Consider the following 57671-nt stretch of genomic DNA (forward strand, 5'->3'; position numbering starts at 1 on the left):
GCTTAGTGCCTATGTCAGCAGGACACTGCTGCTAAGCTTATCCACAGTTGCTGATGCAAAAATCAGCAAACGGCCCTGGGTCAATTTTCAATCGGCAGGGTGGGTCAGTTTTCAATCAGCGCCAACAAGGAGAAGACTCAATACCGGTTTTTGTGGGGTTCAACGCACCGTTTGATTGGTCATTCGTGAACTATTACTTCCATCGGTATCTGGGAGAAAATCCTTTTGGTTTCGCTGCGCTGGATATTAAGTCTATGTATATGGGCGCGACAGGATGCAAATGGACGGATACTCGCTCCAGTAGAATCGCAGAGGCACTTAATCCGAAGCGAGAAGGCGATCATGACGCGCTACACGATGCCCTTTACCAGGCCGAGCTTTTTCGTCTTACTCGTAAGCTGATGTAAGACGAGTAATGCTTGTTCCACTATTTAGAGGAACAAGGGGACTGAATTATTTTTTTGGAATTATTTTTTCGAAAAAGTAATCTGTCTCCTTTGTTCGGCCCCCTTTGTTCGGTGGATAGCCTTGGTCGCGTCTCCCGTTAGTGCGTGACGGTGACGGTGGTCACGGTGTGCGCAACCAAGGCCAGGCTCTCTCTGTAACGTGACCTGTTGAGCGCTAGAAGACGCTTTATAGTGCAGGAACCACAGCCTGCGTATTTAGCACTCAGCCCGCGAACTTGTAAGCACCGCCTTTTTCTATCGCATTGATATATGCCGGCCGCGCCTGGAAGCGGTCGATCCAGGCCGATAGGCCAGGGTAGTTTTGCAGCATGCCTTGGGACTTCGCGAACTCGCCAACAAAGCTCATTTGGATATCCGCACCGCTGATTTCGTCACCCAACAAGTACGGGGTAAGTTTCAACGCGTTCTCCAGGTACCCGAGATAGTTGGCCAGTTCAGATTCGATTCGCGGCTGCAGCGGCTTGCCGGCCTCCCCAAGACGCCCGATGTAAAGGCTGAGCATCAGCGGCAGCATGGCCGACCCTTCTGCGAAATGTAGCCATTGCACATATTCGTCGTAGGTTGCGGTGGCCGGGTCAGGTTGCAAGCGGCCATCGCCGTGGCGGCGGATCAGGTAATCGACGATAGCACCGGATTCGATCAGCACATGAGGGCCATCCTGAATAACCGGTGATTTGCCCAGCGGGTTTATGGCTTTCAGTTCAGGGGGCGCCAGGTTGGTGTTAGCGTCTCTTTGGTAGTGCTTGATCTCGTAGGGCAGGGCCAGCTCTTCGAGTAACCAGAGGATGCGCTGTGAACGGGAATTATTGAGGTGGTGAACGATGATCATAAAGTTCTCTTAAGATGGAAGGGTGTGTAGGGACAGACTGTTCTGTCGCACTGTGGTTCTAAATGGTTGTCAGTTTGGGCTTGATCGTTTGGCCGTGCGAGCACCTCAGGCCAACCCGGTTACTGCTGCATCAGTGGTGTGTGGCGGTGTGCTGGATTGTCGCTCGGCAGGACTGCGTCGATGGCTGGGCCAACTCTTGGGCAATTTTTCGGGGGGGCTGAGCAGTGCGGGAATTCCTGGTTTGGCCCTTGAATTCAATTGCCGGTTCCCCGTTTATCCCCATGTAAACGTCATGATTACGGGCATAGTGTGTGTGGTGCACGCAAGATCAGCATTCTTAAAAAAACGTAATTTCCCGACGATATCACAATGGCATCGATGAAAAAGCTGTGTGATCGGTGGTTGCGTTAAACCCCGTCTACTGGGCGCACTCAATTGTTTTCACTCCGGCGTCATGAGCACCGCGAGCGTCATCTTGATTAATTCTTCATTCTTGTCGATGGCTTCCAGGGCGCCGCGCACATTGCCACCGACCTCGGTCGCACTGTGCTGCTCTACCCAAAGCGTCAGCTCCTTGATGGCAGCCTCCAAGGCAAGCTGGTTTTCGTTGATCTTGAAGGAACGGCAGGCGCCAGCCCCAGCTGCCCATGGCTTCGGCCGATAACGACGCCTCGAGGGCGTAGGCCACCACGGCGGCCGCGGCGAAGGCGGGAAAGGTCGACACCGGAATGAAGCTGCCGTACCAGGCGCGTTTATCCCTGGGAGCATGGTCCATCAGGTAGGCACAGGCCCCGGCGTATTTGCCGCCGGCGGAAAAGCTCTGGGCGCAACGGATCAGCGACAGGAGAATCGGCGCCGCCACCCCGATCCGGCTTTAATGGATCCATTAACGTCCATTGATCCGCAAAAAGCTTGACGAATATCAGTGTTATCCGATCAAATGGATCCATAAAAACAAGCCTGTCCCGGAGAACCCTATGTATCCGAAAAACACCTGGTATGTCGCCTGCACCCCCGACGAGATCGCTTCCAAGCCCCTGGGGCGGCAGATTTGCGGTGAAAAAATCGTCTTCTACCGTGGGAAAGAAGGCCGTGTGGCCGCCGTCGAGAACTTCTGCCCACACCGCGGCGCCCCTCTTTCCCTGGGCTATGTCGAGAACGGCAACCTGGTCTGTGGTTACCACGGCCTGGTCATGGGCTGCGATGGCAAGACCGTCGAAATGCCGGGGCAGCGCGTACGGGGTTTTCCGTGCAACAAGACCTACGCCGTTGAAGAACGTTACGGTTTCATCTGGGTCTGGCCTGGTGAGCAGGACAAGGCGGACCCTGCACTGATCCATCATCTGGAGTGGGCTGTCAGCGATGAGTGGGCGTATGGCGGGGGGCTGTTCCACATCAATTGCGACTATCGGTTGATGATCGATAACCTGATGGACCTCACCCACGAAACCTACGTGCACGCCTCGAGCATCGGCCAGAAAGAGATCGATGAAGCGGCGCCGGTCACCACCGTCGAAGGTGATGAGGTGGTCACCGCGCGGCACATGGAAAACATCATGGCGCCGCCGTTCTGGCGCATGGCCTTGCGTGGCAATAATCTGGCCGACGATGTGCCGGTGGACCGCTGGCAGATCTGCCGCTTCAGTCCGCCCAGCCATGTGTTGATCGAGGTGGGCGTGGCCCACGCGGGCAAGGGCGGTTACCACGCCGAGCCGCAACACAAGGCCGCGAGCATCGTGGTCGACTTCATTACCCCGGAAACCGAGACGTCGATCTGGTACTTCTGGGGCATGGCGCGCAATTTCAATCCCCGCGACGAAGAACTGACCGCCAGCATCCGCGAGGGCCAGGGCAAGATCTTCAGCGAAGACCTCGACATGCTCGAACAGCAGCAGAAAAACCTGCTGGCCAATCCCGAGCGTAACCTGCTCAAGCTCAATATCGATGCCGGCGGTGTGCAGTCCCGGCGCGTGCTGGAGCGCATCATCGCCCGTGAGCAGGCGCCCGCCGTCGAGCTGATTGCCACGGCCAACTAGCTCGAGCGCTAGGCCAGTCCACTCCCATTGATCCTGTTCACGGCCACCGCGGTGGCCGGCCTTGAAGGTGCGCCATGATTGAAGTCGTCGTGACATCCCGCAACAACGAAGCGCTGGATATCTGCAGCTACGAGCTGGCCTGTGCACAAGGCGGGCAACTTCCCGGCTTCAGTGCCGGAGCCCATATCGACGTGCACCTGCCGGGCGGACTTGTCCGCCAGTACTCGTTGTGCAATCACCCGCAAGAGCGCCATCGCTACCTGATCGGCGTGCTCAAGGACACTGCCTCCCGCGGCGGTTCCCAGAGCCTGCACGAGCAGATCAACAGCGGTGACCGCCTGTTCATCAGCGAGCCGCGCAACCTGTTCCCGCTGGTGGCTGAGGGGCAGCGCAGCCTGTTGTTCGCCGGTGGCATCGGCATCACTCCGATCCTGTGCATGGCCGAGCAACTGGCCCACAGCGGTGCCGATTTCGAACTGCATTACTGTGCGCGCTCCAGCGAACGGGCGGCGTTTGTCGAGCGCCTCAAAGGCGCTTCCTTTGCCGATCGCGTGCACCTGCATTTCGATGAACAGGCCGATTCGCGCCTGGATGCCGCCAAAGTCCTGGCCAATCCGCGGCCTGACCTGCACCTGTATGTCTGCGGTCCTTCAGGGTTCATGCAGCATGTGCTCGACAGCGCCAAGGCTCAGGGCTGGAGCGAAGGGCAGTTGCACCGTGAATACTTCGCCGCGGCGCCTGTGGATACCAGTGCCGACGGGTCTTTCCAGATCAAACTGGGCCGTAGCGGGCAGGTGTTCGACATTCCCGCCGACAAGACCGTGGTCCAGGTGCTGGAAAGTCACGGCGTAGAGATTGCGCTTTCCTGTGAGCAGGGTATCTGCGGCACCTGCCTGACCCGTGTGCTGGAAGGGGTGCCGGAGCACCGAGACCTGTTTCTCACCGAAGAAGAGCAAGCGGCCAATGACCAGTTCACGCCTTGCTGCTCAAGATCCAAGTCCAGGCTGTTGGTGCTGGATCTCTGACCCCACCGATCACTCGCCGCGGGCGATCACCTTCATTCGGTCGCCGTTGCTGATCGCCCCGAAGACCTCGGCGTAGCGCAGCGTTGCATTGGCGTGTTCACGCATGATGGCTTCCGCGCGTGCGCCCTGGCGGCTGACCAGCGCGTCGAACACCGAGTGGTGTTGCATGTGCGCGAAGTTGAAGCGCCGGTATTCGCGCACCAGGTCCTGGCGATCGATCGCCAGCGCCGACACGGAAGCGAAGGGGCGATGGTCGTTACGCGCCAAGGCTTCGCCAATTGCCGGGTTGGCGCTGCTGTCGACGATCACCTGGTGAAAGCGCATGTTGAGGTCATGGAACGCCTCGAGGTCTTCCTCCGTCACGTAACCCTTGTCGAACAGCGCATCGCCTTGCACCAGGCATTCGCGCAACGCCGTCTGTGCTTCTTCACTCAAGCCGCGTTCGGCACTCTGCCGCGCCGCCAGACCCTCCAGCACCCCGCGCACCTCCACGGCGCCGGCGATATCGTCGGCACTCACCGAGCGCACCTGATAACCCCGCCCGCCATGGCGCACCAGCAAGCCTTCCTGTTCCAGGGTGAGAAAGGCCATGCGCACCGGCATGCGCGAGACGCCGAAGCGTTCCGCCGTCGGGATCTCCATCAGCCGTTCGCCAGCCGCGAGCTCGCCAGAAGCGATCATTTTGCGCAGTGCGACCAGCACCATTTGACCCGGTTTGCTCATGCAGGCGACTTCCAGAAGTTGGTTCGCCATAGTAGCGCAAGGAGGAGAGAGATGCAGGGGCGACAAAGCGCCCCTGGCGGGAGGATCAGAGGGACAGGGGGTAGCTGACGATGATGCGGGTCTGATCGAAGTCGCTGTTGAAGCTGCGACGGTTGGTGGCGTTGTTGACCCGCAGGCTGAGGTTTTTCAGCGGGCCGCTTTGCAGGGTGTAGCTGACCTCGGTGTCACGCTCCCATTCCTTGCCATTGCTGCCGGCCTTGGTGGTGGCGTTTTCACCGTGACCGTAGCGGGTCATCAACAACAAGCCGGGGAGGCCGACGGCGGCAAAGTTGTAGTCATAACGCGCCTGCCAGGAGCGCTCGTCGGCGTTACTGAAGTTGCCGTTGAACATATCGTTGCCCAGGGTCCGCCCGCTGCTGCCATACACCGACATCCAGCCGGTATCGCCGCTGACCTTTTGCAGCCCCAGGTACAGGGTATGGCCACCCAGGTTGGCCGAGAACAGTCCGTAGGCGGTATGGCTTTGGACATTGCCGATCAGGGCGCTGCCGTCATCCTTGTCGTTGAAATAACCCAGGTTCGCGCCGAGGGTCCAGTCACCGACTTTCTGTTTATGCAGCAGGTTCAGATAGCTTTGCTGATAGATGTCTTCGAGCTGCGAGTACCAGGCGCCGATCAGGGTCTGTTGTTCGTTGAAGCGGTATTCGGCACCCGCATAGTTGAAGCCGTCCGACTTGACGGTGGGCGCAGCCCATGCCGAGAGGTCTTGCATGTCCGAGGAGTTGCGCAGGCTCACCGAGGTGTATTGACCGCCCTGCAGGCTCAGGCCGGTAAGCTCCCGGGATACCAGCATGGCGCCCTGGAAGGTCTGTGGCAGCAGGCGACCGTCGTCGTAGCGCAGCAGCGGAATATCCGGCATGAGTTCGCCGAGCATCAGCTCGGTGTCGGAAATACGCATTTTTGCCGCCAGCCCCGCGCGCCCGTAGTCGTCGGCGGAGCGACCATCGTCATGCACCGGCAGCAGCTCCGAACCGCTGCGTTGCGGGCCGCTGTCGAGCTTGACGCCCAGCATCGCGATACCGTCCAGGCCAAAGCCGACAACGCCCGGGGTATAACCGGAACTGAACTTGAGGGTCGCGCCCTGGGCCCATTCTTCGATCTTGCTCTTGCTGGCGCCGGGATCGTTGAAGTCCCGATTGAAGTAGTAATTTCGCAGCGTCAGGCTGGTCTTGGAATCTTCGAAAAAACCGTTGCTTTCAGCGTGTGCCGAAGGCATCAGGGCAAGCGCCATTGCACCGCCGAGCAGGGCCCGGGGAGGGAGAGGAAGGTAATTCATTATTGTTGTTTTCCTGGAGGATGGACTCAGTAGCGAGGGGAGGGCCTCGCTACCGCTTTGATTCAAGCCTGGCTGGGTTGGCCGGCAGGCTGCGCCGGGGCGTTGGGCCGCAGCTGCAGCAACACGGCGGCGGCAATCACGAAGACCACGGCAAACACCCCATACAGGTGCAGTGGCTGCCACCCGCTGTCCAGCAACAGGCCGGCGACGGTGGGCGACAGGATCGCGCCGATGCGCCCGATACCGATGCCCCAACCGACCCCCGTGGTGCGCACGGAAGCGTCGTAGACAATCGGCGACAGCGCGTACAGGCCTGCCACGCAACCGTTGGCGAACAAGCCGATCAGCAGGCCCAGGCCGAGTGCCATGGATACCGATGACGCGGAGCCGACGAACAGCACCAGCAGGCCCGCGGTAATCAGCATGAACAGCGACAGCACCCGGGTCAGCCGCCAGCGCGAGGCCAGGCCGCCAATCAGCGCGGCGCCGAAGATGCCGCCTACGCTCAGCAGCACGCCGCCGCTGATGCCTTGCTGTGCCGAAAGCCCAGCCGAGACCAGCAGCTTCGGCGTCCAGCTCATCACGAAGTAGAAGCCGAACATCACCAGGAAGAACAGCAGCCAGATCAGCAGGGTGGTGCGTCGCGAATCCGGCGAGAGCAACTGCGCCAGGCGGCCACGGCCTGAAGTCGGCGCGGAAAGAGCCATGGGCAGTTCGCGCAATGGAGGCTGGCCAAGACGTGCGGCCAGGCGATTGATGCGTGCCAAGGCATTTGCGGGACGACGGGCGATCAGGAAGTCCAGCGATTCAGGCAGGTACAGCAACACCAGGGGAATCACCGCAAGGGTCACGGCGCCACCAAAGATGAACACCGAACGCCAGCCAAAGTGCGTCAGCAGCCACACCGACAATAGCCCGCCCAAGGTCGCGCCCAAGGCATAACCGGTGGACTGCAAACTCACCGCCAGTCCGCGCCAGCGCTTGTTGGCATATTCGCTGGCAATCACGTTGCTGCTGGCCAGGATTCCGCCGATCCCCAGGCCGGTGAAGCCACGAAGCAGCGCCAGTTGCAGGGGCGTCTGGCTCAGGGCCGACAACAGCATGCCGGCACCCGAGAGCAGCAGGCAAAACAGAATCAATGGTCGACGTCCATAACGATCCGCCCACGGCGCAATGAACAAAGAGCCTGCCGCCATGCCAAACAATCCGGCACTCAACAGCAACCCGATCTGCGCGCCGCTCAAGCCCCATTCGGCAGACACCGAGGAGGCCGTGAAAGCCATCACCAGCACGTCGAAGCCATCGATCATGTTCAGGACAATACAGATACCCACGGCCAGCCATTGGAAACGCGCCATGGAATGCTCATCTACCACGCTCTTCAGATCCACACTCATGGCTTGCCCTCGAGATGAGGCTGGGCAATGGTAAAGCGAGAAAGGCACACGAAGCTGGGTGCAAGCCGAAGCTCGAACCCGATTGAGAAGTTACTCATCACGACACCCTTGTTATTTTTATGAGCGGGCAGGCGTTTTACCTGACACCGAGTGGCGCCAGTCAATCGTTTTATGGATCCATTGAAAAGTGGTTGTTAGAGGATTTTTATCTGATTTTTAATAAATTAAGATAAAATCGTTTAAAAACAATCAGTTATGAACTACTAAAGTGTTCGATTATCGGTCATTTCGTAAATTTTTCTGCAAAGGATCCAATATAAGGGTGTGAGGAGCTCATGGGGTAGACCCCGGGACATGCTTTGCGTTTCAAGCCGCAGCACCGCAGACCAGCGGTATTCGCTCCAGGCTTTGGCGTTTGATCGATTCGAGACTTTGTAACTACACACGCCCAATCCCGGTGCACGCTGGCACTGGGAGAGGACGGCGGTTGTGGAACCGGCTCTTGCTCAATGTGATTTCGCGAGAGGGTTGAGAACTTCGCAGTGATGCTCAGTTGGCGGTATTCAGTGATGCTTCAGTGGTCGAACTGGAGCGTGCGATCACGGTGATAATCGACAAGGCTGCGATCACCAGCCCGGGTGAAGTCGCCAGCAGCACGCCGGTAGTGCCGGCACCGGCAGCAAGGATCTGCCCAGCGGCCAGAGGGCCTGCCACTGAGCCCAGGCGCCCGATGGCCACGGCCGCGCCGACGCCGGTGGCGCGCACTGCGGTCGGGTAGGTCGGTGGCGCCAGGGCGTAGAGCACCAGTTGCGCAGCCATGACGAACAACCCGGCGGCAAACCCGGCGATCGACATTGGTACGATTCCGATAGACAGGCCCACCCCGGCCAGCGCCGCCAGCAACCCGGCATACACGAACAGCACGACCTTGAGGCCGTTACAACGGTCCAGAAGCAGGCCGCCGAGCAGCGACCCGAGGGCGCCACCGATATTGAACAGCATCTGGATCATGCCCGCCTGGGGTTTGCTGAAGCCCTGTTCCAGCAGTAATGATGGGAGCCAGTTGAGCAGCATGTACATCACGGTCAAGGTGAAGAAATAGCTTAGCCACAGGGCCAGGGTGTTGCGTGTGCGGCCTTCGCCGAACAGCGCCTGTGCGCTGGATGGCCGCAGGCTGCCAGTGGCTGAATGTTGCTCGCGGAATGCAGTGGATTCGGGCAGCAGTAGGGCCATCAGCGGCACGACCAGCAAGGGCACCAGGCCCCCGATGATGAAGGTGGTTTGCCAGTGTTCACTTGAAAACATCGCCACCACCGCCGCGAGCGCTCCGCCCAGGGGCACGCCGCAGTACATGACACTAATGGCGGTGCCGCGGTTGCGTTCGCTTACGGCTTCGGCGCACAAGGCGATCAGGTTGGGCAGGGCGGCGCCCAGGCCCAGACCGGTCATGAAGCGCACCAGCAATAGGCTGGAGTAGCTCTCGACATAGGCGGTGCACAGGGAAAACAGGCCGAACAGCAGTACGGCACTGACGAGGATTTTCTTGCGGCCGATGCGATCGGCGACCCAGCCGCCAAAAAACGCGCCGGGCAGCAGGCCGATGATTCCGGCGCTGAACACCCAGCCCATCATCTTCGGGTCCAGGGCAAAACTCTGGCGCAGTCCGGCGGCAGCTGTGCCGGCGGCCTGCAGATCGAAACCCTCGATCAGCGCAACGATAAAGCACAAAGCGATTGTCAGCGTCGAACGACGCGATGGGCTGTCCATGGGTGGAACCTCATTGTTGTTTTTGTTGTGGAGTCGAGCCGTCCCATCGCACGGGGTACGCTGAAGATGGCTGCTGGCGAATAAGATAACAAAGATAACTAAAAAATGAATCGCCCTATGAAAATCATAAAAATCGGTAGTTAAGGCTTATAAATCAACTACTAAGATCTGGAAAATGCGGATTGCTGGAAAATAGATAATAATATTAATGTTCGATTATCGGTCATTTGCCATTGACAGCGGTTGCTGGCTGTTTCCATTCTCTGTCCGCGAAGCCGGCTGCACTGGGCTCTGCCGGCGGCACAAACAACAATAAAAAATGGAAATCGAACATGCCAAATCTCCCTGCGCACGACGTTGCAACGGCGTCTGCCACCTGTGTGCCCGGTATCAACCGAGGGTTGGTCCTGGCGCTGCTCGGCTTGAGCGTTCTACCCACCCAGCTGCGCGCCGGGGGCTTCATCGAAGACAGCCATGGCACCTTGACCCTGCGTAATTACTACCTGGATCGCCAATACAAGGACGATGGCGCCAAGTCCGCGGCCCAGGAGTGGGCCCAGGGTTTCATCATGAACATGGAGTCGGGGTTCACCCCGGGGCCGCTGGGTTTTGGCCTGGACGTTCGCGGGCTGATGGGGGTCAAGCTCGACTCCGCGCCGGACCGCAGCGGCACCGAGTTGCTGCCGGTGTCGGCCAGCGACAATCGGGCGGCGGACGAGTACTCGCGCCTGGCCCCGACCGCCAAGCTGCGTTTTGCCCAGACCACGGTGAAGTCCGGGGACGTGTCGATCTTCCTGCCGTTTGCCTTTGCCAGCCCCTCGCGACTGCTGCCACAAACCTTTCGCGGCACCATCCTGAGCTCCAGGGACTTCGATGGGCTGACGCTGAACACCGGTTATATCGATCGCATCGACAAGCGCAATTCCACAAACTATGAGGCGATGACCATCGCGTCGCCCAACCGGCGCTTCAACGCCACTGCCACGACCTCGCACATGGCCTATGCGGGGGGTGATTACCAGGTCAGCAAGACGCTGAGCCTGCGTGCCTATCACGTCGAGGTGACTGACTTGTACCAACAGGACACCTTTGCCTTGCTGCATGAGCTGCCGCTGGGAGGAGGTGTGTTGACCAGCGACCTGCGCAGTTTTTTCAGTCGCGAGGATGGCAGCGCCAAGGGTGGTGAAGTGGACAATCGCAACGTCTCGGGGATGTTCAGCTACCGATACGGCGGACACAAGCTGGGCATCGGTTATATGCATTCCACTGGCGAATCGGCGACGCCCTACATCTCCGGGACAGAGTTGATGGGCATGAGTGAGATGACCATGGCGTCGGACTTTCTCAATGCCAAGGAGCGCACGTGGCAGGCCATCTATGACTATGACTTCGCAGCGTCCGGAGTGCCCGGGCTGAGGGGCCGCTTGCGTTATTTGCGCGGTGACAATATCGAGATGGCGGCCTTCAACGCCGAGGACCGCAAGGAGCGCGAGTTTCAGATGGAGTTGGGCTATGTGGTGCAGAGCGGTCCGCTGAAAAATGTCGCACTGGTGGCGCGCAAGGCGATCTACCGCAACGATTTCCCGACCGGTGCGGCCTTTCGTGATGAAAACCAGACCCGCTTCCTGGTGACCTACACCTTACCGATCTGGTAACCCCGCAGTCCTGCAAACGCCTCACCGGCACGTCCCTCTGGGGCGTGTCTCACTCCTGATAAATCTTCTTCAGCAGGCGCAGCAGCTCTTCCCGCTCCTGATCGTCCAGCGCCGCGGTGGCGTCCAGGTCGCTTTGCGCGGCGATCTGGTTCAGCTCCTTGAGCAGGGTCTCGCCGGTCTTGCTGAGGAAGATCCCGTACGAGCGCTTGTCAGGCTTGCACCGCACGCGCACCGCCAGCGCACGGCTTTCCAGTTTATTGAGCAGCGGCACCACCTGGGGCGGCTCGATGGTCAGAGCCCGGGCCAGATCGGCCTGCATCAGGCCGGGGTTCTGGTTGATGATCGCCAGGGCGGAGAATTGGGCAGGTCGTAGATCGTGGGCCGAGAGGCGGCCAATCAGGTTCTGGAACAGCTTGAGTTGTGCGCGGCGCATGGCGTAGCCGATCAGGTCGTTCAATGCCGAATCGAGTGGTGCCTGCATCTCGGCGCTGGTCGACGCTGCCTCGATCGTCTCGGCGAGGGGGGAGGGCTTGGCCATTGCAGGTGAGTCCTGAGGATTTTGGGTTAACAAGGCTATCTATTTTGCCGGCGTTGACCGGTGATTGCTATGGCCAATGTTGGTTGGCGTTCGGAGGGTGGGCGCTTACAGTGTGACGGAAACAGATTAATATTATTAATAGTTAATTGACATAACTAATTGGCCGGTTTAATTTCCAGTCATCTTCAAACCAAGAACAAGAGAGCATCGTCATGAGCAATTACGAAGGTCGCTGGACAACGGTCAAAGTGGAAATCGAGGAAGGCATCGCGTGGGTCATCCTCAACCGCCCGGAAAAACGCAACGCCATGAGCCCGACCCTGAACCGCGAGATGATCGATGTTCTGGAAACCCTGGAGCAGGATCCGGATGCCGGTGTCCTGGTGTTGACCGGTGCGGGCGAAGCCTGGACGGCGGGGATGGATCTCAAGGAGTACTTCCGCGAAGTGGACGCCGGCCCGGAAATCCTGCAGGAAAAAATCCGTCGCGAAGCCTCGCAATGGCAGTGGAAACTGTTGCGCATGTACGCCAAGCCGACCATTGCCATGGTCAACGGCTGGTGCTTCGGCGGCGGCTTCAGCCCTCTGGTGGCCTGCGACCTGGCGATCTGCGCCGACGAAGCGACCTTCGGCCTGTCGGAAATCAACTGGGGCATCCCGCCGGGCAACCTGGTCAGCAAGGCCATGGCCGACACCGTGGGCCATCGCCAGTCGCTCTACTACATCATGACCGGCAAGACCTTTGGTGGGCAGAAAGCCGCCGAGATGGGCCTGGTCAATGAAAGCGTACCCCTGACGCAACTGCGTGAAGTTACCGTGGAGCTGGCGCGTAACCTGCTGGAGAAAAACCCGGTGGTGCTGCGTGCGGCCAAGCATGGTTTCAAACGTTGCCGCGAACTGACGTGGGAGCAGAACGAGGATTACCTGTACGCCAAGCTCGATCAGTCACGCCTGCTGGACACCGAAGGTGGTCGTGAGCAGGGCATGAAACAATTCCTCGACGACAAGAGCATCAAGCCTGGCCTGCAAGCGTACAAGCGCTGAGGTGCTGCGGTAGGTAGCCCGGCGCATCCCGCTACTGGCGGTTGCGCCCTGGTGCTGCGGTTACACCGTTCTTATGCATTCCCGATAAAGACTATAAAGAGGAATCACCATGCTGGACGTGCCCCTGCTGATTGGCGGCCAGTCGTGCCCCGCCCGCGACGGTCGAACCTTCGAACGCCGTAACCCGGTGACCGGCGAGTTGGTGTCGCGGGTTGCCGCCGCCACCCTGGAAGATGCCGACGCCGCGGTGGCCGCTGCGCAGAAGGCGTTTCCCGCCTGGGCCGCGCTGGCCCCCAATGAACGCCGCACCCGTTTGCTCAAGGCAGCCGAGCAATTGCAGGCGCGCAGCGCCGAGTTCATCGAGGCGGCGGGCGAGACCGGTGCCATGGCCAACTGGTATGGGTTCAACGTGCGGCTGGCGGCCAATATGCTGCGTGAAGCGGCGTCGATGACCACGCAGATCAATGGCGAAGTCATTCCCTCGGATGTGCCTGGCAGTTTCGCCATGGCCCTGCGCCAACCCTGCGGCGTGGTGCTGGGCATCGCGCCCTGGAACGCCCCGGTGATTCTCGCCACCCGCGCTATCGCCATGCCATTGGCCTGCGGCAACACCGTGGTGCTCAAGGCCTCCGAGCTCAGCCCTGCGGTGCACCGCTTGATCGGTCAGGTATTGCAGGACGCCGGCCTGGGCGATGGCGTGGTCAATGTCATCAGCAACGCGCCAGCGGATGCTGCGGCGATTGTCGAGCGGTTGATCGCCAACCCGGCGGTGCGCCGGGTCAATTTCACCGGCTCGACCCATGTCGGACGCATCGTCGGCGAACTCTCGGCGCGTCACCTCAAACCGGCCTTGCTGGAACTGGGAGGCAAGGCACCCTTGCTGGTGCTCGACGATGCCGACCTGGACGCCGCGGTAGAGGCGGCCGCCTTTGGCGCCTATTTCAATCAGGGGCAGATCTGCATGTCCACCGAGCGTCTGATCGTCGATGCCAAGGTTGCCGATGCCTTTGTCGACAAGCTGGCGGCCAAGGTCGCCACCCTGCGCGCGGGTGACCCCGCGGCTGAGGGCTCGGTGCTCGGTTCGCTGGTGGACGCCAGCGCCGGTACGCGCATCAAGGGCTTGATCGACGATGCCCTGGCCAAGGGCGCGCGCCTGGTGGTCGGTGGGCAACTGGACGGCAGCATATTGCAGCCGACCCTGCTCGATGGCGTTGACGCGAGCATGCGCCTGTACCGCGAGGAGTCCTTCGGGCCGGTGGCCGTGTTGCTGCGCGGTGAGGGTGATGAAGTGTTGCTGCAACTGGCCAACGATTCCGAGTTCGGGTTGTCGGCGGCGATTTTCAGTCGCGATACCGGGCGTGCCCTGGCCTTGGCCCAACGGGTCGAGTCGGGCATCTGTCATATCAACGGCCCAACCGTGCACGACGAGGCGCAAATGCCGTTTGGCGGGGTCAAGTCCAGCGGCTACGGAAGTTTCGGCGGTAAGGCGTCCATCGAGCATTTCACCCAGCTGCGTTGGGTTACCTTGCAGAACGGACCGCGGCACTACCCGATCTGAACAGGCGGGCGATTGACTTTCCCGTAAGTCAATCGCCCGCGTGCAAGGCCGAAATAACAATAACAAGGCTGCAGCCAATGGCTGCCACGCTATCAGTGAGTCACCTTCGGGTGGCTTGGGTTTAGCGTGCCTCGACGGAGTACAAGCACTTGAGTTCCGAATTCAGTTTACAAACCCAAGCCAATGTCCAAGCCGGCACACCGCGCTATCGCCCCGTATCCATCGGTTGTGCGGCGGTCGAGGTGACAGAGCAGCATGGCGAACTGCACATGCGTTCCCTGGAACCCTTGGCCGAGTTGCCCAGGCGCTTGCTCGACCGCTTGGTGCATTGGGCCCGGTTGCGTCCTGAGCAGACCTTTATCGCCGCCCGCCAGGAAAACGGTGAATGGCGTCGGGTGAGTTACGCGCAAATGCTTGACAGTGTCCGGGCGATCGCCCAAAGCCTGCTGGGCTATGGTCTGTCGGCCGACAAGCCCCTGGTGCTGCTCTCGGGCAATGACATCGAGCATTTGCAAGTGGCCTTCGGCGCCCTGTATGCGGGCATTCCCTACTGTCCGGTGTCGCCGGCCTATTCGTTGCTGTCCCAGGACTTCTCCAAGCTGCGCCACGTGTGCGAGTTGCTCAAGCCAGGCCTGGTCTTCGTCAGTGATGCCGCGGCGTACCAGCGCGCCATCGATGCCGTGATACCGGCGGATACGCCACTGATCAGCGTCCGTGGTCAGGTCGAAGGTCGTCGCCAGGTGAGCTTTGCCAGCCTGCTTGAGCAACCGGGCGGCGCCGAGGCTGAAGCCGCTTTTACCGCCACCGGCCCGGACAGCATCGCCAAGTTTCTTTTCACTTCCGGCTCGACCCGGCTGCCCAAGGCCGTGATCACCACCCAACGCATGCTCTGCGCCAACCAGCAGATGCTGTTGCAGACTTTTCCAGTGTTCGGTGAAGCGCCTCCGGTGCTGGTGGACTGGCTGCCGTGGAATCATACGTTCGGCGGCAGCCACAACCTCGGCATCGTGCTCTACAACGGCGGCAGTTTTTACCTGGACGACGGCAAACCTACCGCGCAGGGATTTGCCCAGACCCTGCGCAACCTCAAGGAAATCTCTCCCACCGCCTACCTGACCGTGCCCAAGGGCTGGGAAGAACTGGTCTCGGCCCTGGAACAGGACGCAGAGCTACGGGAGTGTTTTTTCAAGCGCGTCAGCCTGTTCTTCTTCGCCGCTGCCGGACTGTCGCAAAGCGTCTGGGATCGCCTTGACCGGGTCGCCGAACAACACTGTGGCAAACGAATCCGGATGATGGCGGGGCTGGGCATGACCGAGGCCGCGCCATCCTGCACCTTTACCACCGGGCCCTTGTCCATGGCCGGTTACATCGGCCTGCCTGCGCCGGGTTGCGAGGTCCGGTTGGTACCAAAAGACGGCAAGCTGGAAGGGCGCTTCCGTGGGCCGCACATCATGCCCGGTTACTGGCGTTCACCGCAGCAGACCGCCGAAGTGTTCGACGAACAAGGCTATTACTGTTCCGGTGATGCACTCAAGCTTGCCGACCCGGATGACGCGCAACTGGGGCTGATGTTCGATGGGCGCATCGCCGAAGACTTCAAGCTGTCTTCCGGGGTGTTCGTCAGTGTCGGGCCGCTGCGTAATCGTGCGGTACTGGAGGGCTCGCCGTATGTCCAGGACCTGGTAGTGACCGCGCCCGATCGTGAATGCCTCGGAGCGCTGGTGTTCCCACGGTTGTACGAATGTCGCCGCATGGCGGGGCTGGCGACCAGTGCCAGCGACGCTCAGGTGTTGGCAAGCACGCCGGTACGCGAGTGGTTCGCCGATTGGTTGCAACGGCTCAATCGCGAAGCCAGCGGCAATGCCAGTCGCCTGGAGTGGATCGCGTTGCTCGACGAGGCCGCGTCCATCGATCGCGGGGAAATCACCGACAAGGGCTCGATCAATCAGCGTGCGGTGTTGCAGTGGCGCGCGGAGCAGGTCGAGGCCCTGTATCGCGGGCTCGATCCGACCATCCTGCGGGCTGGGGCGAAATCTTGAACACAGAAGGGCAGTACTCGGCCTTTGCCGATGCGGCGATTTTCGAAGCGGTGCGAACGCCGTGGGTGGACCTCGGTGGCGCACTGGCCGAGGTTTCGCCGATCGACCTGGGCATCAAGGTCGGGCGCGAAGTACTGGCTCGCGCGGGCGTCGATCCGCTGGCGGTAGACAGCGTACTGGCGGGCTCCATGGCCCAGGCCAGTTTCGATGCCTACCTGCTGCCACGGCATATCGGTCTCTATAGCGGCGTGGCGCAATCGGTTCCGGCACTGGGCGTGCAGCGTATCTGTGCCACCGGATTCGAACTGCTGCGCCAGGCTGCCAGGCAACTGGATGACGGTATGCAACTGGCGCTGTGCGTGGCCACAGAATCGATGTCACGGAATCCGATTGCGGCCTATACCCATCGTGGCGGTTTCCGTCTTGGCGCCGAGGTGCAGTTCAAGGACTTTCTTTGGGAAGCGTTGTACGACCCAGCCCCCGGGATGGACATGATCGCCACCGCCGACAAGCTGGCACGGCGCTATGGGCTGAGTCGCGAAGCCGTGGACGCCTATGCCTGTGCCAGTCATGAGCAGGCGTTTGCAGCGCAGCAGGCAGGGTGGCTGGCGCCTGAGATTGTTGCTGTGGGTCCCCAAATCTTTGAACTTGAAGGTTATCAATCTCGCAGTATTCGCTTGCCTCGGGGCGTCGACTCGGTGAGTGAAGACAGCCACCCACGACCGGCAAATCTCGCCGCCCTGGTCCGGCTGCGCGCGGTGCACGAGGGTGGCGTACAAACCGCCGGAAACAGCTGTGCGGTAGTCGATGGTGCGGCAGCGGCGCTGGTCGGACCTGCTTCGGCTAGCCGCAATACACCGTTAGCCTTTCTGCGGGCTAGCGCTGTGGTGGGGGTGGCGCCGGAGTTCATGGGTATCGGTCCTGCACCAGCGATTCGTCTGTTGGCGCAGCGCAGCGGCTTGAGCCTGGATCAGATCGACAGGTTTGAAATCAACGAAGCTCAAGCCGCCCAGGTCCTCGCCGTGGCTCAGGAGTTGGAATTGGACCGCTCCCGTCTCAACGTTCAGGGCGGCTCGCTGGCCCTCGGTCACCCTTTGGCTGCCAGTGGTCTGCGCTTGGTCTTGACCTTGTCCCGCCAACTGCGCGAACACAACCTGCGCTATGGGATTGCCGCGGCCTGTGTCGGCGGCGGGCAGGGCATGGCCCTGCTGATCGAGAACCCGACCTGGCGCGCCTGAGGCATCAGTAGCCCGCCCGTAGCGACGGATGTCACCTGTTCACTACCCTATGAGGTTTCACATGTGGAGCTATCAGGCGCCCTTGCGCGATATGCGATTTGTTCTTGAGTACTGGCTGCAGGCGCCCGAAGCGTGGCGTCGAAGTTCGGTATTCCAGGCGCTGGATTTGCCGCTGGCCGTGCAGGTGCTGGAGGAAGCTGGGCGTTTCAGCAGTGGCGTCCTGGCGCCGTTAAACAGCATTGGCGATCGTCAGGGTTGCCGCTTGGCTGAGGGACGGGTCACTACTCCGGATGGCTTTTGCGACGCGTATCGGGCCTATGTCGAAGGCGGTTGGCCGGCCCTGGCCTGTGCCGAAGCGCTGGGTGGACAAGGCTTGCCGCAGGTGCTCGACGCGGCGTTGCAAGAGATGCTTTACGCCAGCAACCACGCTTGGGCCATGTACACCGGCATCGCCCACGGCGCCTATCTGTGTTTGAAGACCCACGCAGCCGCGTGGCTGCAGGAGCGCTATCTTCCCGAGATAATTAGTGGCGAAACCTTGGCCACCATGTGCCTGACTGAGCCCCAAGCGGGCAGTGATGTCGGCCTGCTACGCTGTCGCGCCGAACCTCAGGACGACGGCAGTTATCGGCTCAGTGGCAGCAAGCTGTTTATCTCGGGCGGCGAGCACGACCTCACCAACAACATCCTGCATCTGGTGCTGGCTCGCGTGCCGGGAGCGCCAACTGGCAGCCACGGGATTTCGCTGTTCCTGGTGCCGAAGTTATTGAATCAAGGTCAGGCCAACGGCGTGGCCTGCGACGGTATCGAGCACAAGATGGGGATTAGGGGCAGTGCCACCTGTTCCCTGGTGTTCGAGGCGGCCCAGGGTTGGTTGATTGGCGAGGTCAATCGTGGCTTGAAGGCGATGTTCGTGATGATGAATTCAGCACGCCTTCACGTAGGTCTGCAAGGTCTGGGGCACAGCGAAGCGGCCTGGCAGAACTGCCGTAGCTACGCCAGTGAGCGCCAGCAGATGCGTGCACCGTTAAGACCGGCCGGGGTCGTGGCGCAGGCGGCCGATCCGATCCACTACCATCCGGCAATGCGCCGCGTCCTGCTCGAATTACGCGCCACCAGCGAAGGCATGCGCGCTATCGGCTATTGGGTCGCACACCTGTTGGACCAGGCCGAACATGACCCGCAGCTAATGGCTCGGCAACAAGCCGGGCAACTGGCGCAACTGCTAACGCCGATCATTAAGGCGTTTTTTACCGAACAGGGTTTTCGCCAAGCCAGCAACGCCTTGCAGGTGTTTGGCGGCTACGGTTACGTCACCGAATTTGCCATCGAGCAAACCCTGCGCGACAGCCGTATCGCCATGATCTACGAAGGTAGCAACGAGATTCAGGCCAACGACCTGCTGCTACGCAAGGTATTGGGCGATCAGGGGCAGGCTTTTGACCTGTTGTTGGCGCAATTGCGCGAGGAGTCCAGGCTGGGCGCCGAACTGCCACAGTGCGCCGGCTTTGCTGCACAACTGGTGAACCTGTGTGGTGAGCTTCACGTGCTGGTTGGCGAGGTGCGTGAGATATCACTTGAAGATGTTGAGTACCCATATCGAGCTGCAGGGAATTTCCTTCAGCTTTGCGGCCTGACCTTGCTTGCGCTGGCCTGGGCACGGTCGGCACGGGTCTCGCAGCAATTGCCTGAGGACGATCCACTGCGCGCCGTCAAACGGGAAACAGCGGGGTTCTTTTTCAGCTACCTGCTGCCCCAGGCCGAGCAGCACATGGCCGCGGTGCGTGGGGCGCGAGCAGGGTTGGCGTTTATTTAAGGGTCGGTAAAAGACCCAAACGGACGCCGAAGTGCCGCCAGGCGATGGCGATGGCGGTCAGCGACGGTTGCGGGCTTGAATGATCGCGGCTTTCGATACGCCAACGCGCCGGGCGATTTCAGTGATGGTGCATCGCATGAGATGAAACTGGCTTTCTCACTGGAGGGACCGAGGAGGCGCTGCATAAGCTCCAGGTTAAAGGCGGCATCGAAGTAGCCATGGCCACCGATCACTCCAACCGCATGTTCCATTGCCTGGAACATGCGGGTCGATCTGCTGAGAGACTCAATTCTTGTTCTTCATCGGATCGCCTCCGGAAGAACGTTACGCCTCTGGCCACCGATCAACTACTTCGCCGTAATCACCGACAGTTTTGTAATCCCGGCCCGCTCGATCGACGCCATGGCACGGGCTACTTCGCCATAATTCACACCGTTGTCGGCCTGCAATTGCACACGGACTTCGGCGTCCTTGGTCTTGGCGGCCTTGAGGTTGGTTTCCAGCAAATCCGGCTGGATTTCATCCTTGTTGATGAACACCTTGCCCTTGTCGTCGATGCTCACCACCAGCGGGTCTTTCTGTTCCACTGGCGCGACCGACTCGGTTTTCGGCAGATTGATCGGAATCGCGTTGGTCAACAGCGGCGCGGTGACAATAAATACCACCAGCAGCACCAACATGACGTCCACCAAGGGCGTGACATTGATCTCGCTGAGCACTTCATCGCTGTCTTGTGTAGAGAAGGCCATATCAGGAGGCCTCCTTGACGTTCTGCCCGGCGACGGTGGCGCTGGACTTGCTCAGTACAGGATGCCGCAGCACGCGGAATGAATGCTTCTGCGCCAGGCTGTAGAAGTCGTGGGCGAAGTCATCCAGATCTGCCGCCGTCAGCTTCAGCCGACGCAAAAAGTAGTTGTAGACCAGCACTGCGGGTACGGCGACGGCAATCCCGACACCGGTGGCGACTAGCGCGGCACCAATGGGCCCGGCCACGGTTTCCAGGCTCGCCGAGCCCGCCGCACTGATCCCTTTCAACGCTGACATGATGCCCCAGACGGTGCCGAACAGCCCGATAAAGGGCGAGGTACTGCCGATACTGGCGAGAATGGCCAGGCCACTTTCCAGCGAACGCCGTTCACGTACGATCTGCTGGCGCAGGGCACGTTCGAGACGGTCCTGATGATTGATCGACTGGCTGAGGTCGGTTGCCTGGCTGTCACTGACCTGAATCGCCGCATAACCGGCCAGCGCGACGCGAGCAGCGGCCCCCGGCAGGCTGTTGGCGGACTCGGTTGCTGATTCAAGGCTCGAAGCGGCCCAGAATTGCTTGTGGAATTTCCGATCCTGGGCCTTGAGCCGGAAGAATTGCAGTCCTTTAAGCAAGGCCAAGCCCCAAGTCGCGACGGAAAAAAGGATCAACAGCCAGATGACGGCATGTTCGATGGATTCGAAGGGGGATGCGAGTAGATTCATGGTCTTCGTTCTCTGATATAGGTTGCTGAGTCGCGGCGCTCCTTTTGTGGGGTGGCCCGCTGTTGCCAGGGTGCAGGGGTCTTGATTGCTACTTGATCTTAAAATCTATGGGCACGCTGACCCAGCCATCCTGGGCGACGTTGCCTTGTTTGGCCGGGACGAAACTCCAGCGCTTGACTGCGGCCAGCGCCGCGTCGTCGAGTTGATCGCGGCCGCTGCTTTTCTGGATCTGGATTTCACCCGGTTTGCCGCTGGCCAAAACATGCACTCGCAACAACACCGTGCCTTGCCAGCCGCGACGCATCGCCACTGACGGATATTCCGGCGCCGGGTTGTGCAGGTACCCTGCGTTGGCGGACGCAGGGGTGATCGGTAGCGGAGCAGGTGGGGCCTCTGGGGCTGGCGCAGCGACCGGTTGTGGCGGAGCGGGTGGGGCAGGTTGCTGCGCCACGGGTTTGGCTACCGGTTTGGGCACCGGTTTGACCACCGGCTTGGGCTTGGGAATCGGTTTAGGCGGTGGCGGTTTCACGGCCAATTCGTCCTCCACCGGTGGTGGCGGTTCGACCACCGGCTGCACAATCGGCTCGGGCGCAGGAGGCTCCACCACCGGTGGAGCCGGCTGCGAGAATTCGATGGTCATCGGCGGAATCTCCGGCGGCACCACGGGCAGTTGCGGCGTTGGTACCTGGTTGACCCAGACAATCACTGCGCCATGCAGCACCAGCGCAAACACCCCGAGCAAGGCCACTTCGCGGCGGCTCAACACACGCTTGGGCGTGCTGTGCAGACGTGACTGCGACAGGGGCTCGCGGAAGACCCGGCCAAGCTCGAGCAGTTCGCCGGGCCTGGGGCTTTGGAATACCTGTGGCAGCGTTGTGGGGCTCTGGACATTGCCCATTTGTGTACTCCTGTGAATCTTCAGTTTTTACAACGCTTCGACGAATAGCTACGAGGCTCAATGCCCCACCAATTCCGCTAGCAGTTGTTCCTTGAAACCTTGTAGTACGGTTGAAGCCCGATCCCGGGGATGGGGCAGATCTATCTTGATTTCGTGCTTGATCCGTCCCGGGTGGGCGTCCATGACGATCACCCGGTCACCCAGGTACAGCGCTTCTTCGATGTCGTGGGTGACCATGATCACGGTGCAGCGCTGCTGGACCCAGATGCGTTGCAACTCGTGCTGCAGTCGTATCCGGGTCAGCGCGTCGAGGGCGCCCAGAGGCTCGTCGAGCAAAAGCACTTTCGGTTTGTTGATCAACGCACGGGCGATGGCCGCTCGTTGTGCCATCCCGCCGGACAATTGGTGCGGGTAGGCGTTTTCAAAGCCTTCAAGTTTGACCAGGGCAATGTGCTCGGCCACCAACCGCTGTTTTTCTGCGTCGGACAACGGATGATTTTTCAGGGCCAGGGCGATGTTCTGGCTCAGGGTCATCCACGGAAACAAACGATGGTCCTGAAACACGATCCCGCGCTCCAGGCTGGTGGCGACGATCCGTTTGCCATCCAGCAAAATGTCACCTTCATAGTCGGCTTCCAGCCCGACAATGAGCCGCAGCAGGGTTGATTTGCCGCAGCCGCTGGCACCGACGATGCTGACGAACTCGCCGGGGCGGACGTCGAGGTTGATGTTATGCAGCACCGGCAGAGGATTGCCCTCGATCCGATAAGCCTTGCTCAGGCCGCGAATGTGCAGCGCACCCGACTGCAATGAAGTGCTGTGTAGCGGGGCATGTTGGGCGATTGCGTTCATGGAATGGCCTTTCAACGAGTGTTGCGCCAGCGCAGCAAATGGCGGCTAAGAAGGGTGAATAGCAGGGTCATCAGGTAGCCACAGAGGCCAATGCACAGCACGCTGAGGACGATGACCTCCATGCGTGAACCGGCTTCGGCGTTCATCATCAGGTTGCCCAGGCCGGCGCCGGAAGACAGAAACAGCTCGCTGCCCACGGCGGTGACCCAGGCAAACGCCAGTGCGTGCAACACGCCGGTGGCAATGCTCGGCAACGCCGCCGGAAGCAGCACATGACGGAACCGCTGCCAGCGGCTCAGGACCAGCACCTGACCGACTTCACGGTAGCGCTGCTCGACATGGCTGAAGCCTTGCCAGGTGTTGAGGACCATCGGATAAAACGCCGCGAGGCTGACGATCAGTACCTTGGAGAACTCACCGTTGCCGAACCACATGGCAATCAGCGGAATCCAGCCAAGCATCGGAACCTGGCGGATCGAGTGGAACAGCGGCCCGATCAACCGATTGGCCACGGCTGACAGCGCCATCAGCACCCCCAGCGATACGCCAAAGAAAATGCCCAAGGCCAGGCCGGTGCTGGTACGTGTCAGGCTGGCCAACAGGTTAACCAGCAACTCGCCATTGGCCAGCAGTTCGATCAAGGCCGAGCCAATCGCCGACAACGGCACAAAAGCGTAAGCCCCGGCGGCGCCCTGGCGTGACAGGTACTCCCAGGTGCCGATCAACAACAGCGGCAGCAACAGGCCGCGCAATTTGGCAAATAGTCGAGACATCGGCGGCTCCTAGCGGGTCTGCCAGCGGAACATCCGCTGTTCGAGTTGGCGAAAACTGAAGTCGAGCACAAAGCCGATCACGCCCGTGACGACCACCCCAACCATCACCACATCGATGCGCAGCATTTGCCGGCTCATTTCAATCATCTGTCCCAGGCCACTGTCGGCGGCCAGCAACTCGGTGGCCACCAGCACCACCCAGGCGCGGGTCAGACTGATGCGAAACCCGGTGATGATCGGTGGTGCGGCAGCCGGCAGGGCGATCTCGCGGACGAACGTCGGCCAGCGCAGTCGATACACGTCAGCCACTTCGAAGTAGCTGCGCGGGATGGCTTTGACGCCTTCGCTGGCGGCCAGTGCCACCGGGAAGAAGGCGGTTTTGGCAACGATGATGATCTTGAAGGTTTCATCGATACCGAACAGCAGCACGAACATCGGGATCAACGCGATGCTCGGAATCTGGCGCAGGGTGTGGAACAGCGGCGAGCAGTAGTTCTCGACGTTTTTCGACAGGGCCATGAGCACGCCGAACGCCAGGCCCGACAACGAGCCGATAGCGAATCCCAGCCCAAGACGCGACAGGCTGTTGAGCAGGTGGTCGAGCAACTCACCGCTGGCTGACAGCTCTTCGAAGGTACGCCACACCTGCGCGGGCGGGACCAACAGGTTGCGCGGAAAAATCCCGGCCTCGGCCACCACCGCCCAGAGCAACAGCAGGGCAACAGGGGAGATGAGCCAGGTCAGGGAGGACAACAGTCGTTGAATACGCATGGCAGGTCTTATTTCGGCGAAGTACCGAAGGGGTATCGCAAGAGCTGTGCCAGTACCGGTAAATACTGCCTGGACCTGATGACGCCATCGCCGGCAGGCCGGCTCCCACAGGTTATGCACCACCCTGTGGGAGCTGGCCTGCCGGCGATGGCGTCGTAATGAACACCGGGAATTGATGCCTGGTCAGCATCCGCTGCTGCCAGGGCAACACCCCACCAGCAGTCCACTCAGAACTCGTAACTGACGCTGGTGTAATAGAACGCGCCCTGGGCACCCTCAGGGCTGGTGATCGAGTACTTCGGTACGCCATACAACTGCGTACCTTCAGCCTTGTCCGGGTGGGTATCGAACAGGTTGATCGCCCCCACGGACACCTTCAGCGCTTTGTCAAAGGTGTAGGACAAGTCCAGGTCAGTCACCCATTGCGGGCTATAAGTCTGGTCCAGCGTCGGGTTGGTGGCGTTGAGGCTTTTCCATTCGCCATAGCGGCGCTGGGCGACAGTGACGCCCCAACCGTCATACAGCCAGTTGGCACTCAAGATCAGCTTGGATTTGGGGGTACCGTCTTCGATCAGGCCCTGGGTGGTACGGCCGACAATCTGCGAGCCACTGATATTGCCGACGTCGCGCAGAGCGGTGATTTTGGTGTTGTTCTGGCTCACGCCGGCATTCAGGTTCAGTTGCCCCCATTGCTGCAGGTCCAACTGATAATTACTCGCCAGTTCGATACCGTCGGTACGGGTGTCGGCGACGTTGGTGTAGAAGGCCGCGCTTTGAATATTCGCGTACGGTGTCCCGGCGAAAATCGGCGAGACCACCGACGCCGGCAACTGGTCAGAGAGGGTGATGCGGTTGTCGATGTCGATGCGGTAGGCGTCCAGCGTCACCGATGCATTGGCCAGTGGGCGCCAGACCAGGCCCAGGGAGTAGCTGGTCGACTCTTCCGGCTTCAGCGACTTGCCGCCCAGCAACGTTGCTTCGGGGCTGTCGGCGCGCAGGGTTCGTTGCTGCACTTCGACAAAGTTGCCGCTGCCCGGCGGTTGTTCCACCACCTGCACGCTGAACGAAGACAAGCCGCTCTGCACCAGCGACGGCGCGCGATAGCCGGTGCTGGCGGTGGCCCTGGCGGCGATCTGCGCAGTGAAGTCATAACGCAGGGACAGCTTGCCGTTGGTGGTGTCGCCGAAGTCCGAATAGTGCTCGGTGCGCGCCGCGACCCCGGCCTGGAATTTCTCGGTGATCTGACCTTCGACATCGAGGTAGGCACCCAATACGTCGCGGTCCAGCGAGGCCGCATCGACTTGGGTAATGCCCGAGTAGTAACCCGGAATGCGTCGCCGCGTAATCGGGTCGACGGTGTTGAAGAGCGGGCCGTTCTGCCATCCCGCGGCTTCGCCTTCGCTCAGTTCATAGTTCTCCTGGCGCCAGGCCACGCCGGCGGAGAGGGTCAGCGGCTTGAACAGCAGGTCGGTGGGCAAGTCCCGCACCCAGTCCAGGGTCACGTTGGTCTGGTCGGCCTCACGTTGGCCGGTGTAAATGCTTTGCGGGCTGCTGGTACCCCAGCTGGGGTTGATCGCATTGCGGTCGGTGGAATCCAGGGTGTTGTTGCCATAGTTCACGGCGAAGTCGAACTTGCCCAGTTGCTCATCTTCGTAACGCAGGCCGCCGGTCAATGCATAGTCTTCCAGCGAGTAGCGGGTGATCGGCAGGCGTCCGTCCGGGTAGCGTTGCAGCGCGGTGCTGCTGTAGTTGTTGCGCAAGGTGGTGGGCGGGTCGAAGAAGCCTTCGGCGTCGGTGTTTTTGTGGGAGTAGGTGGCAAAGCCGTAGGCCGTCAGACCTTCGCCAATGCCGACCTCGCTGTTGAGTGCAAAGTTGTACTGGTCCGACACATTGCCCGAGCCCCAGCGCCATGTACGGTAACGGTTGTTTTGTTCGCGGGGCGTGTTGATGCTCGTGGAGCCCGGGTAGAAGATCCGGTTGTCCGGGTTAGTGTCACTGGCCGGGTCCTGGCTGCCGGCGTCGAAACCCAAGGTCAGGAAGCCGTCGTTGGGCAGGGTGAAGCCTTTCCAGCCGCTGAGTTTGCGCTGGATGCCATCGCCCTTGTCGTAGCCGCCGAAGCGGTATCCGAGGTTGCCCCCTTCGTCCTTTTCCTTGAGCACGATATTGATCACCCCGGCAATGGCATCGGAGCCGTACTGGGCTGCCGCACCGTCGCGCAGGATTTCCACGCGTTGGATCGAACTCAGAGGGATCAGGCTCAAATCGACGGCTGCGGCGCCGCGTCCATTGACCAGGCTTTGGCGGGTAACGTTGGCGCTGGTATGGCGGCGTTTGCCGTTGACCAGCACCAACACCTGATCAGACGCCAGCCCACGCAAGGACGCGCCTTGGGCGATGGAACCGGCGAAGGCGCCCTGGGGTGATTGCGGATAAGTGAACGAGGGCGACAGCGCGGTGAGGGCGCCGGACAGGTCGCTGGCGCCGGTCTGTTCCAGCTGCTCGCCAGACAGAACGTCAATCGGTGCGGCGCTTTCCAGTGCCGTGACATCGCTTCGGCGGGTGCCGAGTACGACCACGGTGTCCAGGTGATCGCTGGTTGCGCCGGGGTTGGTTTCGGCAGCAATGACAGGTAGGGCAAAGCTGCCAATGACCAACGCGATAGCGCCGGCCAACGGGGTGTGATCGAACATGGGTGAATTCCTTCCAGGCGTTGCAGGAGCTGGCTTGCCAACGATGACGGTCGTCAGGGCGATGCAAGGCTTGCGGGCCCATCGCCGGCAAGCCGGCTCCCACAGGGTTTTGTGTAATTGCGGAGGACCGGACATCGCAGACGTTCTGTAGGAGCTGGCTTGCCAGCGATTGCGGTCGTAAGGGCGATGCAAACCTCGGGGGCCTCATCGCCAGCAAGCCGGCGCCTACAAGGGGTTGCGTGGTGCCACAGGAATCAGAAGCGGCTGGTCACGCTCAGGCCGACGGTGCGCGGGTCGCCGTAGGTGATGACGTATTGGCCCAGGGTGCCGTTCGGACGGCCGTGGACCTGGTAGCGGCGGTCGGTGACGTTGTTCACGAAGCCGGTGACGCTGAGCTTTTCATCCGGGCTGAACCAGGTCAGGCGGGTGTTGGCCAGGGTGTAATGCGGCTGGCTGAGGGTTTTGTCAGCACTGCTCTGGCGATCGGCGAGGAAGTATTCCTTGTCACGGAAACTCACGTCGCCCCCCGCGACCAACTTGCCGCCGATTTCCAGCGGGAAGGTGTAGTCGGCACCAAGCGCTACTACGTTGCGCGGCGAACGTACAAAGCTGTTGCCGCTGTAATCGCCGGTGATGGCGCCTGTGTTGGGGTTGGTGTTCTTGAAGTCGGTGTATTCGGTGTCCAGGAACGAGACCGCCGCACGCAAGTGCAGGTAATCGGTCGGCTGGGCTTCGAGTTCCAGCTCGGCGCCCTTGACTGTGCCCTTGGCGCCGTTGGTCAGCGCCGTGGTGAGCACGCCGTTATTGACCGTCAGCAGGTTCACCTGAATGTCCGAATAGTCGTAGTAGAAGATGTTGGCGTTGGCCGTCAGGCGATGGTCGAACCATTCAGACTTGAGGCCGATTTCGTAGGCGTCGAGTTGTTCAGGGTCCACCGTGGTCAGCTGCGAAAGGCTGGTGGACAGGCCAGTGTTGAAGCCGCCGGAACGGAAACCGTGGGCATAGCGCAAGAACGCGCGCACGTTGTCGTTGAACCGGTATTCCGGCGTCAGGTCGTAGGTCCAGGCTTCCCAGGTCTTGTCTTCCTGACGATTGCCATTGGTGCCAACACCCGCCAGTGGCACCAACGGGCCGTTGGCGGTGATGCGGGTCAGTTGGGTCAGGTCGAGATCAATGTCTTTCTTCTCTTGGGTCCAGCGCAGGCCGCTGGTCACGGAGAAGTTGTCGGTGAAGTCGTAGGTCAGGTTGCCGAACAACGCGTAGCTGTCCGTGGTGTGGTCGTAGCTCAAGTCACGAAAGTCAGTGGCACCGCCCGTCTGGTTCGAACCGGTGCCGTTAGGCGTAGGGCCTGGCGTGATGAAGCGCTGTGCAGAGCTGTCGAGATCCTCGTGGAAGTAGTGCGCACCGAGCAACCAGCGCAAGGTTTCCTGCTGCGGCGAGGCCAGGCGCAGTTCCTGGGAATATTGCGAGTATTTGTTGTCGGCAATTGCCGCGCCGTTGACCTCATAAGGGGTGTAGTCGGCGTCGCTTGTAGACTGCCCGCGAATGTAGTCGTAGGCGCTGATGGAGGTCAGCGTGTAGTCCCCGAGATGCCAGTTCAGCGTCAGCGAAGTGCCGTCATGATCGAGCTTGGAGTCTTCATTGACATTGAGGGCGATATCGCGCCCGCGGGGTCTTTCATAGCCGACGTTGTAGTAGCGCCCGATGGTTAGCGAGCCGTTGCTGCCATCGCCTTTGTACTCGCGGCTGTGGACTTTCAGCAATGCCTCGAGATCATCATTTATCTGCGCAAGAAACTGCAGGCGTACGGCTTTCTTGTTGACGTCGCCGTAGGTGTTGTCATCCACCAGGTTCTCCTGGAAGCCGTCGCGTTCTTCGGAATACAGCGAGATCCGGGCGGCGAGTTTGTCATCCACCAGCGCTCCCCCCAGAGCGCCGCTGACGATGCGTTCGTTTTTGGTGCCAAACCCGATCGTGCCGAAACCGTCGGTGTCGAAGGTCGGTTTTTTGGAGATGACATTGACCGCGCCCGCTGTGGTGTTCTTTCCGTACAGCGTGCCTTGCGGGCCGCGCAGTATTTCGATGCGTTCCAGGTCGAACAACGGCCCGCCGCCGGCGATCGGCGCGTTCAGGTACACGTCGTCGGCGTAGATGCCCACCGGGTACACGGTCGCGGCGCCGGTGTCACCGGTGCCCAGGCCGCGGATGTACCAGCGTGGTCGGCCGTCGCCATCCGGGTTCTTGGCTGATGCGTTGGGCACGAAGGTGGTGATATCGCCCATGTTGCGCACGCCATCGGCCACCAGGCTGGTGCCCTGAACTGCCGATACCGCCACTGGAACTTCTTGCAGGGTTTCTTCGCGGTGTTGCGCGGTGACGGTGACGGTCTTGAGTGAAGGCTCGGTGGCCGTTTTGCTGGTGTCGGTTTCTGTGGTTTCTGCTGCCAGCAATCCTTCGCTGACGCCGCCCCCGGCCAGCAATAAGGTTAGCCAGATACTTTTGGTGATTGGATTAAGTTTATGCATTTAAGTCTCCCCCGATAATGTTTCACTAATGGGGGTAGAGCAGAGATCGTGCCAACTGAATTTATGGATGGTTTAGTTTTGTTAAGTGCCTGTATTTAAAGGATATTAAATTTTATAAAGTTGTGATTTTTCAGGGGTTTCAAGGTTTTTTTAGTTGAATCCACTGCGCGTTGAAAGCGTTTGCCGAAGATTCAACATAAGTTGCTTGGCGGGTGTTGCTGGAGCAGCAAACATTGAGTGAGGGAGTGTTGCCAGGTCAACAACTCGTTGACCTTGAAGACGCTATCGTCGGAACGCCGCCCGCAGCAAGCCGGCTCCCACAAGTCCGCAGTGTGAACCCGATTCTGTAGGAGCCGGCTTGCTGCGGGCGGCGTTCCGACGATGGCGGTGTAGCGGGCGACGAAGATTTCAAACCGCCAGGCGGGAAGTGGAACCAATGACATTTTCCAACACGCTGAAATCGATCCAGTCCCGGACATCGAATCGCCGGGGGATGAAGTCCCAGCGGTGCAGGAAGTCAGTGAAATCCTGCAACGCCTCGATGGAACGCGTATCGAGCGTCGTGCGTAAACGCCGGTGGGCGTCTTCACCGTAGGCGGCAGCGACCCAGTATTCGCTGGTGTTCAATTCACGGGCCAGAAAACGCCGGGTCTCGTCCGGATTGGCCCAGGCCCATTGCTCGGTGCGCAGCACGGTATCGACAATCCTCACGCTGGCATCGAAATGTTCATTCAACAAGCGCGTGTCAACCGTCAGCGTCCGTGGCGTGCCGTTGTTCGAGCGAATCAGCGGGTCAGGGTGCGAGCCGGTATCAATGACCACGTGCAAGCCGAATTCGTTGGCCAGGTGCACGGCATGCGCGCCCTTGAGGAAGATCGCGTCGATGTCGCCACGCAACAAACCGATCAGTTCGTTGTTGCGGCGGCTGAAGCGCGTCACACCGAGGCTGACTTCCGAACCGTAGACATGCTGCTTCTGATCGTCGCTGTAGGTACCGCCATAGGGGTAGTCCACCAACTCTACGTCCGACACCTCAAGGCCTTCAAGCTTGAGGGCGTTTTCCAGCCCGCGCAGGGCTTGGGCGCGGGTGAAGTCAATCTGCACGTTGGCCCATTTCGGCACGCCGAAGCGGCGGTTTTTCAGATCGCGAACCGTCTTCACGCCGCTTTCTGCGGTGGTCAGGATCAACTGCACCTCGTCGCTCCAGGACAGCCCCAGCACCCGGGTCTGTACACCGCTGGCGTAGGCCCAGATGGCCGGGATATTACCGCCGTGGCGCACCGAGTTTTTCAGGTGATGGTCGTAGTGTGCTTCGCGAACTTCCCGTTCGCTGGACTCGCGCAGGGATTGAATGTTGGTGCCGAATGGCAGAAAGGCTTGCGCCAGTCGACCGGATTGCACGGCGATGCCCAGTCCTGTGGGAACCGGACTGTGGGTGTACCAAAGCGTATCGAGTGGTTTGCTCATAAAAGCCTTCAGTTCGAGTCCATGAAACCTTGCGGGTTATCCGGCCAGCGCGGTGTGTGATTGCAGCAACGCGTCCAGTGGCCGGCGATCGATCCAGTCACGCACGTCGAAGCTATTGGGGATGAAACGCCAGCGATGCAGAAAGTGGGTGAAGTCCTGCAGGGAGGCGATGGCTTGCTCATCCAGTTCGGTACGCAAGCGCAGGTGTGCGTCATTGCCATAAGCGGCGCTGACCCAGTACTCGCTGCTGTTGGTTTCGCGGGCCAGGTAGCGGCGCGTTTCTTCCGGGTGGGTGTGGGCCCAAAGTTCGGCGCGGCGTACGGAATCGAGAATGCCGGTGGCAACATCGAAGTGGTTGTCCAGCAGGTTCAGATCCACTGCCAGCGTGCGAGGCGTGCCGTTGTTGCTGCGGATCAGCGGCTCGGGGTGCGAGCCGGTGTCGATCACGGTATGCAGGCCGAACTCATGGGCCTGGCGGGCGGCGCTGGCGCCTTTGAGGAAAATCGCGTCGACCTCGCCGCGCAGCAGGCCGACCAGTTCCAGGTTGCGTCCCTCGACCCGCTGGGTGCTGACCGGCGTACCGTTCACGGTGCTGACCTGCGGGTCGCTGAACGTGCCCTCATAACGGTAGTTCACCAGTTGCACATCGCCGACCTGCAAGCCTTCCAGCAACAGGGCGTTTTCCAGCCCGCGCAGGGCCTGTGCGCGGGTGAAGTCGATCTGCGCACCGGCCCAGTCAGGCAAGCCGAAACGGCGCCCCTTGAGGTCCTTGACGGTTTTGATGCCGCTGTCTGGAAGCGTCAGGATCAGTTGCACTTCATCAGCCCAGGACAGGCCAATGACCCGCGTCTCCCGGCCTTGAGCCCGGGCCCAGATCGCCGGGATGTTGCCACCGTGGCGTACCGAGTTGCGCAGGGTGTGATCGAAATGCGATTCGCGCACAGCCTTGTCGGTGGATTCGCGCAATGACTGCACCTGCGTGCCCAAGGCACCAACAGTCTCTTGCAGCCAGCCTTTTTGCACGGCGATGCCCAGCCCGGTGGGGACGGGACAGCGGGTGTACCAGAGGGTGTCGAGGGGGTGAGTCATGGGTAAGTCTCCTGCAGCGTTCAGGCGCTGGCTTTCAGATGAGATGCCGTTTGTGCGACAGGGCGTTGGTGCACCAGCGGCAGGACTTCCTGACCGATGCGCAGGGCTTCTTCCAGATGTGGGTTGCCGGCGAGGATGAAGGTCGAGAAACCGGCGTCGCGGTACTCCACCAGGCGTTCGGCGATGTTCTCGTGGCTGCCCACCAGACCCACGGTCGGGCCCGGTTTGGCCTTGGCGAAACCGGCCCACAGGTTCGGACCGATGATCAGGTCGTCGAAGCGGTCGATGTTTTGGTGGTAGGCGGTCTGGCGAGCACCACCGACCGAATCGGAGCCACTGGCGAAACCCTTGGCGACCACGCTGCTCTTGCCTTCGAGCTTGTCGAACTGGCGGCGCAAATCTTTCCACGCCAGCTCTTCGGTTTCCCGGGCGAACAGGTCGACACGCAGGCCGAAGCGCACGCTGCGACCCTGTTTGTCTGCCAGTTCACGCACGCGATCGATGTGCGGCTTGAGCTTGTCGATGGGCTCGGCCCAGTTCAGGTAGACGTCGGCATGTTTGGCGGCAACATCCAGGGCCGCATCGGAGAACCCGGAAAAGTACACGCCGGGCTTGCGCTCGTTTTGCAGACCGTGCGGCAGGGCACCGTTCTCCAGCTGATAGATATCGCCGTCATAGGAGAAGCGCTCGTTCTCCCAAAGCCCCTGGATGATGTCGAGGAACTCGCCGGTGCGCTTGTAGCGCAGGTCATGTTCGAGGAAGTCGCCGTTGGCCCGCTGACTGGCCGGGTTGCCCCCGGTGATGATGTTCCACTCCAGGCGACCGCGGCTGAGATTCTGCAGGATGGCCGCTTGTTGCGCGGCATAGGCCGGCAGGGTCCAGGTGGCCTGGAAGGCGATGAGGAATTTGATCCGGCGGGTTTCCCGGGCCAGTGCCGCTGCGGCGATCCATGGCTCCGGACCGGTGGGCAACAGGGCGCCTTCGAAACCGGCCAGTTCGGCGGCTTTCGCGACCTGGGCGATGTAGTCGATGTAGGTGAAGTCGTCCGGTTCACCATTGGGCAGACGCCCGGGTGCGATGTTGCCTGGACGATAGTGGGGATTGCCGCGGTTGTGTTTGTCGGTGGTCAGTTGCGGACCATCGGTGCCCAGCGGCAGGCGCCAGAAAAACTCAGTGCTCATAGGGTGCTCCTGATTCAATTACGCGTTGCGTCGTGTAGGTGCGATGACGTTTTGAGTGGATGATTGCAACGGACATGCCATGCGCGGTGAGCCGGGTTTTGTTCAGCAGGGCCGGGCGTTTGGCAGGGGGGCGGGGAAGGATTGAGGATCAGGGTGCTGCTGTGGCAGCAGTGCGTCAGCAATGGTTGCTCGGGGTGCAACAGGTTAATTTTCAGGCGAACTGGCAATCGCCAACGCTAGCAAGCAAGCTCCTACAGGTCCGTGTTGTGAACCCGATTGTGTGTGAGCCGGCTTGCTGCGGGCGGCGTTCCGGCGATGGCGGTTGCGATCACACGGATGCTGTGGCGACGATCTCATCAATGGACGAGCCGGCCTCGGCGCTGCGCAAATAGGTCTGGTACAACGCCGCGTAAGCGCCACCCTGTTCGATCAATTGGCTGTGTGGCCCTTGTTCGACCAGGCGACCCTGGCGAATGACCACGATGCGGTCGGCATCGCGAATGGTGGCCAGGCGATGGGCGATGATGATGGCGGTGCGGCCTTCGCAGAGTCGGCGAAATGCTCGCTGTATTCGGCGCTCGGTATGGATATCGACGGCTGAGGTCGCTTCGTCCAGCACCAACACCGCCGGGTCAGCGAGGTAGGCGCGCACCAGGCAGACCAACTGCCGCTGCCCATGGCTCAAGTGCCCACCCAATGGCCCGACTTCGGTCTGATACTGGTGCGGCAGGCGCTCCAGCACCTCATCCGCGCCCAACTCCCGGGCTGCTGCAATCAGACTCGCATCGTCGGCATGGGGCGATGCCAGTCGCAGGTTGTCGAGGATGCTGCCGCTGAACAACACATTGTCCTGCAAAACCACGCCGACATTGCGCCGCAGTTCATGTTGGGTCAGGTGGCGAACATCGACCCCGTCAAGCCGGACCGCGCCCGACTGCACCTCATAGAAACGCGTCAACAACTGCACCAGCGTGCTCTTGCCATGGCCCGAGGGGCCGACAATCGCCAGCACCTCACCGGCAGGAATGTGCAGGTCCAGGTCGTTGATCACCGGCGACGCACTGTTGCCATCGTAGCTGAACCGCGCCTGTTCAAAACGCACTTCACCCCGGGCTTTGCCCACGCGTTGCGGTGTGGCGCTGTCGTTGATTTCCGGTCGGGTGTCGAGCAGCAGAAAGATTCGCTGTGCCGAAGCCGAACCGGTGGCGTAGCGCTCGAACAAGTCCGACAGTTCCTGCAATGGCCCGAGGAACAGAAACACGTAAAACAGGCTCTCGGCGATCTGGCCCACGGTCACATCCGCCTGCGCCAGACCGTACGCGCCCACCAGCAACAGCACTGCCATGCCGGCCGAACTGAGCAGGGCGGTAAAGGGGGCGAACCAGCCGGACCGCAGGCTGCCGCGAATCAGCGAATGATTGAAGTCATCCAGCAGACCGCGATAGCGCCGCAGGTTCGGGGCTTGCTGGGCACACTGCTGCAACATGCGCGCGCCGCTCACGCTCTCCACCAGATGCGCGGTGAAGCGGCTGCGGTTTTCCGCGACCTTGGCCCAGTTGCGCTGGGAGATGCGTTTGAAACTCCAGGTCGCGAGCACCAGCAAAGGCACCGTGGCGGCGAGACTTAGAAAAAACCGTGGGTCGATTCGCCAGAGCATTACCGACGCCAGTCCACAGCGCAGCAAGGCTCCCAGCAATTCAGGCGGGCCCTGGATCAGCAGCGGTTCAAGGGCATCGACGTCCCGGTCGACACGGGAAATGATCCGTCCGGCCTTGGTCCGGTCGAAATAGCTCACGCTCAGGCTCTGGACATGCGCAAACACCCGCACCCGCAGGTCATTCAAGACCCGAATCGCCGCACTGCCCGCCACAAACTGCGAGACCCCGGCGAGCAGGAAACGCCCGAGCCAACTGGCTGCCAGCCCCAAGCCGAGCCAGAGTACCAGGCGCTCATCGAGCAACCAGTGATCGCCCTGTTGAATCAGCCCAAGGTCCAGCAATTCACGGACGAACCAGGGGCGCAAGAACACGGTGAAGACCAGCAAAAGCTCAATGCCGATGACTGCGGCAATGTGGCGGCGAATCGGTTTGAGCAGCGGCAGCAGCCGACTGAACATGCTGCGGTCAAGGGCCTTTTTGGCCAGCATTTCTTCTATTTCGATATCGCTCAAGGCTTTGCCGGCGATTGGGTTAGCCATGGTCGATCCCTAGCAGGTCGCGGTAGTCCGGATGGGTTTTCAAGAGTTCAGCATGGGTGCCGCTGGCGACGATCCGGCCGTCCTGGAGCATCAGCACGCGGTCCGCCAGAAGAATGGTCGACAGCTTGCTGGAGATCAGCAGCAAGGTCGTTGCCCGACCCTGGTCTCGGCGCAACTGACGAATGTTGTTCAGAACCTGGCGTTCGCTGATCGCATCCAGCGCACTGGTGGCATCGTCCAGGCACAGGATGTCCGGCTCACCGAGCAGCGCGCGGGCCAGACTCAAGCGTTGGCGCTGACCGCCAGACAGCGTCACGCCACGGTCACCGAGCGGCGTGGCCAAGCCTTGGGGCAGACGTTCAAGTACGTCTTCGGCAGCGGCCAAACGCAAACCCTGACGCAGTTGTTCATCGCTGGCGTGCGGCGCCGTCAGCCGCAGATTGGCCGCAAGCGTGTCGGAAAACAAAAAGCTTTCCTGGGGCACTACATGTACGCGCCGTCTCAGTTCGTCCAGATTCAACTGACGGATGTCCTGCCAACCGGCACTGTCCGAACCGATCAACAAGCGACCGGAACTGATGTCGCTCAGGCGCGGCAGCAGGCTGGCCAACAGGCTTTTACCGGTGCCGGTTGCGCCCACCAGCGCGACGAGTTCACCTGGCTGCAGCGTCAGCGAGCAGTCCTGCAGAATCTCTAGTCCACCGCCGGGGGCGCTGACACTGACGTGCTCCAGTTTCAGTCCCAATGGCGAGTCGGGCAGGCTGTCGGCACCGCTTCGAATCGCGGCTGGTTCGTCCAGCAGTTGCCAGATGCGCTCGGCGCTGGAGCGCGCGTCGGCGAAGGTCTGCATGACGCGGCCAATGCCTTCGATGCGAAATACCAGGGTGGTGGCGATCAGTAGCGAAGTTACCAGTTCGCCAATGCCCAACTGGCCGGCGGCCACCAGATGAGCGCCGTAAATCAGAATCCACACATGCCCTAACGCAACGACGGCCTGGGGCAGGGGGATGCGCGAACTGGAGTAGGCGAGGGCGAGGCGGGCATGGTCGGCGAACACCGCAACTTGCGTGGCGAAGCGCTGAATGCGGCTGTGCTCCAGGCCGAACGACTTGATCACCCGCACGCCGCTGATGCCTTCGCTGAGGTCTTGATTGACCCGGTCATAGGCTTCGCCAACCGCTCGATCGAGGCTGACCAGGCGTTCGGTCTGGCGCACGAAAATCCACAGGCCGAACCCGGTGAGCAACAACGGTACCAGGCCCAGCAGCGGGTTGTACCAACTGAGCAGGCCGACGGTTGCCAGCACCACCAGTGGCGTTTCCACCACTTGGCGCCAGAAACTGATTAGCGCATCGCGCACCTTGTCGGCGTCGCGAGTGGTACGCGTGATCATTTCACCCATGCCGTGTTGCCAGTGATAGCCCAGGTGCAGGGTTTGGACCTGGTGCAGGATGCGTTCGCGCAGACGCGTCAGCAGTTCCTGGCTGAGCACCAGCGACAGCACGCTGGCAGCGTATTGCAACACGCCACGGCCCACGGCCACGGCGAGCATCAGCCACAACCAATACCAGCCGAGGCTGGCGTCCAGGCTGCCATCGGCGTGGCGGGTTACCGCGTGGCCGGCACTGACATCGTTGACCGCATGCCCGATCAGCCATTGCTGCCAGACCAGCCCGAGGTTCACGGCAACGAACAGCGCCGCCACCAGCGCGAAGCGCCAGGGCATCTCCCGGTAAATCGTCAGGCTGCGCAGAAGAGGGTGTTTTTCGATCATGTAAATACTCTGTGGGGGTATGCCAGGCCGTACCGTGTGATACCGCGCAAAACACGGACCTGTAGGAGACGGCTTGCTGGCGATGGGGGTCGTCCAATCAACGCCGGGGGCTGGTGGCGCCCTGTTTTTCCTTGGCGTTGAGGATCGCGGTGTATTCGCCCGGGTCGACACCGTTGAGGTAGTAGTTGCCGACATGATGCAGACGCCAGCGGATCGGATCGTGGGTGGTGTGGACCCGGGCGTTGCGCCAGAAGCGGTCCAGGTTCCATTTGTTCAGAGATGAACTGGCGCCGAGCAGGGAGAAGATATCGCTGGAGATCTTCAGCGAGGCCGCATCGGAATGAGCGCGCGCGGTGGCCACCGAAAGAATCAGTTCGTCTTGCAGCTCTTTGTTGTCCGGGTCCAGTTCATGTTGATCGAACACCCGCGCCGCATCCCGCAGCAAAGATTGCGCACCACGCAAGGCCACGGCGTATTCGCCGACCTGTTTGATGATGTGCGGCTCCTGATGGGCATGATCGACGCCACTTTCCACCCAAGGGCGGGCGTTGTGGTTGAGGTATTGCACCGCCGCCGACAGCGCGCCTTCGGCAATACCGGTGTCGATGGCCGCGTGGAGAATCTGCGGGAATGTCAGGCCTGTGCGCTTCATCGGTCCTTTGCGCTGGGAGACGAAGCCTTCGTCGAGTTCAATGTTGTCGAAAATCACCGTACCGCTGACCGAGTTTTTCTGACCGAAAGCTTCCCAGTCATCGACCAGCGTCAGGCCCGGGGTATTGCGATTAAGCAGCACCCCGGCACCGCCGTCGTCGCTGGCGGCCGTCAGGGAAATCCATTCGGCCAGGTAGGAACCGGTGGAGTAGAACTTGCTGCCGTTGAGGACAAGCTTGCCGTCGGCGCGACGTTCGACCCGGGTCTTGAGCGCGAACTTGTTCTTGCCACCCACTTCAGCCAGGGCATTGCCAAAACGTTTGCCGGTCATTACATCGCGAATCAAGCGGTCGCGGATTTCATCGCAATACCCGGTGAAAATCCCCCGCAGCATGACGTTGTGGATTTGCAGCAACTGACCGACGCCGCCGTCGGCCACTGAAATGAGGCGCACGGTTTCGACGATGGTTTCCACCGAAGCACCGAGCCCGCCAAAAGCCTTGGGCACGCCAATGGCGGTCAGGCCACTTTCGGACAACAGCTGCGCCTGGCGCCGTGGCAGTTGACCGTTCTGACTGGCATCGGCGGCGATTTCGGCAATCTCGAGGGCGATTTCCCTGGCCACCGCGATGGCCTGGGCTTCGCTTTGCAACGGGCGAATGGGGGCCTGTTCCTGGGTCAGTTGGCCGGCGGGATCGTGTTCAACCTTGCTCATTGTTGTACCTCTGATAATGGATCTGCTGTTGCCCGTAAAACCACACGAACCGCCCTTGTAGGAGCCGGCTTGCTGCGGGCGGCGCTCCGACGATGGCGTTCTACGGGTTTGTGAAAGGGCCTTGAGCAAGTTCTGCGCCAAGGGCTCGAAAGCCTGCCCGGCGCTGGGTTTGTAGCTGTGAAGGGGTGGCGGGTGTTGCTGGGGAAGCAACGGGTTTGCGGCAATTGCTCGAACAGCAGCAGTCACCGCGCAACGCTGCTGGCAGGCCAGCAGTTAGAGGCGGCTCATTTACGCTGGTTGACCTGAAAGCCGCTAAAACAGCGGCTTTCAGCTTTTGGCACGGGCACTGCAATAGCTCTGGCAACAGTCGCCGCGACTGACTTGCCCAACCAGATGGAGCTGCCCATGACGCTTGCTGCCAAACAGACCCGACCCGATACCCAAGCCAAACTTGACCAGATCTGGTTCACCCGTTGCCCGGTGCCGACGGCCTCCGGAATCGCCTACAAGCTAGGCTGGCTCAGCGACGAATTCGCCACCGATGGCCTGCCGGTTTCGACCTTGCAGGAGGCCCGTCAACTGGGCCATCACCACTACGATCACGAACTGCCTGGACTGTTTCGCGAAGGCGGAAACGTCCCGGCATTGGCGGCGCGTGCAGCCGGTGCGCCGAGTCGCTTGATCGGCCTGACCTGGATTGAAGAATGGCAGACCATTCTGGTCCGCCCGGACTCGGGCATCAGCCGGCCGCAGGACCTCAAAGGCAAGCGGCTGGCGCTTCCGGCCTGGGGTGAAACCCGTCCGGGCAGCATCGCCCGGGCCATGAGCCTGCACGGTTACAAAGGTGCGCTGAGCCTGGCCGGGCTCGGTTTCGATGATGTCGAACTGGTGGAAGTCGCGCTTCAAGATCAGCAACGCGCAGCCAGCCCGAAGGAAGGCTTGCAACGCCTGTGGTCGGGGCTCGATTACCTGGTGCGCGGCGAGGTGGACGCGGTCTACGTCAAAGGCGCTTCCGCCGCCGACGCCGCACGCCGTCTCGGGCTGGTGGTGGGGATCGACCTGGACCTGATTGCCGAGCCGCGCTATCGCATCAACAACGGCACGCCGCGTCCGATCACGGTCCATCAGAGCCTGCTCGACAATCATTTCGACCTGGTGGTGCGATTTCTCGCGCAAACCCTCAACGCTGCTGACTGGGCCGCCAATAACCGCGCTGCCCTGAACACCATTCTCGAAGAAGAAACCCGCGCCGGCAGCGCCGGGGTTGCCGAGGCCTATCGCGGCGAATTCCACACCACGCTGGCACCGGACCTGTCCGCGCAGCGACTGGAGTTTCTCGATACGCAAAAAGATTTTCTGTATCTGCACGGCTTCCTGGAACGCGATTTTTCCATCGCTGACTGGGTCGATCCGCGCCCGTTGCAAGCCGCCCATGAACTGTTGGCCAAGCGCCGCGCCTGAATCTGGAGATCTGCCATGACCGTACTTATAAACGAGCAATTGATCAGCGAAGAACTGAAGAACTTCATCGACAAGGTGCTGGTCGAGGCTGAGGAAGCCTTCACCGTGTTCCGTGAAACCAACACCATCACCGCCAATGGCACCGTCGGTTTTATCGAGCGCGTACCAGGTCAGGAGCTGCTGGTGTCGGTCAACTACGGCGGCCCGTGGAATTACCGCAAGCCGCTGCAAGCGACGGTCACCGATTTTGAAGGCAAGGTGATCTACGGCAAAGGCAAGGGTGGTTTCGGTCGCTACACCAAACTGTTCCAGCAGCATGCCGACATCACCACGGTGTCCCATGTGCATTCGCCGTATCTCGGCGCGTGGGCGCAGACCCATCGCACCCTGCCATTCCACTACGTGCCGGTGCAGCGTTATCAACTGGCCCGGGAACTGCCGGTGTACATCGACCGACGTCAGCAGGAAGTGGATTTCATCCTCGACAAGATCGCCGAGAACCCCTTCAACCTGGCGATTCTGGAAGCCAATGGCGGCTCGACCGTGTGGGGCAAGCAAGGCTTGCGTGCAACCGCCGAGTTCATCCTGTTGCTGGAAGAGGGCGCGCAACTGCAATTGCTCGCCGACGCCTTGGGCGGGTCGCGTGCTTATGGTCCGGGCGTTCTGACCCAGCAATGGAAAATGAGCGGACTGTACGACCAAGCGACCGAACTGGGCCTGGTGCCCGCCATTGATCGTCGCACCTGACCCGCCAAACCCCCGGTCAACACGGACCTTGTGGGAGCTGGCCTGCCAGCGATGGCGGTCTGCAGATTAATGCAAGGTTCGAGGGCCCCATCGCCGGCAGGCCGGCTCCCACAGGCATCCGGTTCACAACGTCTGGACTGTAGGAGCCGGCTTGCTGGCGATGACGGCCGAACGGTCGACACATAAACCAAGGAACACGCCCATGGCTGTAAAAATACTTTGGTACCTCACCACCCCCGACGGACCTTATCCGTGGGAGCCTGAAGGGCGCTGGAAAACCGATTTCGAACATTTGAAGCAACTGGCCGTGGCCAGTGATCGCCTGGGGTATTACGGGTCGCTGCTGGGTTCCAGTCCCAATGAGAGCCTGGCCGTTTGCGCCGCCTTGATCGATGCCACGCAACGTCTGCGTTTCCTGGTGGCGCAACACCCCGGCGAACTGTCGCCAGCGGTGTTGGCCAAATGGGCGCTGACCTTCGATCAATTCTCTAACGGGCGTTTGTTGTTCAACGTGGTCAACGGCAACGACGCCGGCCTGGCCACCCTCGGCGTGCATTACGCCCACGATGAGCGCTACGACTTCAGCCTCGAATACTGGCGCGCCTTCCAGAGCTTCTACGCCGGCGACACCTCGGGCTATGACGGCCAATACGTCAAACTCGCGCCACGCTCGCCAGCCGCCGCCAATCACCCGTTGGGCGGCTGGCACCCACCAAAACAGAAACCTGGAATCCCGTTATGGGGCGCAGGCACCTCGGGCCCAGGCGTTGCCCACTCGGTGCAGTTGCTTGACGTCTACCTGAGCTTCGCCAACACCCCGCCAAAACTCGGCGAGAAGTTTCGCAAAGTGGCGGCGCAAGCAGCGAAGGTCGGTCGCGAACTGACCTTCGGCACGCGCCTGCAAATCATCGTCCGTGAGACCGAAGAGGAAGCCTGGGCTCACGCCGAAAAACTCCTGCAACGCACCTCGCTGCATACCGCCCGCACGGCCATCGAACGGCAACTGCCCCCGGGTGAAACCCTGGACAGTTTCCACAGCGATGACCCACAGATCCAGCGCAACGTCGAAGCCATCCGCGCAGGCCGCCTGCCCAAGGCCCGGGACCTGGAGATCTACCCCAACGTCTGGCTCGGCCCGAGCCTGTTCGGTTTCAACATCCTCGGCCCGGCCGCCGGCACTTATCTGGTGGGCAGCGCCGAGCAGGTCGCCGAGCGCATTCGTGAATACGAAGCCCAAGGCACGTCGGCGTTCATTCTTTCCGGTTTCCCGTTGATCGATGAAGCTCACCGGGTGGCGGATCTGCTGTTCCCGTTGCTCGACCTGGATCACGGTTTCGACGTGCCGCGCCTGCGGGCCGAGACGCCTGCGCTGCAACGCGCCAACGCGGTCGAGCGGGCCTGAGGAGTCAGTCATGAGCGAAGGATTTTCCCGTCGCAGCTTTCTTGGTAACGGCCTCGCGGTCGGTGGTGGCCTGATCCTCGGCAGCAGCCTGCTCAGCGGTTGCGACAGTGGCGCGGCCGTCAGTGGCGCAGCGGCGCTGTCCAGCACGCCGGTGCGTGGCGGTCGTTTGCGGGTTGGCATTATCGATGGCGACCAGTCAGGCAACCTCGATGCGCACAAACCGGTGGGCGGCGGGATCATTCGCGGCTGGGCGCTGTACAGCAAGTTCTGGGAGTGGAACACCGATGTCAGCACGCGCCTGGCCCTGGCCGAGTTCGCCGAGCCCAATGCCGATGCCAGCGCCTGGACCATTCGCCTCAAGCCGGGGCTGGAATTTCACCATGGCAAGAGCATTGGCGCCGACGACATGCTGTTCTCGATCCTGCGCCTGACCGACCCGAAACTGGCGTCGCCCTTTGCCGGGCTAGTGGGTGCGATCGACCGCAACGCCTTGCGCAAACTGGACGAGCGCACCATCGAAATTCGCTTCAAGGAGGGGCAAAGCTTCTATCCGCTGGATGAAACCCTGATCAGTTTTGGCGGCATCGTTCCCACCGATTACGACCCGATCACGAATCCGGTCGGCGCCGGGCCCTACAAACTCAAGAATTTCATTCCCGGCCAGCGTTCGCTCTACCAGCGTTTCGAAAACTACTACAAGCCCGGGCAACCCTATGCCGATGAACTGGAAATCATCGAGTTCAAGGACCAGGTGTCCCGTTCGGCGGCGTTGCGTGCCGGGCAAATCGATGTTGCCAGCGGCGTGCAGGCCGAACACAGCGCGCTGCTCAAGGCCGATTCGCGGCTCAAGTTGTATGCATCGCCCAGCACGTCGTTTACCGGTTTCAATCTGAATCTGGCCAAGGCGCCGTTTCAGGATGTGCGAGTGCGTCAGGCGTTCCGTCTGCTGGCTGACCGTCGTGAGCTGGTCGACCGCGGGCTCAATGGTTTCGGGCGCATCGCCAATGACCTGTATTCGCCCCACGACCCGACATACAACCACAGCATTGCCCAGCGTCCGTACGATCTGGAACAGGCGCGCTCACTCTTGCGTCAGGCCGGGCAGGACGATTTGCGGGTGGAGCTGACCACCACGCCGGGGCCGGGCGTCAACGCAGCGCTGGTGTTTGCCCAGCAAGCGAAAAAGGCCGGGGTCGATATCAAGGTCACCCAGGTCGATGGCTCGGTGTTCAACGGTCCGCAACGGGAAAACTGGTTGTTATCGCCGGGCTCGACGCCGGCTCGGGGTTTCCTTGCATCGGCGCTGCACAACGACGCGCCGCAGGCCATCTACAACCGCAGCAATTTCCACGACGAACGTTTCACTTCGCTGTACCAACAGGCGCTGGCTCAACCCGATCTGGAGCGGCGCAAGCTGCTGGTGCATGAAGCGCAAAGCATCCAGCACGAGCGCGGCGGCCTGCTGATCTGGGGCTTCAATGACGTGCTGGATGCAGCCTCTGTTCGGGTCGGTGGATTGGCACCGGAACAGACGACATTTGCTTCATGGCGTTTCGATGAAGTGTGGGTGAACCATGCCTGAGCCGTCCTGCAAAACCCCGCGCACGCCAGCCTGGTTGTCTTGGTTCATCGGACGATTGGGCTACGGCCTGCTGACCGCGTGGGTCATCAGCCTGGTGGTGTTCATCGCCACCCAGGCTCTGCCTTCGGACCCGGCGCGGGTGATCCTCGGCCCTGATGCGCCGCTGGAAAGCATCCTCACTTTGCAACGCCAGTTGGGCCTGGACCGGCCGATCATCGAGCAATACCTGCGCTGGTTGGGCCATGCCTTGAGTGGTGAGTTGGGCGTGTCACTGGACTCCAACGTGGCGGTGGGCAGCATCCTGTTCGGTCGCTTTGGCTACACCCTGGCGTTGCTCGCCGGGGTGATCGCGCTGGTGGTGCCGGTGGCGTTGCTGCTCGGCGTTTCACTGGCCTTGCGACGTGACAGTCGCCTGGATCGCTGGAGCTTGTCGCTGTTGATTTTCCTCAAGGCCACGCCAGGTTTTCTCCTGGCCATCGGCCTTGTGTTGCTGTTTTCCATGCCGCACATGGACGTGTTGCCGGCAGTGTCGATTCTCGATCCGGACAAATCGCTGCTGCGCCAATTGCAATTTCTGGTGCTGCCGGTGCTGGCCCTGAGCCTCTCGGCATTGCCGTACCTGACGCGCATGGTGCGGGCGTCGATGATCGAAGCGCTTGAGTCCGACTACGTGGTCGCCGCCAGGCTGCGGGGTATTCCCGAGTGGCGAATCGTCTGGCGTCACACCTTGCCCAATGCACTGATTCCGGCGATCCAGGGCGTGGCCCTGACCCTGCGCACGTTGATCGGCGGAGCGCTGTTGGCCGAGGTGATCTTCAGCTATCCGGGCATCGGCACCTCGCTCAATTCGGCGATCCAGATGCGCGATTTGCCGATGGTCCAGGCCATCGTGCTGGTGATCACCCTGGGCGTGGTGCTGATCAACCTGTTCGCGGATCTGCTGACAGTACTGCTGACCCCGAAACTGCGCACCGCGCGCCGGGTCACCATGATCCAGCGTAACCGTCGGGGCATCCAGCCCTGGTGGCGACGCTCCCCATCCAAGGCGCCTTGAGAGGTGATGCATGACTCAATCCCGACGTTGGCGCTGGCACCTGTGGCTGGCGGAACCGCAAACCCGCAAGGGTGCGTTGATCACTCTGGCGGTGGTGGCGCTGGCATTGCTTGGCCCGTTACTGGCGCCCCACAGCCCGACGGACATGGTCGGTTCGGTGTATGGCGCGCCGGTGGGCGCGGCGTTGCTGGGCTACGACTTTCTCGGGCATGACGTGTTGTCGCGCTTGCTCAGCGGCGGCGTATCGGTGTTGTGGATGTCGGTGGCGGCGGCTTCGATCGCACTGTTGGCCGGCAGCACTCTGGGGTTGTTGGCGGGATTCTCCCGGCGGCGCCTGGATCAATTGATCACCTCGCTGGCGGACGTGTCGCTGGCGTTTCCCGACCTGATTCTGGTGCTGCTGATTGTCTCCATGCTGGGGCGCGCGCCCTGGCTGATTGTGTTGACCGTAGCCATCGCTTTCACCCCAGGCGTGATTCGTCTGGCCCGTAGCAGCGCGGTGGCGGTGGCGGGGCAGGAGTTCGTCGAGGCCGCACAGATGATGGGCTATTCAAGGCGGCGGATTCTGTTCAAGGAAATCCTGCCGAACATCCTCACGCCGCTGTTGGTGCACTTCGGCAACATGCTGACCTGGGGTGTGGGGATGCTCTCGGGCTTGAGTTTTCTCGGTTATGGCGTGGCGCCGCCAACCGCTGACTGGGGGCTGATGATTAACGAGAACCAGGCGGGCCTGCTGGTCCAACCCTGGGCGGTACTGGCCCCGGCCATCCTGATCGGCATCTTCGCCTATGGCACCAACATTCTGGCCGAAGGCATCGGCCGCAGCAGTTCCAGGATCGGAGAGAAACAGCCATGAACGCCATTGCCGGGATTGAATCCCGCTCTACTGTGCAGACGACGCACGTTTTGCAGGTTCGCGATCTGCGGGTCGAGTTACCGGGGCAGATCGATGTGCTGTCCGGGGTGACCTTCAGCCTTGAATGCGGAGAAATTCTTGGGTTGGTCGGCGAGTCCGGTTCCGGCAAGACCACCCTGGCCAACGCCTTGCTGGCCCATGCTCGAAGGGGGGCGCGGATCGTCGGCGGTCAGGTCGAGGTGTCCGGTCAATCATTGCTGACCCTGGCGGGCGAAGACCTGCGTCGAGCCCGGGGCAGCCTGATTGGTTATGTGGCCCAGGACCCGGCGACCGCGCTGAATCCGGCGCTGCGTATCGGCAGTTTGCTGCGCGAAACCCTTGGCGTTCACCAGGTTGAACTCGATCGCACGGCGCAACAGCAGCGCATCGTCGAGACCTTGCGGGATGTCGGGTTGCCCGATGACGCGGCTTTTTTGCAGCGCTTCCCCCATCAGTTGTCTGGCGGGCAGCAGCAACGGGTGATGCTGGCGCTGGCCTTTGTCTTGCGCCCGGCATTGATTGTCCTCGATGAGCCGACGACCGCACTGGATGTGACCACCCAGGCGCACATCCTCGCCACGTTACGCCGATTGTGCAAAAGCCTGGGTGTGGCGGCGGTGTATGTGTCCCATGACCTGGCGGTAATCAAGGATCTGGTGGACCGGGTGATGGTGATGTACGCCGGGCGTATCGTCGAAGTCGCACAGCGTGAAGTGCTGTTCCATCGGCCGGCGCATCCTTACACCCGCGGCTTGCTGGCGGCGATTCCCGATGTGGCGCAACGCCGGGATCTGCTGGCGATTCCGGGGCAAGCACCGGCACCGGGGCAGAGGCCACAAGGCTGTGCCTTCGCGCCTAGGTGTGGCCGGCGTGTCGCGGCGTGTTCGGTGGTTGAGCCGCAGTTGCAGGACGTGTCGTCACAGCAGCGGGTGGCGTGTCTGGCTCCCCATCTTCAGGTTATGGAACTGGTCGGCCAAAGCGTTTTGGCGCCAGTCACCGCGGCGTTGGAGCTCACGCCGCTGCTGGAGATCAAGGACCTGAACGTGGCTTATGACCGTCAGGTGCTGTTCGATGTGTCGTTGCGTGTGGCGGCCGGTGAATGCCTTGCACTGGTGGGTGAGTCCGGCTCCGGCAAGACCAGCCTGGCCCGCGCCATTGCCGGGCTGGGAGAAAACGCCGAGGGTGAAGTGCATTACGCGGGCGGGTTGTTGAGCCTGTCGGCGCGTCAACGTGACGGTGCGCAACGGCATCAGATCCAGTACATCTTCCAGAATCCGTACCGGGCGCTGAACCCGCGGCAAACGGTGTATCAAACCTTGAGTGCGCCTCTGGAGCATTTCTTCGGTCTCAAGGGTGCAGCCGCTCGGGAACGTGTGGATGCAGTGCTCAAACGGGTTTCGCTGCCGGCCTCGGTGGCGGATCAGTATCCCCACAGCTTGTCCGGGGGCGAGCGTCAACGCGTGGCGATTGCGCGGGCGTTGGTTTGTGAACCAAAGCTTCTGATCTGCGACGAAATCACCTCGGCCCTGGACGTGTCGGTACAGGCATCGATTCTGGCGTTGTTGCGGCGATTGCAAGGGGAAGGGCTGACGCTGCTGTTCGTTACCCACGACCTGGGTGTGGTCCGCGCCATTGCCGACCGGGTGTTGGTGTTGAAGTTGGGGCGTGTGGTGGAGCAGGGGCGGGTGGATGCCGTACTGGACCAGCCGCAGGCGGCGTATACACGCACGTTGCTGGAGAATTCGCCGACGTTGGCGGGTGGGGATTATTAGGCGCAGGGTTGTCAGGTATTCGGTGGTGGATGTCATGCCGCCATCGCCAGCAAGCTGGCTCCTGCAAGGGGGCGTGTGTATACGGTCCTGTAGGCGCCGGCTTGCTGGCGATGGCGTTGGTGTACATTGCGAAGTGCTTACGCGACCCGCGCCTTGCGACGACGTGCTTCTTCGCGCACGGCGGGGATGATCCAGCGGCCATAATCCACGGTGTCGTAGAGCGGATCGTAGCCACGGTTGAGGAATGTCGTCACGCCCAGATCGACGTAATCGAGCAAGGCCTGGGCCACGGTTTCCGGGGTGCCGACCAGGGCGGTGGTGTCGCCGTAGGCGCCGACGGCGGTGGCGGTGGGCATCCACAGTGCGCGGTCATGGCGATCGCCCAGGGCTGCGGCGGCGAGCAAGCGTTCGGAGCCGGTGCCCTTGATGCGTTTTTGCCAAGGGCTGCCGGCTGCAAACTGCGGGTTGGCCTTGATCTGCTCCAGGATCTGCTGCGCCCGTTGCCACGCCAGTTCCTCGGTCGCCCCCAGAATCAAACGCACCGACAGACTGACCCGCGGTGCCGCGACCCCCGCCGCGCTGGCAGCTGCGCGCAGTTTGCCGATCTGTTCGGCCACGCCGCTCAATGGCTCACCCCACAACGCATACAGGTCCGCGTGTTTCACCGCGATTTGATAGGCAATATCCGACGACCCGCCAAAGGAAATCGGGATGTGCGGCTGCTGCAACGGCTTGACCGGCGAGAACGCACCCTTGATGTTGAAGTATTTCCCTTCGAAGTCGAAAGGCTCCTCGGCGGTCCACGTCCGGCGGACGATTTCCAGGTATTCATCGGTCCGTTTGTAGCGCTCGGTCTTGTCCAGCAGGAAGTCGCCTTCCTGAGGCTCGGCGGTGATCCCTGTGATGGCATGCAGGCGAATCCGCCCGCCGCCGGTGGTGTGATCGAGCGTCGCGAAAGCCCGGGCCGCGACCGTCGGGGCGGTGAGACCCGGGCGGTGGGCGATCATGAACCCCAGGCGTTCGGTGTGAGCGGCGGCGTAGGCGGCGATCTGCAAGCTGTCGGCGCTGCCCGGACCGCTGGCGATCAGCACCCGGTCGAAACCGGCATGCTCATGGGCGCGGGCGTGGTGGCGGATAAAGCCCAGATCGAAATCCGGGCTGCGCACGCCTCGGGTCTCGGACCACTGGCGGGGGAAAATCATGCCGACAAATTCAATGGACATGGGAACACTCCTGATGGCGATAAACGGTTTTAGAACTGGTAATCCACCTGGGCCAGCACGGTGCGGCCGGGCATGGGTTGCAGGAAGGTGTTGGTGGAGCCGGCCAGACCGCTGACGAAGTTCAATTCATCGGTCAGGTTGAGCACGCGCAAAGTGGTGCTCCACTGCGGCTGGCGGTAGTACACAGCGAGGTCGAGGTTGTATTCGTCGGGGACTTTCACGGTCTTGCTCAGGTTCAGGTACCAACTGCTGGTCCACCAGCCGGACAGCTCGGCACCAAAGCCTGAATCGAAGCGATAGTCGAAGTATCCGCTGGCGGTGTATTCGGGAATCTGTACCGCGTCGAACCGCCCGGACGGCCGCTGATTGAGGCTGTTGTTGTCGCCGAACACCGTGCCGTTGTCGGGAATGAACCCCGCCGAGGCGAAACCGGCCTGGGAGGCAAATTCGTTGTAGGCAGTGAGTTTCGAAAGGTTCAACGCAGTGCGTAGGTGGTCGTCAGGCTGGTAGCGAATGGTCGACTCGACTCCCTTGATCACCAGCCTGGCAATGTTGTTGTTGCTGTCGGGTGATTGATCCCGCTCTTGCTTGAACGCTGCGAGCGTCAAGAAAAGCTCGTTGGGCACCGCTTCGACTTTCAACCCGACTTCGTGCAGTACGCTGAGGCTTTCGAACGCCAGGGGATTCAGCAGGTTGGCACCGGCGCCACTGCCCCAGCCCAAACCGTTGGAAAAGAACCCGGTATTGACTGCCAGCGAGCGATCGAAGGTGTAGTACAGCGTGCTGTTTTCGGTGGGTTTAACGTACGGACTGACCTGAAAGGCAAACAGTCGGTAGTTGTCACTGTCCTTGCGCGGGTTGCCGCCGGCGAGCACGAACGGGTTTTCGATTTCGGCGTCGATCCAGCTACGGCTGGCGCCGATGTTCAGGCCGACCCACTCACCGAACCGCAGGTTGTGCTGGGTGAACAATGTGCTGGTGGTCCAGGTACTTTCAGCGGTGTAAGGCGCGACGGATTCGGCGTAGAGCCCGTGGCCGGCCGGGTACATGGCCGGTAGGTTCAGCCAGCCGTAGTAGTTGGAGAATTGCGGCACACCGGGCTGGCCGATCCAGGCACCGTTGCCGCCCGCCGGATTGGAACCGGTCAGCCCCAGCAGATCTCCCGGATTCTTGCCCGACGGATCCTGCGTCAAGTCATAGGCGTTGATGGTCGAGCCGAAATTGTTGTTGGCGGCGATCGACTGGTTGAACTCGCGGCGGTAGATCACCCCGGTATTGCTGTCATCACGCAGGGTCAGGCCGCCAAGCTGCGTTTCATTGCGCGAGCGGAATTCGAAGCGGTTATCGAAAATATTGTCCTTGGATTGCACCTGGAAAGAACCGACGGCGTCGGTCATGTCCCGTGAACGTTGGTAAAACGTGTTGTTGGCCAAGGTGATCGTCGGGGTCAGATCGGCTTCTACCCGCAGTTGCGTGGTGAAGCGCCGGGAGGAGTTTTCATCCTCGTCGCGCTGGCCGGTTTGCGAGGACAGCGAGGTCAGGCCGTTGCCGGCGAGTGACGGGTCATACACCCAGCCACGCAGGCTACCCGGGTTGGTTTGGGTGTTGGGGGAGGCGGACTGGAAGCTGCCATCGACCACGCTGTATTGGCCCTGAGCGTTACGTTGCCGTTTGACCCAACCCAGGGTCGGCGCATCGGCCGCGCCAGAGGCGAGTACCGGTGACCAGAGGGTGTTGCCGTTCTGGATGATCGGCGTGGCCCGCCCGGCGTAGTATTTGCCGCTATCCACCAACTTTTGGTTAGCGCGGTTCCAGCCGTGGGTGATGTTGTAGTCGTAGTAGTCGTCGTAACTGGCATTCCAGTCCACGCGCACGTTGTCATTGCGCCAGGCGAGGGCGCCGTAGAACGCGTCGAAGTTGTTGTCGACGTTGTCGTAGAAATCCTCCTGGCGCTGCTTGGTGATGCTGATCCGGTATGCCAGGTTGTCACTCAGCGGGCCGGTGTTATCGACGCTGAATTTGCTGGAGTCGCGGGATTCACCGTCCGGTACCCAATTGCCCAGCTCACCGCTGAGTCTGGTTTTGAATTCACTGAAATTCGGTTTCTTGCTCAGGTAGTTGACATAGCCGCCGCTGCCGGACACCGAGCCATAGGTCACCGAGGAAGGGCCGGCAACGATGTCGGCGCCTTCATAAGCGTTGAAGTTGGCCGGGTGCCGCACACCGTACGCGCGCTGGCCGTCCTGGAAAACTTCTGAACCCTGGGCGCGGAACTGCGGCGCGATCCCGGCGTTCTGACCGCCGCCACGGGTGATGCCCGGCGCGTACTTCACCAGGTCGTCGGCGCTGCGGATCGGATCGTTGGCCAGTTGCTCGGCGTTGACCTGGGTGATTGAGCGCGGGGTGTCGAGCACCTTGGTTTCGATGCCACCGTATATCGAAGACTCCGGTCGGGTGGGCAGGGTGTCATCATCGGAATCGCTGGCGCTGGCCTGAACGGTGACGGTTTGCAGTTGAGTGTCGGCGGCGAAGGTCGACGTCGACAGGGTAGAAACGATGACCAACGCCAGAGCGTGGCCAGAAGCGGGACGAACGAAGCCGAGAGAGGGCATGAAAATGTGCCTCGATAGATAAATTCATTGAAATACGTAAACAAGCAGCACCTGACACAACACCGACCTGTAGGAGCCGGCTTGCTGGCGATAGCGGTGTAACGTTCACCACCACCACCACCACCGCCACCGCCACCGCCAGCAAGCCGGCTCCTACAGGTCGGTGTTGCGTCAGGCCGTGTCTTTCAACCAGAGCTTTTCAAAGCGCCACGTGCTGAACAGCGACTCCTCGGCCGCCGCGCCGCCTACGCGGTTGGCCACGCTGTCGAGCAAATCGGCGTAACCCCAGATCAACATGCCGCCGCGTTCGTACTGGATCTGCTGAACCTGGTGGACCAGCGCCTTGCGTTTCTCCAGGTCGGGCTGTGCCATCGCCGCCAGAAACAGCTCACTGAACTGAGGATCGTTGAAATGGGTTTTGTTCGACACGGCAAACGGCGCGTCGGTGTGAATCGCGCTGGCCAGGAACGGCGCGCCGATACTGCCGCCGGTACTCAGCGTCCAGTCGTTGCGCAACGGCCCCTGGAAGGTCGCCAGATCAACCTGCTTGACCTTGAGGGTGACACCGATGCGCTTGGCCTGCTCAGCCAGCACCAACGCCGAAGTCAGTCCCGGACCAGGCGTTGTCACCAGTTCCAGTTCAAGGTTTTCATGCCCGGCTTCCTTGAGCAGTTGCGCCGCGCGTTGCGGGTTGTGGGGGCGCGGCCCGAGCGTGTGGTTGAAGGTCGGATCGCTCGGCGCGTAGAGGTCGTTGGCCACTCGGCCCTGACCGTTGAGCGCGCGGCGCACCAGTTCTTCGCGGTCGGCCAGCAGGCGAAACGCCTCCCGTACCCGTGGATCATTGAACGGCGGCTTGTCGAGGTTCATGTCGAACGACAACCAGTTGCCGCTCACCGATTTGAGCACCCTGAGCCGTGGGTCGCGCTGCAGCACTTGCAGCTGTTCGGTGGGCATCACGTTGGCCATGTCGATCTGCCCGGAACGCAGGGCCGCCAGGCGCGAAACCTGATCCTTGAAGTCGATGATTTCCAGCTCATCGGCGTAGGGTTTGCCGTCCTTGTAGTAGTTCTCGAACCGGGTGAACAGCGAGCGTTGGCCAGGGGTGAAGCTTTTCAGTTTGTACGGGCCGGCACCCACCGGGTTGGTCACCGGGTGGTAGTCCACCGGCACGATCCCGCCAAAGTTGACCCAGGTTTCTGCCAGCGGCATGTAGCTGCGGCCTTCACGAAAGTTCAGGCGCACGGTGCGCGAGTCGAGCTTGACCAGGTTGTCGCGGTCAACCCAGTGCAGCAACGCAGCGTAAGGCGAGGCCAGTTGCGGATCGGTGAGGCGGCGGATTGAGAAAATCAGGTCATCGGCATCGATGGTTTTGCCGTGGTGAAATTCCAGGTCCGCACGCAGGCGCAATGTCCAACTGCTGGCATCGGCATTCGGCTCGGCGAATTCGGCCAGGGCCAGGCGTGGCTGCATTTGCTCGTCCCATTCCCACAACTTGCTGTAGAGAGCAAAGCCGCGAACGATGCCGCTGCCAATGGGTTTGTGCGCGTCGAGGTTGCCGCTCTGGTTACCGTCGAGAATGCCCAGGCGCAGACGTCCGCCATACCGCGGTTGATTGTCGGCAGCGGCACTGGCGATTGGTTTTTCGCTGCTCGGGCCGCAGCCGGCGAGCAGGCCACCACCGAGCAGCAAACCACCGCCAAGCAGCGCACTGTGGCCGAGAAAATCCCGGCGGCTGAAGAGTGAGTGATCGTCGCTCATGGCATCAGGCTCCGGTCGGGCCGTTGGCGGAGCGCAGTTCCAGCGGCGCTTCCGACGGGCGTCTCAGTTGCACGCGCTGACTGCGAAAGTGCGGCAGGATGTGCTCGCCCAGGCGGTAGGCTTCTTCCAGGTGCGGGTAGCCGGCGAGGAAGAACAGATCGATGCCGATCGCGTTGTATTCGCGAATCCGTGCCACGACATTTTCATAACTGCCTACCAGCGCGCAGCCCGGCGGAATGCCGATGTAACCGAAACCGGTCCAGACGTTGGGGTGAATGAAAAAGTCGTCGAAGCTTTGGGTCTCGGCTTTTTGCGCGAACTCGTTTTCGTAGCTGAGCTTGCGTGCAGTGCGCAACCCGGCATGGGCCGCCACAGCCTTGACCGCGCCCTTGGCGATACCTTCGTCGAAGAAACGCTTGGCTTCGGTGCGCGCCAGTTCCTCGGTCTCCCGGGTAATGACATCGATCGACAAACCGAAACGAATGTCCGTGCGCCCGTACTTCAAGGCGCGCTCGCGGATATCAGCGATCAGCGCGGCAATTTCATCCGGATGTTCGGCTCGCATCAGGTAGAAATCGGCGTGTTTGGCCGCGAATTCCCGGGCCGGGATCGACGAGCCCGCAGTGCAAATCAGTGGCAACTCGGCCTTTTTCAAGGGCCCGCGCAAACCACCGCCTTCGGCTTTGTAGAATTTGCCATCGTAGTGGAAGTTCTCGTTGTGCCAGTAGCCCTTGACCACGTCCATGAACTCGATGGCCCGCTCATACCGCTCATCGTGCTCGCTGAAGTCACCGACCTGACGCTGAATCGCGTCCGAGCCGCCGTTGATAATGTTCCACACCAGGCGGTTGCCGGTGGCGCGCTGATAGGTCGCGGCTTGCTGCACTGCGACCCACGGTGTGTAGTGGTAGGGCTGGAACGCGGTGACGAATTTCAGCGTGCGGGTTTCCCGGGCCAGCAGTGAGCAGACGGTCCAGGGTTCTTCACCCGAGGGAGCGTTGACCATCAGCGCACCGCCGAAGCCGTTGATTTCTGAGGCCTTGGCGATCTGCCCCAGGTAGTCGATGTAGGTGAAGTGGTCGCCGACGCTGAATGCCGAGACGGCGCCGGTGCTCGGGCCGCCGCGATGCCAGTCACCACGGTTGCGCGGGTCGCCGGGGAGGAACTGGGTTTCGCCATGGAGGGGCAGGCGGGTAAAAAATTCAAGGCTCATGTCGAGGGCTCCGTATCACTGCACGCTGGGGCTGCAGATCGGGGTGATCGGCTGGTCGTTGATGACCTTGTGGGCGAAAGGCACCGAATCCTTGAGGGAGGCATTGACGGTTTCGCTATGACCCAGCCCTTTGTAGAGATGGCCCTCAACCACGGAGCCGGTTTTGCAGGCGTCTTGCATCAGCGCGACCTGGGTCGAAGCCGCCGGGGTTTTGTCCTCGGCGCCGGTGCCGATGAAAATCGGCTGGGCCAGCTTCAGCGTCGGGTAAGACACTTGCTTCTGCCACGCCGCGAGCTGGTCGCCCTGGTAGTCTTTCTTCGCATTGGCCGGAGTCAGGCCGACGCCTACCACATCGCTGACCAATGCTGCCAGGCAACTGGTGCGGGCCTGCTCGAACAGAGGCAACGCCTTGTCGGTGTAGAAGTCCTTGGGATTAATATTCGGGTCGTACTGCTGGGCCGCCAGCAACGTGTAGAAGCCGTAGGCGAGTGACGCGTCGACCTTATTGACGTCCTGTTCGCCGACGTTTTTTGCACCCACGGTGTAGATCACGCCGGTGCCGATGCTGCCTTTGACGCCGAGGTCCGGCGCATAAGTCGGCGCGTAGGCGGCCGATGCGAAAGCGCCTGCGCCGCCCTGGGATTGCCCGACGATCAACACTTTGTTGGCCAGCCCCGGCACGCCAGCGACCACGGCTTTGGCTGCATCGAGAATGCCGTAGGCCGCCATGCGATTGTTGAGCAGCGGGTGGCCACCGGGTACGCCGAGGCCCTGATAGTCGGTGGCGACAATGGCATAACCTTCGTCCAGCCAGCGGCTGAGGTACTGCACGTCGCGATAGGAGCGGCCTTGCCAGGACGGCGCGCAAACGTCGGCGACACCGACCGTGCCATGGCCCCAGCTGGCAACCGGCCAGCCACTGGCGGGCGCCTTGCCTTTGGGCAGGAACAGCGTGCCCGAGACCACGATTGGGGTCTTGTTATCGATACCGTCGGTGGAGGTGTAGAGAATCCGCTGCGCGCTGGCGGCGTTGGGCAGGCTCAAGGTCTTTTCCAGCGGTTCGCTACGCAGCAGCTTGCCCGGTGTGGAGGGGATCACTTCTTGCCAGGTGTAGAACGACGAGACACGACCGTCACCTTGCAGTGGGTCGGACTTTGGCGCGTGGGTACCGGCAGCCAGGGCGCTCATGGAGAGCGCCAGGACGCTCAGACCGAACACGAAATTTTGCGGCAGTTTCATCAGGATATCCCTATTCATGGATTGTTGCTGACCTGGCCACGCAGGGCCGGCCAATAGTCGGTAAGTTTCAGATCGATCAGCGCCTGGTTGGTGAAACCGGTGGCCAGCGAAGGGGTGATGTCGTAGTTGTCGCGAATCAGGTGATTGGCCAGGGCGTAGGCGGTCAGGGCCTGGTAATGCGCCTTGAGTTGTTGGTCGCTTTTCGGTGCCCAACGTTCTTTCCACGACACGGGATCGTTCTGGTCGTCGCGGCGTAGCACGCTTTCAGCCGTGCCGGCGCGGGAGGAGAGTTGGTAGTAGGCGTCCTGGTTCTGTTCCTGGCTGATCCACCACGCGGCCTTGACCCAGGCCGTCGCCAGCAACTGCGTGACGTCGGGGTGCTGGGTGACAAAGCTGTCGGTGCCCCAGAGATCAGAAATCAACCGCCAATCGTTGGCGCCTTGCTTGGTCGACCAGAGAATCCGGCCCACGCCTTTGTCTTCCAGGGCGTAGGCCTCGCTCAGCAGGACTGCTGCGTCGACCTTGCCGGCGGACACGGCAGCGGCACCGACTTGCGGGTTGAGGTTGGCGATCTTGAAATCGTCGAGCTTCAGGCCTTTGCTGGCGAGGAAGTTGCTGAAGGCGAACTCCCAGGGGCGACCACGGTGCAGGGCCAGGCGCTTGCCTTTGAGGTCTTCGATGCTCTTGGCTTCGGAGCCGGCGGGCACCACCAGGTAGATGTTGTTGCCGCTGCCTCCGGGCACGATCAATTTGCCCGGCACGCCACCCGCACCGGCGATCACCGAGGGCAGGTCGCCACGCACGGCGAAGTCGATGCTGTTGTTGCTGAAGCCTTCGTTGATCTGCGGACCGGCGCCGGCGTGGGGCAGGGCGATCCACTCAAGTTTCAAGCCGCGTTGGCTTAGTTGCTGTTCGAGCCAGCCGTCCTCGATCACCCGCCCGGCGATACCGCCAAACACCGGCTTACCGCCTTGGGTGTAGGCGACGATGGCGATCTTCACCGAAGTCGGAACCTGTTCGGCCAGTGCGGTGGCACTGAGCAGTAAGCCGGTCAATGCGACAAGGCCCTTGCGCCAGAAACGTTTCATTGAAATCTCCCTTGATGGCTATTGGCAAAACGCACCCTGTTAGGAGCCGGCTTGCTGGCGAGAGGCCTTCAAGTCCTGCGGCGTTGTTGAGGACGCCCTCGCCAGCAAGCCGGCTCCTACAGTTGATTTGCTGTTGGGAGGGAGAGAGCAGATTGCATGCCACAGCGTGAAAATCTGGCTGCAGGCCTTGCGTGGCGGGGGGCGGGGGTGTGGGGCTTCGGTTGTTAAGAGCAGAGGGTGCTGATCTGCAAGCAGGGCGATGCTTGCCAATTGCTGCTACAGCAACAAGGCAGGAGCAATTCGAAGCCATATTCGATATGGGAATATATAAATGCTAATTAATAATTTTTTAGTCTAAATATCTTCGTGCACTATTGAGTACGCGCTTTTACTGCCAGGAATGCACCATGTCGCTGATCACTCATCCAAACGCCCGTGAATTGACCAAGTCGGTAAGGGCCACCGTTCTGGTGTTCAAGGACCCGCGCTCCCAGGAGTTGCTCAGTCGAATAGAGCGCCTGGCGCCCAGTGAGGCCAACACATTGATCATCGGCGAAACCGGAACCGGCAAGGAGCTGGTGGCCCGCCATATCCACCACTTGAGCCGAAGAGGGCGTGAGCCTTTTGTCGCAGTGAACTGCGGCGCATTCGCCGAAACGCTGGTGGAAAGTGAATTGTTCGGCCACGAAAAGGGCGCGTTTACCGGCGCCACTTCCAGTAAGGCCGGCTGGTTCGAAGCGGCCAATGGCGGGACGCTGTTCCTCGATGAGATCGGTGATTTGCCACTGAACATGCAGGTCAAGTTACTGCGGGTTTTGCAAGAGCGCGAAGTGGTGCGCCTGGGCTCGCGCACGCCAATTCCGATCAACGTTCGCCTGGTAGCCGCGACCAACGTCAACCTGGCGGATGCAGTCGTTGCCGGGCATTTTCGCGAGGATCTTTTCTACCGATTGCACGTTGCCACGATCCGCCTGCCGCCGCTGCGGGAGCGCCCGGGCGACATCCTGCCACTGGCTGAATTTTTCCTCGAAGAACACTGCCAGCGCCTGGGCTACAACCGCGCCTCATTGAGTGTCGAGGCCGAACGCAAATTATTGGAGCA

43 protein-coding genes and 2 pseudogenes (1 of these 45 running past the window's edge) are annotated in these 57671 nt (G+C 61.2%); 17 read left to right on the plus strand and 28 right to left on the minus strand.

Translation table 11 applies throughout. The features are described 5' to 3' along the window. Positions 1-146: 146 nt before the first annotated feature. Positions 147-407 (plus strand): annotated as a pseudogene (locus KW839_RS26400) (hypothetical protein); the annotation flags it as partial. A 262-nt stretch (positions 408-669) separates the two neighbouring features. On the opposite strand, the gene KW839_RS26405 reads toward KW839_RS26400, so the two are convergent. The 3 genes and pseudogenes from KW839_RS26405 to KW839_RS27820 form a co-directional block, all read right to left on the minus strand. After that, the gene (locus KW839_RS26405; protein WP_060539949.1) at positions 670-1296 is read right to left on the minus strand and encodes a glutathione S-transferase family protein; all 627 of its coding nucleotides are present in this window, start codon (positions 1294-1296) and stop codon (positions 670-672) included. Between the two features lie 441 nt (positions 1297-1737). Further along, entirely contained in the window at positions 1738-1887 is a 150-nt protein-coding gene (locus KW839_RS26410) for a hypothetical protein (RefSeq protein WP_162237376.1), read from the minus strand. Between the two features lie 25 nt (positions 1888-1912). Continuing rightward, positions 1913-2164 (minus strand): annotated as a pseudogene (locus tag KW839_RS27820) (MFS transporter); the annotation flags it as partial. A gap of 109 nt (positions 2165-2273) precedes the next feature. On the opposite strand from KW839_RS27820, the gene KW839_RS26415 reads away from it, so the two are divergent. Further along, positions 2274-3332, plus strand: a complete 1059-nt coding sequence (locus KW839_RS26415; protein WP_060539947.1) for an aromatic ring-hydroxylating dioxygenase subunit alpha — start codon at positions 2274-2276, stop codon at positions 3330-3332. Between the two features lie 74 nt (positions 3333-3406). After that, positions 3407-4357: a PDR/VanB family oxidoreductase gene (locus KW839_RS26420; RefSeq protein WP_060539946.1), complete on the plus strand. Its 951-nt coding sequence runs from the start codon at positions 3407-3409 to the stop codon at positions 4355-4357. A gap of 9 nt (positions 4358-4366) precedes the next feature. Here the strand turns inward: KW839_RS26420 and KW839_RS26425 are convergent, their stop codons facing one another. The 4 genes from KW839_RS26425 to mhpT all read right to left on the minus strand — a co-directional run bounded on the left by KW839_RS26425 (position 4367) and on the right by mhpT (position 9580). Further along, positions 4367-5080, minus strand: coding sequence for a GntR family transcriptional regulator (locus KW839_RS26425; RefSeq protein ID WP_060540164.1), 714 nt, complete (start codon positions 5078-5080; stop codon positions 4367-4369). Between the two features lie 85 nt (positions 5081-5165). Further along, entirely contained in the window at positions 5166-6371 is a 1206-nt protein-coding gene (locus tag KW839_RS26430) for an OprD family porin (protein WP_371318119.1), read from the minus strand. Positions 6372-6478: 107 nt separating this feature from the next. Then, entirely contained in the window at positions 6479-7813 is a 1335-nt protein-coding gene (locus tag KW839_RS26435; RefSeq protein ID WP_060539944.1) for an MFS transporter, read from the minus strand. Positions 7814-8362: 549 nt separating this feature from the next. Continuing rightward, complete coding sequence (gene mhpT, locus KW839_RS26440) at positions 8363-9580, minus strand: 3-(3-hydroxy-phenyl)propionate transporter MhpT (protein WP_060539943.1); 1218 nt, start codon at positions 9578-9580, stop codon at positions 8363-8365. Between the two features lie 332 nt (positions 9581-9912). Here mhpT and KW839_RS26445 point away from each other — a divergent pair, with 332 nt between their 5' ends. After that, complete coding sequence (locus KW839_RS26445) at positions 9913-11235, plus strand: OprD family porin (protein WP_082457464.1); 1323 nt, start codon at positions 9913-9915, stop codon at positions 11233-11235. A gap of 49 nt (positions 11236-11284) precedes the next feature. Here KW839_RS26445 and KW839_RS26450 read toward each other — a convergent pair whose 3' ends face one another. Continuing rightward, a complete protein-coding gene (locus KW839_RS26450; RefSeq protein ID WP_060539942.1) occupies positions 11285-11773 on the minus strand; it encodes a MarR family winged helix-turn-helix transcriptional regulator in 489 nt (162 codons plus the stop codon). Positions 11774-11985: 212 nt separating this feature from the next. On the opposite strand from KW839_RS26450, the gene KW839_RS26455 reads away from it, so the two are divergent. From KW839_RS26455 to KW839_RS26475, 5 genes are all read left to right on the plus strand, one after another. Continuing rightward, positions 11986-12816, plus strand: a complete 831-nt coding sequence (locus tag KW839_RS26455; protein WP_060539941.1) for a p-hydroxycinnamoyl CoA hydratase/lyase — start codon at positions 11986-11988, stop codon at positions 12814-12816. Between the two features lie 109 nt (positions 12817-12925). Beyond that, positions 12926-14374 carry an aldehyde dehydrogenase gene (locus KW839_RS26460; RefSeq protein WP_060539940.1) on the plus strand — a complete coding sequence of 483 codons (1449 nt, stop codon included), beginning with the start codon at positions 12926-12928 and terminating at the stop codon, positions 14372-14374. A gap of 149 nt (positions 14375-14523) precedes the next feature. Further along, positions 14524-16413 carry a feruloyl-CoA synthase gene (locus KW839_RS26465; protein WP_218425930.1) on the plus strand — a complete coding sequence of 630 codons (1890 nt, stop codon included), beginning with the start codon at positions 14524-14526 and terminating at the stop codon, positions 16411-16413. Beyond that, positions 16410-17651, plus strand: a complete 1242-nt coding sequence (locus KW839_RS26470; protein ID WP_218425931.1) for a thiolase family protein — start codon at positions 16410-16412, stop codon at positions 17649-17651. The genes KW839_RS26465 and KW839_RS26470 overlap by 4 nt, the downstream gene beginning before the upstream one ends. Positions 17652-17712: 61 nt before the next feature. Continuing rightward, a complete protein-coding gene (locus tag KW839_RS26475) occupies positions 17713-19467 on the plus strand; it encodes an acyl-CoA dehydrogenase (protein ID WP_218425932.1) in 1755 nt (584 codons plus the stop codon). 347 nt (positions 19468-19814) lie between these two features. Here KW839_RS26475 and KW839_RS26480 read toward each other — a convergent pair whose 3' ends face one another. The 14 genes from KW839_RS26480 to KW839_RS26545 all read right to left on the minus strand — a co-directional run bounded on the left by KW839_RS26480 (position 19815) and on the right by KW839_RS26545 (position 38523). Beyond that, complete coding sequence (locus KW839_RS26480) at positions 19815-20216, minus strand: biopolymer transporter ExbD (protein WP_218425933.1); 402 nt, start codon at positions 20214-20216, stop codon at positions 19815-19817. 1 nt (position 20217) lies between these two features. Beyond that, positions 20218-20940, minus strand: coding sequence for a MotA/TolQ/ExbB proton channel family protein (locus KW839_RS26485; RefSeq protein ID WP_218425934.1), 723 nt, complete (start codon positions 20938-20940; stop codon positions 20218-20220). An 88-nt stretch (positions 20941-21028) separates the two neighbouring features. Further along, complete coding sequence (locus KW839_RS26490; RefSeq protein WP_218425935.1) at positions 21029-21838, minus strand: energy transducer TonB; 810 nt, start codon at positions 21836-21838, stop codon at positions 21029-21031. 57 nt (positions 21839-21895) lie between these two features. Further along, the gene (locus KW839_RS26495) at positions 21896-22690 is read right to left on the minus strand and encodes an ABC transporter ATP-binding protein (RefSeq protein ID WP_218425936.1); all 795 of its coding nucleotides are present in this window, start codon (positions 22688-22690) and stop codon (positions 21896-21898) included. A gap of 11 nt (positions 22691-22701) precedes the next feature. After that, positions 22702-23463 carry an ABC transporter permease gene (locus KW839_RS26500; protein WP_218425937.1) on the minus strand — a complete coding sequence of 254 codons (762 nt, stop codon included), beginning with the start codon at positions 23461-23463 and terminating at the stop codon, positions 22702-22704. Between the two features lie 9 nt (positions 23464-23472). After that, positions 23473-24234: an ABC transporter permease gene (locus KW839_RS26505; protein ID WP_218425938.1), complete on the minus strand. Its 762-nt coding sequence runs from the start codon at positions 24232-24234 to the stop codon at positions 23473-23475. Positions 24235-24461: 227 nt separating this feature from the next. After that, on the minus strand, positions 24462-26924 hold the full coding sequence (locus tag KW839_RS26510; protein WP_218425939.1) for a TonB-dependent siderophore receptor: 2463 nt from the start codon (positions 26922-26924) through the stop codon (positions 24462-24464). 254 nt (positions 26925-27178) lie between these two features. Continuing rightward, positions 27179-29449, minus strand: coding sequence for a TonB-dependent receptor (locus tag KW839_RS26515; RefSeq protein ID WP_218425940.1), 2271 nt, complete (start codon positions 29447-29449; stop codon positions 27179-27181). A gap of 408 nt (positions 29450-29857) precedes the next feature. Further along, a complete protein-coding gene (locus KW839_RS26520; protein ID WP_218425941.1) occupies positions 29858-30916 on the minus strand; it encodes an ABC transporter substrate-binding protein in 1059 nt (352 codons plus the stop codon). Between the two features lie 36 nt (positions 30917-30952). Beyond that, the gene (locus tag KW839_RS26525) at positions 30953-32005 is read right to left on the minus strand and encodes an ABC transporter substrate-binding protein (RefSeq protein ID WP_218425942.1); all 1053 of its coding nucleotides are present in this window, start codon (positions 32003-32005) and stop codon (positions 30953-30955) included. A 20-nt stretch (positions 32006-32025) separates the two neighbouring features. Next, the gene (locus KW839_RS26530; RefSeq protein WP_218425943.1) at positions 32026-33186 is read right to left on the minus strand and encodes an LLM class flavin-dependent oxidoreductase; all 1161 of its coding nucleotides are present in this window, start codon (positions 33184-33186) and stop codon (positions 32026-32028) included. Positions 33187-33514: 328 nt separating this feature from the next. After that, positions 33515-35383, minus strand: coding sequence for an ABC transporter ATP-binding protein (locus KW839_RS26535; RefSeq protein WP_218425944.1), 1869 nt, complete (start codon positions 35381-35383; stop codon positions 33515-33517). After that, positions 35376-37157 carry an ABC transporter ATP-binding protein gene (locus KW839_RS26540; protein ID WP_218425945.1) on the minus strand — a complete coding sequence of 594 codons (1782 nt, stop codon included), beginning with the start codon at positions 37155-37157 and terminating at the stop codon, positions 35376-35378. Before KW839_RS26540 ends, KW839_RS26535 begins: the two co-directional genes overlap by 8 nt. Before the next feature lie 97 nt (positions 37158-37254). Further along, positions 37255-38523 carry an acyl-CoA dehydrogenase family protein gene (locus KW839_RS26545; protein ID WP_218425946.1) on the minus strand — a complete coding sequence of 423 codons (1269 nt, stop codon included), beginning with the start codon at positions 38521-38523 and terminating at the stop codon, positions 37255-37257. 405 nt (positions 38524-38928) lie between these two features. Between KW839_RS26545 and KW839_RS26550 the strand changes: the two genes are divergently transcribed. The 7 genes from KW839_RS26550 to KW839_RS26580 all read left to right on the plus strand — a co-directional run bounded on the left by KW839_RS26550 (position 38929) and on the right by KW839_RS26580 (position 47436). Next, complete coding sequence (locus tag KW839_RS26550) at positions 38929-39984, plus strand: ABC transporter substrate-binding protein (RefSeq protein WP_218425947.1); 1056 nt, start codon at positions 38929-38931, stop codon at positions 39982-39984. A gap of 15 nt (positions 39985-39999) precedes the next feature. Next, complete coding sequence (locus KW839_RS26555) at positions 40000-40731, plus strand: class II aldolase/adducin family protein (protein ID WP_218425948.1); 732 nt, start codon at positions 40000-40002, stop codon at positions 40729-40731. Between the two features lie 202 nt (positions 40732-40933). After that, the gene (locus KW839_RS26560) at positions 40934-42133 is read left to right on the plus strand and encodes an LLM class flavin-dependent oxidoreductase (RefSeq protein ID WP_218425949.1); all 1200 of its coding nucleotides are present in this window, start codon (positions 40934-40936) and stop codon (positions 42131-42133) included. A 10-nt stretch (positions 42134-42143) separates the two neighbouring features. Next, positions 42144-43715 carry an ABC transporter substrate-binding protein gene (locus tag KW839_RS26565; protein ID WP_218425950.1) on the plus strand — a complete coding sequence of 524 codons (1572 nt, stop codon included), beginning with the start codon at positions 42144-42146 and terminating at the stop codon, positions 43713-43715. Then, on the plus strand, positions 43708-44769 hold the full coding sequence (locus tag KW839_RS26570) for an ABC transporter permease (RefSeq protein WP_218425951.1): 1062 nt from the start codon (positions 43708-43710) through the stop codon (positions 44767-44769). Before KW839_RS26565 ends, KW839_RS26570 begins: the two co-directional genes overlap by 8 nt. Positions 44770-44779: 10 nt before the next feature. Then, on the plus strand, positions 44780-45625 hold the full coding sequence (locus tag KW839_RS26575) for an ABC transporter permease (RefSeq protein WP_218425952.1): 846 nt from the start codon (positions 44780-44782) through the stop codon (positions 45623-45625). Further along, complete coding sequence (locus tag KW839_RS26580; RefSeq protein WP_218425953.1) at positions 45622-47436, plus strand: ABC transporter ATP-binding protein; 1815 nt, start codon at positions 45622-45624, stop codon at positions 47434-47436. The genes KW839_RS26575 and KW839_RS26580 overlap by 4 nt, the downstream gene beginning before the upstream one ends. A 137-nt stretch (positions 47437-47573) precedes the next feature. Here the strand turns inward: KW839_RS26580 and KW839_RS26585 are convergent, their stop codons facing one another. The 6 genes from KW839_RS26585 to KW839_RS26610 form a co-directional block, all read right to left on the minus strand. Continuing rightward, positions 47574-48659: an LLM class flavin-dependent oxidoreductase gene (locus KW839_RS26585; protein ID WP_218425954.1), complete on the minus strand. Its 1086-nt coding sequence runs from the start codon at positions 48657-48659 to the stop codon at positions 47574-47576. 29 nt (positions 48660-48688) lie between these two features. Beyond that, positions 48689-51271 carry a TonB-dependent receptor plug domain-containing protein gene (locus KW839_RS26590; RefSeq protein ID WP_218425955.1) on the minus strand — a complete coding sequence of 861 codons (2583 nt, stop codon included), beginning with the start codon at positions 51269-51271 and terminating at the stop codon, positions 48689-48691. A gap of 171 nt (positions 51272-51442) precedes the next feature. Next, the gene (locus KW839_RS26595; protein WP_218425956.1) at positions 51443-53029 is read right to left on the minus strand and encodes an ABC transporter substrate-binding protein; all 1587 of its coding nucleotides are present in this window, start codon (positions 53027-53029) and stop codon (positions 51443-51445) included. Between the two features lie 4 nt (positions 53030-53033). Continuing rightward, positions 53034-54242, minus strand: a complete 1209-nt coding sequence (locus KW839_RS26600; RefSeq protein WP_218425957.1) for an LLM class flavin-dependent oxidoreductase — start codon at positions 54240-54242, stop codon at positions 53034-53036. Between the two features lie 15 nt (positions 54243-54257). Next, positions 54258-55481 (minus strand): lipase family protein, encoded by a 1224-nt coding sequence (locus KW839_RS26605; RefSeq protein WP_218425958.1) that lies wholly within the window; start codon positions 55479-55481, stop codon positions 54258-54260. A gap of 14 nt (positions 55482-55495) precedes the next feature. Next, complete coding sequence (locus KW839_RS26610; protein WP_218425959.1) at positions 55496-56569, minus strand: ABC transporter substrate-binding protein; 1074 nt, start codon at positions 56567-56569, stop codon at positions 55496-55498. Positions 56570-56976: 407 nt separating this feature from the next. On the opposite strand from KW839_RS26610, the gene KW839_RS26615 reads away from it, so the two are divergent. Continuing rightward, positions 56977-57671, plus strand: the 5' portion of a protein-coding gene (locus tag KW839_RS26615; RefSeq protein ID WP_218425960.1) for a sigma-54-dependent Fis family transcriptional regulator. 385 nt of this gene lie beyond the right edge of the window; only the first 695 of its 1080 coding nucleotides appear in the window; the start codon lies at positions 56977-56979; its stop codon lies off the right edge, out of view.

Origin of the sequence: Pseudomonas sp. PDM31, from assembly GCF_019218965.1 — a bacterium.
Classification (GTDB): Bacteria; Pseudomonadota; Gammaproteobacteria; order Pseudomonadales; family Pseudomonadaceae; genus Aquipseudomonas.

Bases quoted from the DNA above. Each gene is read 5' to 3' on its own strand.
- KW839_RS26555 (WP_218425948.1), top strand. From the start codon at position 40,000: ATGACCGTACTTATAAACGAGCAATTGATCAGCGAAGAACTGAAGAAC.
- KW839_RS26405 (WP_060539949.1), bottom strand. From the start codon at position 1,296: ATGATCATCGTTCACCACCTCAATAATTCCCGTTCACAGCGCATCCTC.
- KW839_RS26610 (WP_218425959.1), bottom strand. From the start codon at position 56,569: ATGAAACGTTTCTGGCGCAAGGGCCTTGTCGCATTGACCGGCTTACTG.
- KW839_RS26575 (WP_218425952.1), top strand. From the start codon at position 44,780: ATGACTCAATCCCGACGTTGGCGCTGGCACCTGTGGCTGGCGGAACCG.
- KW839_RS26445 (WP_082457464.1), top strand. From the start codon at position 9,913: ATGCCAAATCTCCCTGCGCACGACGTTGCAACGGCGTCTGCCACCTGT.
- KW839_RS26485 (WP_218425934.1), bottom strand. From the start codon at position 20,940: ATGAATCTACTCGCATCCCCCTTCGAATCCATCGAACATGCCGTCATC.
- KW839_RS26535 (WP_218425944.1), bottom strand. From the start codon at position 35,383: ATGGCTAACCCAATCGCCGGCAAAGCCTTGAGCGATATCGAAATAGAA.
- KW839_RS26540 (WP_218425945.1), bottom strand. From the start codon at position 37,157: ATGATCGAAAAACACCCTCTTCTGCGCAGCCTGACGATTTACCGGGAG.
- KW839_RS26565 (WP_218425950.1), top strand. From the start codon at position 42,144: ATGAGCGAAGGATTTTCCCGTCGCAGCTTTCTTGGTAACGGCCTCGCG.
- KW839_RS26455 (WP_060539941.1), top strand. From the start codon at position 11,986: ATGAGCAATTACGAAGGTCGCTGGACAACGGTCAAAGTGGAAATCGAG.
- KW839_RS26435 (WP_060539944.1), bottom strand. From the start codon at position 7,813: ATGAGTGTGGATCTGAAGAGCGTGGTAGATGAGCATTCCATGGCGCGT.
- KW839_RS26570 (WP_218425951.1), top strand. From the start codon at position 43,708: ATGCCTGAGCCGTCCTGCAAAACCCCGCGCACGCCAGCCTGGTTGTCT.
- KW839_RS26490 (WP_218425935.1), bottom strand. From the start codon at position 21,838: ATGGGCAATGTCCAGAGCCCCACAACGCTGCCACAGGTATTCCAAAGC.
- KW839_RS26560 (WP_218425949.1), top strand. From the start codon at position 40,934: ATGGCTGTAAAAATACTTTGGTACCTCACCACCCCCGACGGACCTTAT.
- KW839_RS26495 (WP_218425936.1), bottom strand. From the start codon at position 22,690: ATGAACGCAATCGCCCAACATGCCCCGCTACACAGCACTTCATTGCAG.
- KW839_RS26500 (WP_218425937.1), bottom strand. From the start codon at position 23,463: ATGTCTCGACTATTTGCCAAATTGCGCGGCCTGTTGCTGCCGCTGTTG.
- KW839_RS26475 (WP_218425932.1), top strand. From the start codon at position 17,713: ATGTGGAGCTATCAGGCGCCCTTGCGCGATATGCGATTTGTTCTTGAG.
- KW839_RS26415 (WP_060539947.1), top strand. From the start codon at position 2,274: ATGTATCCGAAAAACACCTGGTATGTCGCCTGCACCCCCGACGAGATC.
- KW839_RS26430 (WP_371318119.1), bottom strand. From the start codon at position 6,371: ATGGCGCTTGCCCTGATGCCTTCGGCACACGCTGAAAGCAACGGTTTT.
- KW839_RS26530 (WP_218425943.1), bottom strand. From the start codon at position 33,186: ATGAGCACTGAGTTTTTCTGGCGCCTGCCGCTGGGCACCGATGGTCCG.
- KW839_RS26510 (WP_218425939.1), bottom strand. From the start codon at position 26,924: ATGTTCGATCACACCCCGTTGGCCGGCGCTATCGCGTTGGTCATTGGC.
- KW839_RS26580 (WP_218425953.1), top strand. From the start codon at position 45,622: ATGAACGCCATTGCCGGGATTGAATCCCGCTCTACTGTGCAGACGACG.
- KW839_RS26585 (WP_218425954.1), bottom strand. From the start codon at position 48,659: ATGTCCATTGAATTTGTCGGCATGATTTTCCCCCGCCAGTGGTCCGAG.
- KW839_RS26505 (WP_218425938.1), bottom strand. From the start codon at position 24,234: ATGCGTATTCAACGACTGTTGTCCTCCCTGACCTGGCTCATCTCCCCT.
- KW839_RS26600 (WP_218425957.1), bottom strand. From the start codon at position 54,242: ATGAGCCTTGAATTTTTTACCCGCCTGCCCCTCCATGGCGAAACCCAG.
- KW839_RS26425 (WP_060540164.1), bottom strand. From the start codon at position 5,080: ATGAGCAAACCGGGTCAAATGGTGCTGGTCGCACTGCGCAAAATGATC.
- KW839_RS26520 (WP_218425941.1), bottom strand. From the start codon at position 30,916: ATGAGCAAACCACTCGATACGCTTTGGTACACCCACAGTCCGGTTCCC.
- KW839_RS26590 (WP_218425955.1), bottom strand. From the start codon at position 51,271: ATGCCCTCTCTCGGCTTCGTTCGTCCCGCTTCTGGCCACGCTCTGGCG.
- KW839_RS26420 (WP_060539946.1), top strand. From the start codon at position 3,407: ATGATTGAAGTCGTCGTGACATCCCGCAACAACGAAGCGCTGGATATC.
- KW839_RS26605 (WP_218425958.1), bottom strand. From the start codon at position 55,481: ATGAAACTGCCGCAAAATTTCGTGTTCGGTCTGAGCGTCCTGGCGCTC.
- KW839_RS26525 (WP_218425942.1), bottom strand. From the start codon at position 32,005: ATGACTCACCCCCTCGACACCCTCTGGTACACCCGCTGTCCCGTCCCC.
- KW839_RS26515 (WP_218425940.1), bottom strand. From the start codon at position 29,449: ATGCATAAACTTAATCCAATCACCAAAAGTATCTGGCTAACCTTATTG.
- KW839_RS26480 (WP_218425933.1), bottom strand. From the start codon at position 20,216: ATGGCCTTCTCTACACAAGACAGCGATGAAGTGCTCAGCGAGATCAAT.
- KW839_RS26545 (WP_218425946.1), bottom strand. From the start codon at position 38,523: ATGAGCAAGGTTGAACACGATCCCGCCGGCCAACTGACCCAGGAACAG.
- KW839_RS26460 (WP_060539940.1), top strand. From the start codon at position 12,926: ATGCTGGACGTGCCCCTGCTGATTGGCGGCCAGTCGTGCCCCGCCCGC.
- mhpT (WP_060539943.1), bottom strand. From the start codon at position 9,580: ATGGACAGCCCATCGCGTCGTTCGACGCTGACAATCGCTTTGTGCTTT.
- KW839_RS26595 (WP_218425956.1), bottom strand. From the start codon at position 53,029: ATGAGCGACGATCACTCACTCTTCAGCCGCCGGGATTTTCTCGGCCAC.
- KW839_RS26550 (WP_218425947.1), top strand. From the start codon at position 38,929: ATGACGCTTGCTGCCAAACAGACCCGACCCGATACCCAAGCCAAACTT.
- KW839_RS26450 (WP_060539942.1), bottom strand. From the start codon at position 11,773: ATGGCCAAGCCCTCCCCCCTCGCCGAGACGATCGAGGCAGCGTCGACC.